Below are 57,671 nucleotides of genomic sequence, written 5' to 3' on the forward strand. Positions count from 1 at the left end.
GGTGGGCCAGGTGCAAGTTGCACAGGGGCACACTTTACTTTTGTTTGATAGCATGTATCACAAGCTTTTCCCATCTCTCCAAGAAGAAAAATATTTTCCCCAGAAAATACTCTAGAGCCCCATGAAGAAATTCCTGACATACAAGCCCCCTTTTGACTACAAGCGCATATTTTCGGGGCATTAGCAAATTTTACTTTTTCTTCATCAGTAACACCATCTGCCCATTCCCATCCAAGACCTTGGTCAATTTCTCCTCCAGCTTTTGTTTTATCTCCTTCCCAATCGATAAAAGCTGCTGCAGAAACTCCAGCTCCTGTACTCTGCGTTCCATATATGTGGCGGCAGAATGTTCCACCGGATAATATATCACAGTTGTCGTTCCCTTTGTAATCACAGACCTTAATCTTTGGATCGAAGTAACCTTCTGGTCCCTGATTATTTACTGCTGTAACTTTAATAAGTTGCAATAATTTTTCATCAAAATCTAAATCGCTCCATTTGCCTGTAAAAAAATTCGCAATACCTTTTCCTGCTTTACTTCCTATAGCTTCAATTTCAGTATTACTTTTTACAAATGCTGGACAATCAGCACATCCTTGATAAGAAAGACAAAATATCAAGGAGAATATCAATAAAAAATTAAGCTTTACATTTTTCATAGAACGACGGTAACCACTTACTCACTTTTTCGCCTTTTTCCTTTATTGCTTCATACATATACTTTATAGTCTCTTTATTAGCTGAAAGTACATGTATTTCTTTCATATTCTTCAAATCTAGATTTAAAGTTACTAAACCTTTGTACTGCTTTATCAAAAATAAACCTTCCTGTGTTGGTGTTTGCAAAATGACATTCAGTTCCTCTTTCGACAGAGAAAATGCTTTCATGTATAACCTGTTTGCATTTATGTTAGGCATCAGAATTCTCGTATCGACATGCTTATCTAAATATTGAGTAAACTTGCTAGCAAATGCTAGGTTTAAGTTTTCAGTACTTAGAATTACTACAACATTTAACTTTGTCATTCTTTGCATCCAGTTGTCAAACTCTTCCTCTGTAGGAAAAATATTACTTATCTCCCATGCTTCATCCAAAACAAGTATTGCAGGTGAGCCATCACATTTTGCTTCGAAAGAGTATAAGAAATAGTAAAGTATCACGGACATACATTCTTTTTGCTTAGTGAGATTTGCAATATTGAGGGATATAGTTTTTGTTCCCCAGTTAATGTCTGACTCATCACCACCTTGGAATAAGTAAGAAAATTCACCATCACCACACCATTTACTTATTTTACCCCCAAGAAGTAAAAGCACTTCAGAAATTTGAGAAATAGATCGCGATTCTCTTGGTATAGCAAATATGGAATCTACAATTTTTTTTGTCTTTTCTTCTATGTCTACCAAACTTGCATCTGCAACCATCCTTTTGATCAATTCAACAAGGATATTGCGATTAGAAGCACTATTTTCAATGTTCAGTGGGTTGAATTTTAGACTTTTATCTTTATATTTTGGATCAATTATGTAATACTGACCGCTTACTGCTTTAGTAAATATTATTGATTTTCCAGTATTATCCAATATAACGATCCTAGGGTTAAATTTTCTTGATTCCGAAAGTAAGAAGTTGATCAGTGAGGTTCTACCTGAATTTGGAGCTCCAAGTATTGTGGTATGACCATTGTTTTTCTTTCCATGAAAGTTAAAAAAGTAAGGACTGCCTTTTTTTGAAAAAAAAACTGTTACTGCTTCTTTCCATCTTCCTCCTTTTAACGTACCTGATGTAAAATCATGCAACATAGCAAAGCTGCAAGCATATTTTTCTAATATATTTTTTGGTTGTGTAACAAAAGCAAAGTTTCCAGGAAGCTGTGCCCAAAAATGATTTTCCATGTGCAGATCAGTTCTAAACATCATCAACCCGATTAACGACATTACAGAGGATAAATCTCTGATATTTTTATCTAACCTATTCTTATCATCTGCAAAGATTGTAACAACAATTTTCTGTTGACAAAAATCCATAGCAGAAATTTTTTCAAGCTCTATTATTTCATTTATTCCTGAGTTTTGAAGTAAGGTATTGTCCTCACTGATTTGCAGCATATTAATTTGTTTTTTAAATTCTTTTACTGCTTTATTATTACTAGTAAATATTATTATTTCTGTGATGATAAGCTCAGAGTCAAGTTGCAAACACCTATCTATATTTTCTAAGGGGATTTCTCGATATTCCTTTATGCAAAAAATAGAACCAAACTTCTGTTGACCTTCAAACGATGTCTGAAATTTATTGAAACCAAAAGCTACTTTTAAGTTTTTAACATGCTGCGATAGATCCCTTTCACATATCGGATAATCTTTGTGCGTTAATGTAATAATGTAATGGAGAAATTCCGTCATTTGAGAATATATTTTGCCTTCACTAGACCTAAGGCCCAGTTTTTTAGCTCCAAAAGGTTCTAAATCTTTTTGAATCAGGTCAGTTATTTTTTGTAATTCTTGATGATTTTTTTGTAAAAATAACTTGTGTCTATTCTTTATCCCGCCAAAAAAAAATGCATTATTAATATGTTTGCCAAAACCACCAAGCAACACCACAATGTACAATTCATTTATATACTGTAGTTTACTATCAACTAGTTTATTAAACCACGTTGAGTGTAGCTGATCGGAAAAGTCTGCAGTTTTATTCCACTGTAAGCTCAGTTTATTGCGCTTACGGACAGTGTGAATCCAAACGGTAAAATATAAACTCTTGATATTTTTTGATATACTTTTTCTAATTTCAGTTCTAAGATCACCATAGTTATCAACTGAAGAATAGTCTTCTAACTTGATTATTTTTAATAATTCCCCCTGTTTTGTTAGTATAGTTTCTTCATCGTAGTGGCAAGCATAAGGGATAAAATCTAAATTAATACTTTCTAGTAACGCTAAATTGTTCTTTTTTTCAGAATTAGAGCTAGTGGCCGGTACTTTTGGCTGCATATAATATCATGCGTATTCAATAAAAAGATAATAAAGAACCATCTATCCTACTTAATCCTTATCCTCTTTTTTGTTATTGGATTGTAACTGCATGTCCTTTGCAAAGTTGAACTTTTCTTTCAGGTAATCTTTTGCCTTTTCTGTGCTTCCAAACATCATGATCAGTACGCCAAATATTATCATGAAAAAAATTAGGCCTCTGAACACTACCGCAAGTATCACTGTAGCTATACATAAACCTATAATTGTTGAGGGACTCATATTTTCCACAGTATCTTTAAATGAAAATGAAGAAATAAGTTCTTTCAACGTTCCTGGTATATTTTTCAATTCATCACTTGCTTTGCTGGAACATGACATGAAGATAAAAGCTAATAGGGCTACAATAGAAAAAACCCTACCCAATTGAATGTGCATCAGCTAAATACTTTTAAGATACTCCTCAAATGTAACAAATTTTACATCAATAGGCAAGAACCTAATTCACTTGCTCACCATAAGTAACTCATATTTAACTTTTATCACCATGTTAGCTCTTTATTATCAAAAAGAGGACTCACACTAATGGATGTCAATTTACTTGACAGAATATTTGAACAAAATTCAGCAGCAGCTGCTGTAGCAAGTACTCCAGCCAGCACAAACAGCCCTACTCCTACTAATCCTGATGTCATTGCTCCTGCAACAATGCACTCTATTGCTAAGAGAGCAGAACTTATTACAAGTGCAACGTGAAGATTTTTGTTTTTACTACTATTTTCATAATTACTGGATTGCATTGTATCTTTTACCTTACTGCCTGTCACTGAGATCGCACAATGAGGCCCTTCTTCAGTCTTCTTATGATGTTTAGAAGGGGATATTCTTCCGCTTGGGCCTTTGGGCCTTGTTTTGTTCGGATATGCTAATTTTGCTTTTCCTTCATCTTCTAGTTGCAAACTATTATCTTCCTCAGCAGGGTTTAATTTAAAGTGTACACTTTCCTCAGATGAAATGCTTGTTACTGAATTTAAGATGTTCCTTCTGCTACTTGATGCCAAGCTAGATGAATTTATTACACTATCTAAATCACTACTACTAATGAGTTTAGAAGTATTTGCACCGCTTGGCATTTCTACAGCATTTATAGTTATATTAGGCTTTTCATTTTTTAAATCCTTACTATCAATCGAAAGATCAGATTGACTATTCAATTTTGATTGTGTGATCTTCTTTCCTTCTTGCGATTGTTTTGATGTAAGAATTGTTAAAGCATCATAACGACCTGAACTTCTCAAGGAATTATATATTACATGGGTTCCTTTTCCACTTACACCATTAGCTAAAGAATCCTTTTCCAGAGTATTAATACCTGAATTTTTGGGAATTTCAACTTCACCAGAAAGACTTTGTTTGTTAAATCGTTCCATAGCATTACCTTGTCTATCTTTTTGATTTTGAATAACGCTACTAGAATGATTTTTGTCACTACTTTCATTAGTAATATTTGAAATTATTTGTAATATTTTTCCTCTTTTTGTTGGTAATCCTTGTGATCGTTCTATTTCATTCTTAGATACTGGAAATTCGACTTCTAATTCCATTACTCTTTTTCCCAATGCTGGAAGAAATTTCTCGGTGTAATAATTATGACATTCTTTAAATTTTTCTGACTCTCTCGATAATCGTTTTAAATTTTTTGATAGCTCAGTTAACATCCCAGGACTAGCTCCTTTTTTGAGCAATTTTACGCATTCTTTGATAGTCCTCCCTCCATTTTTTGGAATTTCATTATTATGTTTTCTTATGATCTTTGCGACCATAGCACTGTACAATTGATGATCAAGATCTTTTTCACTCTTCTGATCTTTTGCAAAACTCATTGGCATAATATTTCTCCATACATAACAAAATGCATGAATACCTCTTTAGCGTTAATTTTACATTAAAACTGGGGAGTTACGCCTTATTACGGATAATTATAGCAATTTGCTGACTATTTTCTTTGCTGATTACTGATTTTACATTTTAACATAATTGCTTGCCTGTTGAACTAGTATATCTATTACTTCTTTTATAGGCTTTTCTCTATCAACCATGCCAACACTTTGACCAGCCATTAAAGATCCTGTTTCAACATCTCCATCAATTACTGCTCTTCTTAAAGCTCCAGCCCAGAACTTTTCTATTTCAAGTTGCCCCTCTTCTTTTGAGATTTCTCCATTTTGATATTTATCGATAATGTTTCTTTGATGCTTTATAAAATCATCACTTGCTTTGTTAACTATAGCTCTTACTGGAATTACAGGGAAATCAGCACTAATATGTACAGAAGATACAGCATTACGCGCAGCTGATTTGATGAATACTTCTTTAAAATTTTTGTGAGCGATTGACTCATTCGTGCAGACAAATAATGTACCTATTTGACAGCCACTTGCTCCCATTTCTAGGTAGTTCACTATCATTTCGCCTCTTCCTATTCCACCTGCAACAAACACCGGTGTTTTCTCATTTTTAAGATGAGGTAATATCTCTTGTGCGAGAACAGAAGTGCTAACAGGACCGATATGTCCTCCTGCTTCCATACCTTCTATTATTAACGCATCTACCCCCATGTTTACTAACCTTTTCGCAAGGCTTAATGCTGGTGCAAAGCACATAACTTTAATGCCTGCATTCTTGATTTTTGCTATATTAGGTTTTATTGGTAATCCTCCAGCAAGAACTACATGGCTTACTTTTGTTTCAATGCATATATCTATTAACTCACTCAAATTTGGGTGCATAGTAATCAGATTGACACCAAATGGCTTATGAGTTAACTTCTGTGTCTCTATGATTTCTTTTTTCAGTAATTCTGGAGACATTGCACCACATGCAATTACACCAAAACCACCGGCATTTGAGATTGCTGAAACTAAATTTCTCTCTGAAACCCAGCTCATAGCACCACCCATTACTGGAAACTCACTACCGAGAAAATTCGTTCCTTTCTTCCAAAGCCTGCTCAACATATAGCCTATATCATACGTTTGAAAATGTTTTGTTTATCTATAAATGTATGTTTTAAAGCACCAAGTATATGCAAGGTTATAAAGACTATCATAAGACATGCAAGCATCGAATGTAGCTGATTAGCTGTACTAGCTAGCTCTTTGTTTTCATTGATTAACAAAGGGATATGAACAAAATATTTTATCTCTTTACTAGAAGCAGAAGACATGACATAACCAGATAATGGCATTAGCACCATCAAAAAATACAAACCAAAGTGTATCATTTTGCTCGCATTGATTACGAACCGAGAAAAACTTGCCGGCAATTGAGGAACATAAGTAAAGACGCGAAAAAATATACGTACTATAATTAATCCAAGAACGTTGATACCACAAGCCTTATGAATAGCGTATATGCTGAATTTAACTTCACTGCTAATCAGCAAACTTTTCATGTACAGTCCAGAACAAAGCATACCAACAATAAGAGCAGACATCAACCAATGAATGATCCTTAAGCCTAAACTATATTTATTGTTTTTCATTAATTTTGGTTACTCTAAAGTAGAATTTATATAGTAAAAAAACTATTTCTCAATCAAAATTATCTATACATAATTTCGCTGCCTTGATCAACATAAGTGCAATAATTGCATATGACACATAAACATTGTCTATCAGATCATGAAAAAGTGGTGAAGTTTTTGAGAGTTTTTCTATTGTAACGATGAGTTATAGCTTGTACAAGAAGCCTATTGACTTTAAGCAAATTTTACCCTATACAATTTTAACATCTCAAACTTCCAAACATGCCAGATCTAAAGACAATGATGCTAAACTTTGGCCCTCAGCACCCAGCTGCACATGGGGTGCTACGTCTTGTTTTAGAAATGGATGGTGAAGTGATCGAGAGGGCAGATCCCCACATTGGACTTTTGCATCGCGGCACTGAGAAGTTAATAGAACATAAAACGTATCTTCAAGCTCTCCCTTATTTTGACCGCCTTGATTATGTGTCACCAATGTCACAAGAGCATGCATATTCGCTATGTGTAGAGGAATTATTGCAGTGCGAAGTTCCGATTAGAGCAAAATATTTGCGTGTTCTATTTTGTGAGCTGACAAGAATACTAAATCATTTACTAAATATCTCTTCCCAAGCACTTGATGTTGGGGCGATGACTCCTCTTTTATGGCTCTTTGAAGAGAGAGAAAAAATACTCGAGTTCTATGAAAGGGCCTCAGGTGCAAGATTTCACGCAGCTTATATAAGGCCCGGTGGACTTGCAGCAGATATCCCAGAAGGTTTGATTGAAGATATTGCAAAATTTATAGAGCAATTTCCAAAGTACATAGATGATGTTGATGAGCTTCTAACAGAAAACAGGATATGGAAGCAACGCACTGTAGGAATTAGTGAAATATCAATAAAACAGGCGCTTGATTGGGGCTTTAGTGGACCAATGCTCCGTGCTGCTGGACTTGCTTGGGACTTGCGAAAAAGCCAGCCATATGAGATATATGATCAGTTGGATTTTGATATACCAATCGGTCAAAATGGTGACTGTTATGACCGTTATTTAGTAAGAATGGCGGAGATTAGGCAATCTATCAGCTTGGTGAAGCAATGCATAGAGAAGATACCTGAAGGGCCAATAAAAACTGAAGATAGAAAAATTTCTCCACCGCCAAGAGCTGAAATGAAAGAATCCATGGAAGCTATGATTCATCATTTTAAGCTTTATTCAGAAGGATATCACGTGCCAGAGGGTGAGGCTTACATAGCCGTTGAAGCGCCAAAAGGTGAGTTTGGAGTATATATAGTTTCAGATGGTACCAATAGACCTTATAGATGTCGAATAAGAGCACCTGGCTTTGCGCATTTACAGGCCTTAGATTTCATGGCAAAAGGACACATGCTTGCTGACATTGCAGCAATTATCGGTTCACTCGACATAGTATTTGGTGAGATTGATAGGTAATTATTTTAAAATAGTAACTTAACTAGTGGTTAAGACATCTTCTATCATAAATTGTATAAATTCATTGCCATTCCAGTAATTCATAGAGATTTTACCCAAAATGGCTTTAACATTACCCTGCATAATAGCGGAGCCAAGCTCAGTATTTGCACAGCGAAACGCAATAGCTTTGACCATAACATTATCGTCAGCAATAAAACATTTTATATGGTCAACTCCTATAACTTCCGGCTTTCTTATCTTTGCTACTTGAATGATGAATCTCGGTTCAGGATTGCCAACACCAAATGGCTCTAAGCGTTGCAATTGATTCCACAGGGATAAGTTTATTGCTTTAGCTGTTACTATGCCATCGGCTTTTATGATTTTTTCATTTGTAGAGTTTGCAAATCTTTCAGTAAAAAAATCATGTAGATCACTTATTTTATCTTCTTCAATCGAAAATCCTGCTGCCATACTGTGACCACCACCTTCAATGATTAGATTGGTAAATTTTGCAGAAAGAACTGCAGCACCAATATCTATCCCAGAAATTGACCTGCAGCTTGCTTTTCCTATTCCGTTATTTAAAGATATCACTATCGTTGGTAAGTGAAACTGCTCTTTTAGTCTTGATGCAATGATACCAATTATTCCCTGGTGCCAATTACCACTTACCATTATAAAATTTACACCCAAGTGGGCAAAATTTTCCGCTTGTGTTGTAGCTTCCAAAACAGCCTCATTTTCTAGCATTTTTCTTGCATTATTCAAATCTATTAGTTTTAGCGCGATTGAATGCGCCTTTTCTTCATCATCAGTGGAAAGCAACCTTGCACCGAGTGATGCTTCTCCAATTCTTCCTCCGGCATTTATACATGGCCCAATACTAAACCCTAATCGTGAAACACTTGGTTTTTCAAGGATTCCTAAAGCGTCAAACAAAACACGTAAGCCAACATTTTTTCTTGCTGACATAACTTTTAATCCTTGTAAAACAAAAGCCCTATTTAGGCCTGTAATCTGCATAACATCGCAAACAGTTCCAAGAGCAACCAAATCCAGTAGATCAAATAAATCTGGTTCTTTTTTGTTGGTAAAAAATCCTTGCTCACGTAGGCTTCTGTTAAGAGCAACAATTAGCAGAAATGACACTCCAACTGCTGCTAAGTTATTATAAGGAGAGCTCTCGTCAAGGCGGTTGGGATTAACAACTGCTACAGCACTTGGTAATTTTTCTATACCAAGGTGATGATCGATAACTATAATATCAAGTCCAAAAACCCTTGCCTCTTCTATTGGTTGATATGCAAGCGTACCGCAATCAACAGAAATACATAAATCAATACCATTCTTTTTCAGTTGTAATAAAGCATCTGTGTTCAATCCATAGCCCTCATCAACACGATCTGGAATATAGATTATAGAGTGTGTCCCAATCGCTCTTAGGTATCTATTAATCAATGCTGATGACGTTGCACCATCAACATCGTAATCACCAAATATTGCAATATTCTCATTATTGTTTATTGCTTTTATTATGCGAGAAACAGCTTTATCCATATCAAGGAGGTGAAAGGGATCTGGTAATAGCGATCTGATTAGTGGGTGTAAGAAGTCATGTGCATTTTCTATGTTAACACCACGAGCAACTAGTATTCTTGCTAATATTTCTGGCAACTCAAATCTCTGTATAAGAGTAAAAATCTCCCTTTGATCTGCTTCTTGTAACTTCCACAGTGCATTTGTTATGCTGCGTTTTTCAATATCAAGTAGCATGCTCTTTATAAATAAAACTACTTTACCAGAACTTTTAAGCTTGTTCTATAATTGTGTTAGACTTCTGTATAACCTAAAGAAGGGTATAGGAGAGTGTCACTCGAAAGGAATCACATTTATTTTGACAAAGAGCATCTGTAAAATCTAATACTCCTTCTTGCATAACATGCTCTTTAATTAGTATTATATCTATATTAACATATAAGTGTTAACATTATATTAATGTAATTACTTTTCAAGTATGCATCGCAAATTTATGCCTAGAAACAGTTTTTGGTTACTCAAACCTTTTCTACCTTTGTTTCATATTCTTTAAAGTATTGTTTGCACTTTCTTTATAAAAACCATAACTACCAGTCGGTTTTTATCTTAAGAATAAAGGTCAAGTATCTGGAATTCTGGAGATAAAATCCCCCCGAAAGATTAGCAAAAAAATACAGTGCACATACTATAGTATACACTGAAGAAGATACGCTACACTTTTTATTGAGAAATTGACTGAAAAGCCTGCAGACGGAGATAGATTTTTGAGCTCTTAAAATACCTCCGCCGTTACGGTAGGGAAAGCGAGAAGCTTTGTCAAGAAATCTTTATTGGATGTTGTACTAGAATTCAGTTTTTCGTATAATTTGCTAGAATTTGTGTGAAGAATTTTAAATATGAAAGGCCTATATATTAAAACTTACGGCTGTCAGATGAACGTTTATGACTCCATTTTAATAGAGAATATAGTTAAGCCTCTAGGATTCAACGTTGTTAGTGATGTAGAACAAGCTGATTTGGTGATATTGAATACTTGTCATATTAGAGAAAAGGCAGCAGAAAAGCTTTATTCAGAGCTTGGAAGAATTCATTCGTCAAGAAAAGAAAGGACCATAGTAGTGGCTGGATGTGTAGCGCAAGCAGAAGGGGAAGAGGTATTCAAAAGAGCTCCTTTTGTTGACATTGTTGTTGGTTCCCAGAGTATCGCTGCTTTACCGGAATTGATAGTCAAAGCAAGTAGAAGTAAAGGTCATATAATAAATACTGACTTTCTTGAAGTTGCAAAGTTTGATAAATTGCCGGATGAATGTTATGGCAATAGCCAGGGGTCTTCTGCGTTTCTTGCCATACAAGAAGGTTGTGATAAATTTTGTACGTTTTGTGTGGTGCCTTACACTCGCGGGGCTGAGTATTCACGACCAGTAAGTGAAATATTCCGTGAAATATTAAAGTTAGTTGCAAATGGGGCAAGGGAAATCAATTTGCTCGGTCAAAATGTTAATGCTTATCATGGAGAGTGCGAAGAAGAGGTCTGGGATTTAGGAAAATTAATTAGTCACATTGCTAAAATTGAAAACCTAGAAAGAATCCGCTATACAACTTCTCATCCAAGAGATATGCACGAATCTCTCTACCTGGTGCATGCGGAAGAGCCAAAACTCATGCCGTTTGTTCACCTACCTGTGCAGTCAGGTTCGAATAAAATATTGCATGCAATGAACAGGAAACACACTGCAGAGGAGTATTTGGAAATAATAGACAGATTTCGCAAATTGAAACCTGAAATCGAATTTTCTTCTGATTTTATTGTTGGTTTTCCTGGAGAAACTGAAAAAGATTTTGAGGAAACTATGAAGTTAGTAGAAAAAGTAAAGTACGCTCAGGCTTATAGTTTTAAATATAGCCCAAGGCCAGGAACGCCAGGGGCGGAAAGAAAAGATCAAGTACCAGAAGAGGTTAAAACAGAGCGTCTTCTTCGGTTACAGGAATTAATTAGCAAGCAACAACTTGAATTTAATCAGAGTATGATAGGAAAAACTATTCCTGTTCTATTCAGTGATAAAAAAGGTAAACACCAAAATCAAATTATTGGTAAAAGCCCATACATGCAATCAGTATGCGTTGATGATCCCGACGAGAAATACAAGGATAAAATAGTAAATGTAAGGATATTGGAAGCTCGGCAAAATAGTTTGTTGGGATGCGCTGCCTAATTAGAGAAAAGTGCTCACATGCTCTCATGTAGAAGCACTTTGTGTGTTTTTATGAGTTTATAAGCTATCTAGATTTAATCCTTAAAGGACTACAACTCTCTGTTACGCAATTATATGAGACTTGATATAATAGATTTGCGGGATTTTTTTTCTTTTCCAACTGATAGTGTACTTTTTTAACCTTTCCATAATTCTTATATTCATAAGAAAGCGATCTCCAAATAAAGCTGCTTTTACTATTATTTTTGTTAGCATCATGAAATTTCTGATAAGGCCAACTTCTATTGTCTTTGTTCATCTTCAACCTCAATAAATAAGTCTAATGAATTAATATGTTGTATAATGGTGTCAATACCTATCTATGTTTATAGAAACAGAGTTTTTGAATTTGTAATTTTCCAGAAAGCTCTATATTCTTTGGTTTTATCCAGTTAAAATGAATATGAAGTATTATCCTGATACAAGTAGCAGTCCTGATTTTTCATTGCTAGAAAAGGAAATCATAAAATTTTGGCAGGAAAATAAAATTTTTGAGCAGTCAGTCGAGAAACGTTCCAAGGGTCATTGTTTTATATTTTATGATGGGCCTCCGTTTGCAAATGGACTTCCGCATTACGGACACTTGCTTACTGGTTGTATAAAAGATGCATTTGCAAGATATCAAACTATGCTGCAAAAAAGGGTTGAACGTAGATTCGGTTGGGATTGCCATGGCTTACCAGCTGAGATGGGTGCAGAAAAGGAACTTGGAATATCTGGTAGAACTGAGATAGAGAAGTTTGGCATTGAAAAATTCAATAATCATTGCCGTACTTCTGTGATGAAATTTTCATCAGAATGGGAGAAATATGTAAATAGACAAGCAAGATGGGTAGATTTTCACAATGACTATAAGACTATGGATAAGTCATTCATGGAGTCGGTCATGTGGGCATTTAAGCAGCTTTATGATAAAGGTCTGGTGTATGAATCAATACGCGTTGTTCCCTATAGCTGGGCGTGCGAAACTCCACTCTCTAATTTTGAAACAAGACTAGATAATGCTTATAGAGAAAAAATTAGCAAAGCTGTAACTGTTGCTTTTGAACTTTTAGAAAATCCAAAACAATTTAAACAAAAATGTAGATTACTTGCTTGGACTACAACGCCTTGGACGTTGCCTAGCAATCTTGCACTGGCAGTAGGGGAGGATATTGAGTATTGTATGGTGTTAGTAAATGGTGAAGTCTACATCTTTGCTGAAAGTTATTTAGAGAAATTTGTCAGCCACTGTGAACAAAGCAATATTCAATATGAAAACTGTAATATAAAACTTAAAGCAAGTGATCTTGCAGGTCTTCCTTATAGACCACTGTTTAATTACTTTAAAGATACAAAGAATGCGTTCCGTGTTTTCATTGCCGATTATGTTACAGCAGAAGATGGTACTGGTGTTGTGCACACTGCTCCTGGATTTGGTGAAGAAGATTTTTACCTTTGTCAAAGCCATGATATTCGAGCTGTTTGTCCAGTTGATAACTCTGGAAAATTTACTACTGAAGTTTCAGATTTGGCAGGAGTTCATGTTTTTGATGCCAATGATACAGTAATCAAGAAATTAAAAAGGCAGGGAAGCTGGTTTAAAACTGAGCAATATATTCACAATTATCCTCACTGCTGGAGAACGGATACTCCTTTGATCTATCGCACTATGCCTTCTTGGTACGTTGCTGTGACAAAGTTCAAGGGGAGAATGGTAGAACTAAATAAGAGAGTTAATTGGATGCCGAATCATATTAGAGATGGTCAATTTGGAAAATGGCTTGAAGGAGCACACGATTGGTCTATTTCACGCAATCGATTTTGGGGTACTCCAATTCCCGTGTGGAAATCAGACGATACAAAATATCCAAGAGTAGATGTGTATGGTTCGATAGCAGAACTAGAGCGAGATTTTAATGTTAAAATAGATGACTTGCACAGACCATTTATCGATACTTTGATAAGACCAAATCCTGATGATCCAACAGGAAAATCAGTTATGCGTCGTGTGCCTGATGTGTTTGACTGTTGGTTTGAATCTGGATCGATGCCGTTCGCGCAAGTTCACTATCCGTTTGAAAATAAGGAGTGGTGTGAGAGTAATTTCCCTGCGGATTTTATCACTGAATATATAGCACAAACAAGAGGATGGTTTTATACGCTTTTTGTGCTTTCCACTGCTTTATTTGATAGTGAGCCATTTAAGAATTGCATATGCCACGGTGTGGTTCTTGATGTGAAAGGTCAGAAGTTATCCAAACGTTTGAATAATTATGCAGATCCAATGGAGATTTTTGACAAATATGGTTCTGATGCGCTGCGTTTTCTTATGCTTTCTGGATCTATTGTCTGCGGTGGTAATTTACTACTCGACAAAGAAGGAAATTTAGTGCGTGATGTTCTAAAAAACGTAGTAAAACCTATTTGGAACAGTTATCACTTTTTTACTATGTATGCAAATGCAGATGGAATTAAAGCTGAGATTTGTAGGGATTATCAGAATACTATTGATTGCTACATGATTTCAAAATGTTTTGAAGCTGTGGAAGGTATGCGAGCTTCTATGAACAACTATAACTCTCAGGAAGCTTGTAAAATCTTGACAGATTTTTTTGAAGTGCTAAATAATTGGTATATTCGTCGCAGTCGCGAGCGTTTTTGGAAAAGTGACTTAGATCAAGATAAAACCGACGCTTATAATGTTCTGTACACAGTTTTTTATTACATGCTTCGAGCTGCAGCCCCTTTGTTACCACTTATAACAGAGACTATATGGCAGGGGCTTAGGTATGAAGAAATGTCTGTTCATTTGGCTGATTTTCCACAATCAGATAGATATAATAGTCAGCTCATTGCCAAGATGGATTTGGTAAGAGAGATATGTAACTCTGCATTATCCATCAGAAATACGTTTAACATGCGCATCAGACAGCCACTTGGCAGTATGACTATCTACCATCAGTCTTTCTGTAGTTTTCTTGAAGGTGAGCCGTTTTCTGTCATCCCAGTGCGTGACACTGGGATCCATTGTACTGCAGACTCAAATGAATACCAAGAGATGATAAAAGATGAGGTAAATGTAAAAAAATTAGAATTAGTAAATAGACTTGAAGATATTGCATCATTAGAGCTAAAACTAAATTTCCCGCTACTTGGTAAGAAGATTCCAGACAAAATCAAGAAACTAGTTCAATACGTTAAGGAAGGAAAGTGGAAGCAAGTTGAAAAAGAACAGATATTTCTGGGAGATGAAACAGAGAACTATATTATAGAAAAAGGTGAATATGAACTATTGTTAAAAGCAAACAGTGAATATTCTTCTGTATTTGATAACAATAAAGGTATTGTTATTCTGAGCACTGAGCTTGATAATGAACTAATTCTAGAAGGGCTTGCGAGAGATGTTGTGAGGCTTATTCAAGAAACTAGAAAACAAGCTGATTTTCATATATCAGATAGAATTAGAGTAATAATAAAAACAGAAGATGAAAAAATTAAGGAAGCAATAACTACATGGAATAAATATATAAAAGATCAGACCCTTGCCTTATCTTTGGACACTAATAAAGAGATCGGAGCCGACTTCTATTCTAAGGAATATCAAGATTTGATAGTTAGTATTAAGTTAATAAAGTTGCAAAGTTACTAATGTTTATGCTATGCTCAAGTTGCTTTAAGCAGGGTGGTGATATGAATCAAGTTGTTGCGGATGGTCATAGAGAAGTTGTTGATTTAAATAACAACAGTGATGGTTTAGGTAAAGTAGAATCTATTTCCAATGTTGCTTTGGAAGAGGAAGAAGAGTTTTTTGATGCTATGGAAGATGTTTCCAATGTAGAAGAAGGGAATGATTTAGGTTTTGCTAATTCAGAAGAGGAAGAAGGGTTTTTTGATGCTGTAAGTAGGCAGGATTGGTTAATTAAACAAATAGCTGCTTTTAATGTTCCACTCAGTATATTTCATTATAAAGATTATAATTCTGACTTTTTTACCTCCTGGTATAATATGTCAAGCGAAATATTGAAAGAGATAAACAGAGCTTGTCCAGAGAAGAAAATATTAAATTTAGCTCTGTCAGTTTTAATGCTCCCTTATATTGCTTTTACTGCACTGGGGTTAGTCATATACAGTAGATTTAAAGCAAATAGCAAGACGCAAGAAGGTGTAGTGGAAGATAAGACAAAAAAGAGTGAGACAGGTGTGCTAAAAAGATTGGCATATCGCGCTCTTGCTGCAATGGCAATCTTTGTTAATGTGACTGTACTTGTAGCTTTGGTTGTTCCTGCAACAATTGCTTTAGCTACTTTTTATCTTTTAAATAGAGATTTATCTCATTCTTTAGTGGCTGCTCTTAAAATGAGTATGGGGCATTATTCTAATAAGCACCAAAACACAGAGTTTTCTTTTTATGAAACAGTAGTTTCTGATTCAAGAATTAAATATGATATGGAAATAAAATTTCCGCCACAATTTAAACAATTACTTAGAGACTTATGTGAGAATGAAAATAGTCAGTGGTTTAGTGCAGAGCCGGATTCGGAGCATATTATCGTACTGAAATTGCCAATTAACATCAATTTAAAAAATGGTCTTAGATCCTTGCGTAATAAAATCAAGAGTGTGCTTGCAACTTCGATTCAAGAATGCGCAAGAACTATGGAAGAGCTGATTAAGCTAGAAAAGAAAGATATTACACATGATAAACTGAAGGAATTATTGAATGAACTCAGGCTGAAAGTGGTGAGTAGCATAGATCCTAAGTTGATAACTCACTTAATAGAAAATACTTGTCAAGTTGCTTTTATACAAGCAATTAAATTTCAGCAAAATAGACGGGGAGAAGATTTTTCAATGGAGGATAAGATAAAAAATACTTTAGTGAAACAGAAATTAAAAAGTCAAGGTAAGGAGTTACCAAATGAGAAAGAGATGATAATAAAAGATCTGAGAGAAGCAGGAGCAAAAGTACCAGATATCTTGGAAGATAGTGAATTTCCTGTATTTAAAGCAGAATGGGAGCGGCTTAAAGAAGAAGGGAAAATAGCTAAGAGGACAATCATTGATATTTATAAAGAGAAGTATCGTGAAGAAACAGGAACAGCTCTAAATAGTGCTAAAAAAGAGATTGAGAATTTAAGAAAGGCAGGGCATCAGAGGTATCGCATTATACGTCAAGAATTAGAAAAAATGTCTGATGATAAAGGGGGAAATAACTCAATAAATGATGATTTAAAAAGGAAATTAGAGGATCTTTTTAAGTTCGAGTATGACGATCAAGAAGTTGAGCAAAGGCTAGTAGAATCAGTAATAAAAAAAGCTAAGGGTAAGTTAGACATGTTAGGAATACTAAGCTTAAGAGACCAGTTTCGAAGTTTAGAAGAGGAGATAAACGGTCCTTTGAATGGGGAAAGTTTAGAAAAAGCTTCAGGTAAAGTGAATGACTTGATAGCAAAGATATACTTAGAAATCACGAAATGTAAAATACAAAATTTATTCAAAGGCCAAGCAAAGGGCATAGAGGACTCATGTAAGTTATTAGAAAGGGGGGCACCAGATCTAGTAGAAAAGATTAATTCACATCGAGTGAGAATTGAAAAATTCTTAAAAAGACCTGAACAACCTATACTATTAAGAAAAATAATAGAAGGGAATAAGGACTTAGATAAGTACTTAGAAGATGAGTGTAATAGAAAAGGGGAAGGGCATCCAAATACGAAATTAATACAGAAGCACTTGAAAAATAACAAAGAAATTCTAAAAGAATTAGAACAGTTAAAATTGGAAGAAAAAGGGTTGTTGATAAATGAAGAAACAAAAAATAGTTACAGGGAAGAACTAGAGTCTCGTGAAAAAATAAAATTTGCAATAATAGAAGATGACTTACTGAAAGCGTTCGAGCATGAAACTTTTAACGAAGAAGCAATTAAGAAGTTACTAGAGAGGGCAGAACTTGAGTACTATGTGCTAGAAAAGTGCATAAAAAGTCCTTTAATTAAAATAGGAGATAATATCAAACACTTTTGTCAAGATTTATTTTCTCCTTTAATAAATAGATTGGTGGAAAATATAGTAAATAATGTACCAAAAAGTGATAAGAGTTCATGGCTGCAGCCTATAAAAGCTATTAGGACAGGCTTGGGATATATTCAAACAGGTCTTGCCGTTGCAATTCGTGGGGATAAGAGCACAGAAGGAAAAGCGTTGAGTGTGGCACATGATGCTCATAAGGAAGTAGAAACATTTCTTCAACATTTTCATTCAAGTTATGAGGAAGTAGGAGTTTTTTTCGGTAATTTATTCTCCGATGATAGAACGACATTTAAAAATGATGTATGGCCTAAAGTAGAAGAGCATTTGCATGGAATGTGGGATAGGTTTTTCAAGGATATTGAATTCAAGATAGGGAATAAACTGGATGAAGTAAACGTGACACAGCAAAATCAGGAAAAGGCGATTACGCCTTAATAATGAGCTCTCAAAGTTGCTTCAGTATTTTCACACACTAAGTTGACTATCATATTTGATTCTTTTTGGATTTCCTCTTCGGTTAAAGTGTGAGTTGGAGAGCAGAAAGTAACTGAAAATGCTATAGACATCTTATTCGATTCTATATTGTTTCCATGATATACATCAAATATCAAAACTTCTGTGATGAGCTCTGAGCTTTTTTTTACCATATTGATTATACTACCTGCTTCTATATCTTTATTTATAATAAACGCAAAATCGCGTTTTACACTTTGATATTTATAATTGATCAATTTTTTTCTACTTATAGGTAAATTTTCGATATTTTCTAATATCAACTCAAAGCCTACAATTTTTTGTTTGATGTTAAAAAAATCCAATATACTCGGATGCAATTCTCCAAAATAACCAACTACTTTACCTCTAAAAGATAAGGAGCCTGATTTTCCTGGGTGATAATATTCTTTTTCTGCTCTCTCTATTGCTAAATTATCACAATTGATATTAAAAAGTTCCAAAGCTGTTATGAGGTCAGCCTTTGCGTCAAAAACATCTATTTTCCTGTCAGTGTTATAATGGTTTCGTGGTAGATTATTTCCTGACCTGATTCCGCTCAAAACATACTTAGACTGAGCTTCATCATTATAAATTGGCCCAATTTCAAAAATTGCACAATCAGGTGTACCATGGGCAGTATTATCTGCAGTAACTTTTAACAAATTTGGTATGATGCTTGGTCTCATTATGTTAAAGTCATTATTAAATGGGTTGTCGATAATAAATAATTTGTTCAAGTAACCAAACTTTTCAGCTATTGATTCACTCATAAAAGACCAAGTTATCACTTCATGAAACCCTCTGCTTGTCATTAAAATGCGTAAATCATCTTGTGTCTCTTCTTCTACTGTCACGTCTTCTGCTAGTTGCTCTTCCTTTATTTTATCATAGCCGTATATTCTTACTCCCTCTTCAACTAAGTCAGCAGGTATGGTTACGTCCGGTCTCCAGCTTGGTACTTGTATATTCCAATTACCTTCGGTTTTTTTATCGATACTAAACCCTAGCTTTGTTAAAATATCGAATACCTCATTAGGTGATGCAGATACACTTCCAAGTTTGTTTGCATTTTGACAATCAAAATTTATCTTGGTATCAGCCTTATTCAAATTGCCAGCAGACACTATGCTTGAAACTTCTCCGCCACATAAATCTAAAATCATCTGGGCTGCAAGATTGAGTCCATCAAGGGTAAAACTAGGGTCAACTGAACGTGCAAACCTGTAACTTGAGTCTGTGGAGATGCCTAGTTGCCTTGAAGATTTAGTGATAGAGATAGGATCAAACCAAGCAGACTCTAAAAAAATATCAGTAGTCTCAAGAGTGCATTCACTGTACTTACTACCTATAATTCCAGCAATTGCATGAACATTTTTATCATCAGAAATAACACTTATGTCTTTATTTAATGAGTATTCTTTATCATTTAAACCAATAAATTTTTCTCCATCGTTTGCTTTACGTACTGTGAGCTCTCCTTCTATTTTTTTTGCATTATATGCATGCATTGGGCGATTAAAGGATATCATGATGTAATTAGTAATATCAACTATTGCAGAAATGGAGCGCCTTCCTATAGATTCCAATTTATCTTTTAACCATTTTGGGCTCTCTCTATTTTTTACATTGGTGATGTATACTCCACTAATGAAGCTCTCCCCGTCGGTAACTTTGACGTTTACTGGTGAATTTATAGAGCAGGTAAGTTGTGGAATGATTAAAGTCTTTAACGTTCCAATTCCAGTTGCTGCTAGATCACGTGCTATTCCATAAACACCTAGGCAATCTCCACGATTTGGAGTGACATTTATATCAATTACAGGATCGCAATTAAAAAATTTATCCCCTACTTTATAATCGTCAGAAAGCTCAATTATTCCTTCACTTTCATTTTGAGTCAACGCAAGTTCGAAAGCAGAGCAGAGCATCCCTTCACTTAGCACTCCTCTTATTTTTGTAGGCTTAATTGTAAAGTTGCTTTCTGGCAATGTGCTCCCAAGAGATGCAAGCACAGTCTTCATACCTTCTTTAACATTTTTTGCTCCGCAGACTATCTGCAGAACTTTACTTCCATCATTTACTTTACATAATTTTAATTTATCAGCATTTGGATGAGGTGTGACTTCTAATACTTTTGCAATAACAAACTCGGCCAATTTGGTATTGTTGACCACATCTTCTACTTCCAACCCTACGCGAGTTAGCTTATCAGTAATTTCTTCTAAATTGGCATTGGTTTCTAAGTACTCTAATAACCAAGATAATGTGAATTTCATCTATCCAACAAGAAACAAAAATTTATTGTAATGTAAAACGTGATGCTTTTAAAGTTTATTGTAGCGTAATACCTCTACGTCACGAGCAGTAATGTAGAAGCTATTGCAATTATATATTTTTGTGAAGGAAGCTTATCTTCTCTATATCACCTTTTAAACCTACTTCCATAGAAAATCTGAGATTCATATTGTGATTATCTTCATAGAAATTACAAATGTAACCATCAATAGTTAAGTTTCCTATCATATTATGACTTTCATCTAGTATTTCGCTTCCTATTTGATAATGGCCGGTGTATTCGTTAAAGGAACCATCTGTCAATTTGATATATCCGTTACCAAACTCCTGTTCTAAATTTAAAGGCTGATTAATAAAATCTATTCCATCCATAATAATACCTCAACTAAAAGCTAAATTATAATTAAAATAAGATGTTAAGTCAAGGTGTTAAGTAACTTAATAAGATTAGTGAATTTTTTAATGGAACGCTGGCTATAATTAGCATTCTAATCACATACTTTGTTGATATATTTATGCCATAATGGCATGGGTCTTCTATCTTAATTCTTGACTTTACCCTATAAAGTCTATATTTTACTTACCATTATAGTTCAAGTATATAAATCAAGATGGCGTCAAATCCGCTAGAACAATTTAAAGTATATACAATAATAGAACTACCAAAATTATTTGGGTATGACATAAACTTTACCAACTCATCCCTTTTTATGATGATCTCGGTGATATTAATGGTAATGTTTTTGCTCCTTGGAATAAGAAAAGGTGCAGTAATACCAGGATATTTGCAAGCTGCAGTTGAATATGTATATGATTTTGTTGTTTCAATAATAGAAAGTAACACTGGAAGCAAAGGTTTGGAGCACATTCCTTTGGTATTTACAGTATTTATTTTCATTTTATCGTGTAATTTAGTTGGTGTTCTTCCTTATAGTTTCACGGTCACAAGTCATGTGATAGTTACCTTCGCTTTATCAATGGTGGTTTTTACTTATATAACGATTGTTGGTTTTAAAGAAAAAGGAGTAGAATTTTTACGCATATTGCTACCAAAAGGAACTCCTTCGTGGCTTGCACCTATAATCATCATTATTAAATTATTTGCTTATTTAGTAAGACCGATTAGTTTATCAATAAGGCTTGCAGCAAATATGATTGCAGGTCATACAATCATTAAAGTGATAGCAGGATTCGTCATAAATATGAACATATTTCTTACTCCTGCACCTTTTTTGTTTATAATTGCACTAATAGGATTTGAAGTTTTTGTTGCAGTTTTACAAGCTTATATATTTACTATATTAACGTGCGTATATTTGTCAGATACAGTAAAGTGAGTGCTTGACTTACCTGTAGAACATTTTATAATACTATTAAAGAACAGTTAAAGGTAGTATATGGATTTAGTAGCTTTAAAATTTGTAGCGGTTGGTTTGATGGCGTTTGCTATGTTGGGTGCTGGTTTGGGTGTAGCTAATATTTTCTCTACTATGCTAAGTGGGATTGCGAGAAACCCTGAATCGGAAGGTCGAATGAAAACTTACGTTTATGTTGGTGCTGCTATGGTTGAGATTATGGGGTTTCTTGCGTTTGTAATTGCGATGATATTGATATTGTAGTGTTTGACACATGCCGCAGCTTGATGTTTCCACTTTCTCTTCCCAAGTTTTTTGGTTTTTAATTTTTTTCTCTTCACTTTTTTTTGTAGTAAGTTGTTTGTTCTTACCAAGGTTGGATGAAGTAATAAACACTAGGAGTAAGGGGATATTAGATTCTTTCAGTAGTTCTGTTCACCTTTTAAGACTTACAGAAGAGCAAATTGCCAAGTATAATGCAGCTTTAAATCAGGCTAGAGTGCGGGCAAAAAAAATCATAGATGATGCATTTGCTCAAGTAGAAGAAATGAGAGCGAATGTTAAGGATACATTGGAAGAGGAAGACAAGAAGATGATTAAACTTGTTGAAGAAAAGATAGTACAATTTAAGTCTAAGTATACTAGTGAATTGAAACAAATGGCTACTAGTATTGCTTTGATTTACTATACTAAGTTAACTAATTCTGAGATTGAAGAGGAATTTGTTGCTGATTTGGTATCCAAAGAATTTTAGGGTTTTTATGTCTACATTACTAGTTATAAGCCTTGCTTTTTTAGTGGGTTTTATCCTCTCTTATAAATTGCTAAGGAAGGTAATAAAAAACGCCCTTAACAGTAAACGTAATAAAAGCAAGTTTTCAAGTGAAGAAACTGAAAAATTCAGAAAAGATATGTTGGAGTATTACAAAAAATCTTCTGAAAAATACAAAAAATTAGATGTAGAAGTTAACAAAATGATGAATGAAGCACTTGATAAGGCTAATAGTATTATTAAGCATAATAGACAGCAACTCGATCAAGCGTTAGATGAAAATGCCCATTCTAATTTGAAGAAAGTTACTGACCAAGTTGAAAAAGCTCTTGGGGATTTACAAGCTAACACAGCGAGTATAGCTGCTGATGCTGTAAAGAAAATAATGCATGAACGTAAAGATGATAAGCGTAGTAGTGAGGTTATATCTTCGTTTTCACGTGACTTGAGCAAAAAGTTGCATTAAGTTTAATGCCTGTGCTTCAAACTGATAATGTAGAAAAAATTAAATTTGATTCTAGTTTATGCAAAGAACAAGATAAACTCTTCTACTATAGGTTTAATATAATTCCTTGGCAAAAATTAAATGATACTACTTTTTTTATGATTGAAGACATAAGCCAAGATATCAATCTTTGGGTCGAATCTCATTACGTTATTGAATATGTATTGATAAAAGTAGATAGCAAACAGATTGTAAATCTTCTTAACTCACACTTTGGCATTTCAGAATTCGCAAGTAACTACTTATATTATAAGAATCCTAATTTTCGGCTAAAAGCATTAGGCTCAGTTCAATCTTTTTTTTTCCTCTTTCTTTGTTATGATTTTGACTTTAACACTGACAAAAAAATATGCATATTTTGCTTTGATGTTGATACTTATAATCGGATGTTCTAGTTCTTTATTCAAATTTGTAACTAAAATTTTTGGCTTGCGTAAAGTTTCTAACCAAAAAGCAGATTATGATAAGATGAATGAACCTATATACTATTTTATTGCCTGCTTTTAAAGAGAATGCGGTTATAAAGCAATTGATTAAGAGCATTGAAAGTTTGGATTATCCAAAATAAAAATTAGATGTAAAGCTTGTGATAGAGAGAGATGACCAAGAAATGTTGGCAGCTATAGAAAAATGCACTTTACTACAGTATTTTGAAGTAATAAAAGTGCCTCATTCTCTGCCTAGAACAAAAGCTAAGTCATGCAATTATGCTATGAGCTTTGCTAGAGGAAAGTATGTAGTAATATATGATGCAGATGATAAGCCAAATCCGTTGCAGTTAAAAAAAAGCACTAATTGAATTTAATAAGGGAGACGAAAAGTTGTCTTGTGTACAGGCAAAATTAAATTACTATAACTTTGGTTGCAATTTTCTTACAAAATTCTTTTTTCTCGAGTATATGAGCTGGTTTCAATATTTTTGCCTGGATTTCAAAAAATGAACATGCCAATACCTTTGGGTGGTAGCAGTAACCATTTTCAGTGGAAATTTTAAAGAAAGTGCTTTTTTGGGATGCTTACAATGTCACTGAAGACGCTGACCTTGGTTTGAGACTTGCGCAAATGGGATATAAAACCAGGATTATTGATTCAGAAACATTGGAAGAATCACCAACTACTTTGTTTGCTTGGATCAAACAAAGAGCACGCTGGATTAAAGGTTATATGCAAACTTATATTGTTCATTTAAAAAATATAAAATTACTTTTTAAGCACACTGGGCTTAAGGGAGTTTTGCTATTAAACCTTTTTGTTGGTTCCTTAGCTTTTATATTTTTCACGACTCCTTTTTTGTTACTTTCATTGGTGCTGACTCAAATTTTGAATGAATTATTCTTATATTATTTTATAATAGTATACGGTATTAACTTGATTTTTTTTTGATAATAGCTATCGGACAACAAAAAATGCCTTTTTATTTTTATATAGTATCAATGTTTTTTCCCGTCTATAGTCTACTACAGAGCGTTGCAGCTTTTCTTGCTTTGTGGGAATTTGTTATTCACCCTCAGCAATGGAATAAAACTCATCATGGATTATGGAAGCAAAACCTGTAGCTATTTGGCTTTTTCTCTGCTCTCTCATGGTGATTTGCATGGTGGGAATTGGTGGATTTACCAGACTTTCAAAAGCAGGATTGTCAATCACGGAATGGAAACCAATTACCGGAACATTGCCACCGCTGAGTGAACAAGACTGGCTAAAAGAAAAATCAAAATATGAAGCTACACCTGAATATAAAGCATTTAATTATGGTATGAGTATGGAAGAGTTTCGCACCATATACTTAATAGAATATATTCACAGGTTAATTGCAAGGCTGACAGGTTTAGTTTTTATTTTACCATTTATATACTTTACACTAAAAAAAAGAATACCTAAAAATGCAGTAATAAGGTTATCTATAGCACTATTATTTGGAGTTTTACAAGCTTTTGCCGGTTGGTATATGGTTAAAAGCGGTTTGGTATCTAATCCTCATGTTAGTCACTATAAGCTCGCACTTCACTTGCTGCTTGCATTAGTTATCTTTGCATTATTGTCATATCAATTTTTTGATTACCAAATCAAACCAAAACAGATAATTAAAATTAATAGCAATATTACATGTTGCATATGGATAATTTTAATCCTAGTTACAATACAAATAATCTTCGGTGCATTTGTTGCAGGGTTAAATGCTGGTTTAATTTATAATACCTTTCCACTAATGGATGGGCAAATTGTTCCAGAAGATTTATTTTACTTACATCCTACTTGGCTAAATATCTTTGAAAATAGAGTAACAGTGCAATTCATACACCGGGCATTGGCATTGCTGATATTAGTTCTGACAGCGATACTCACAATAAAAAATGCCAGTATAAAACCATTATATGTTATGCTATTCTCCGTCATCATTCAGGTAATTCTGGGAGTAGTTACTTTGTTGCTGCATATACCAATGGCCATTGCTGTAGCCCATCAAATGTTTTCATTTATCTTATTTGGATCAGGTTTATACTGCTTGCGTTATTTAAGAAATCAGATCTAATACCAAATCACCAGCATGTATATTTTTTCCTTCTTTAACAGGGATATTTTTTATCACCATTTCTGATTCAGCACATATTATATTTTCCATTTTCATTGCCTCTACAACAAATAGAGGTTGTCCTACCTCTACCTGATCTCCAGCATTGACGTGTAATTTAACCAATAAACCTGATATTGGAGATTTTACAGCATCTACTGAAATCCCTTCTGTTTTGTTGTTTAGCATTAATTTGCTTAGTTCAGCTACATGAGGTTTCAATACACAACATTTAGCTTTCATACCTGCGTGTCTTATAAAGTATTTGCTGCCTTGCCTTTCTATTTTAAGTGCTATATCGGTATCATCATTAATTGTTATATATAACAACCTGTAACTTAGTTTCCACTTACCTACCACGGAGTATTTATTGTGGTTATATACTGTTGTTAATGTGTTATCTTGATATTTTGCATTTACGGAGTACTCATTATCGTCTATTTTCACTATGAATGCTTCATCTATTGACTTACTGTAATACTTTCCCTCATTTTCTAAATGAACATACAGTGCAATAAAAACAAATATTTTAATATATTCCTCTGTAATAAAATCACCTTGAAACCCGCTAGGGTAATGATCTGGAATGAATCTCGTGTGGAGCTTTGCTGCAATAAAATTTGTATTATGGAAGATGGATTCTAGAAATTCTATGTTGTTTATTACTTCCCCTATATAGCACTCAGACAAAGCTTTTTGCATTCTGCTGATCGCCTCTATTCTATCTTTTCCATAGGTTATAATTTTTGCAATCATTGAGTCGTAGAAAATGCTGATTTCTGAACCGCTAGCTACTCCATCATCTATTCTTACATGACCATTTTCATCTGGTTTTTCGTAATATTTGATTCTTCCGCTGGAAGGAAAAAATCTCTTTGATGGATCTTCAGCGCAAATTCTGCTTTCTATTGCATAGCCAATAAGTTTAATATCATTCTGACCAAATCCTAATTTTTCTCCGCAAGAAATTCTGATCATCTCTTCCACTATATCTATTCCAGTAACAAATTCTGTTACTGGATGCTCAACTTGTAATCTCGTATTTACCTCAAGAAAATAGAAGTTCTGGTTCTTATCTACAACAAACTCGACAGTACCTGCTGAAAAATAATCAACTTGCTTTGCCAAAGAAACACATTGAGCATACATTTTTTGTCTTACTTCTTCACTAATAAATGGGCTTGGTGTTTCTTCTATTATTTTCTGGTTATTCCTCTGTACCGAGCACTCTCTCTCCCCAAGACACACTATATTGCCGTATTTATCCGCAATAATTTGTATTTCGATGTGTCTTGGTAGTTCTATATATTTTTCTATAAAAATACTACCATCTTTAAAACTTTTCTCTGCTTCATTTGTTGCTGATGTAAATGCTAGTTCAATTTCTTTTTTGGAATATACAATTCGCATTCCTTTGCCACCACCACCTGATGCAGCTTTGAGCATAACGGGAAAACCAATCTCTTCAGCAACGATGGCTGCGTGGGCAGCATCTTCGATCTTACCCATATATCCTGGCACTACATTTACTCCAGCTTTTCTTGCCTCTTCTTTTGCTGTTATTTTATTGGCTGTAACTTCTATTGTTTCTGCACTTGGACCAATGAAATCTACGTTATGTTTTTCCAGAGCACGGGGAAAATCTGGATTTTCTGCTAAAAACCCATAGCCAGGATGAACCGCCTCGGCACCTGTTTCAACTGCTACTTCGCATATTTTTTCGATATTTAAGTAACTAAGATAAGCAGGCGAAGGGCCAATGTACCTTGACTCATCTGCTTGCCTTACATGCACAGAATTTGCATCTGCATCTGAGTATACAGACGCACAAGATATGCCCATCTTGTGCGCAGTTTTGATTATCCTGCAGGTAATCTCCCCTCTGTTCGCTACTAAAATCTTACTATACTTCTTTCTTATCATCTTGTCAGTATACTTTCTTAAGTTAAGAAAGTAAATTTCTATATTACTAACTGCAAATACTTCACACTGGGGCTAAACCACTATCTAAAAGTTGCATAACATCAGGATCTGTCACTATAGTGCTTTCGTTATAGAGGCCATATACTTCATTACATGCCTTAAATAACAGATATGAAGATCCCCCAGAAGCTATTGTTGCTATTGAAGCCAATGCAAGAGATTGAGAAGCCGAAAATAGAAGATACAAAGATACACACATAGTGACAGCACACACTATAGCTCCTACTATATATAAGCATATATGAAACTTCTTATTACATATAAAGCCACATTTTATATCTGCAATTTGCTTAACTTCCTTCCGCTCTGCAGGGTCCAAGAAATAAAGGGGTGATACTGCCTTCTTTCCGTCATCCTTAATATAGCTTTTATCGAGGAGTGCTTCCTTAATATATTTCTTATTATTCTTAAGTTCCTTTTCTAATCTTTTTACTTCTTCCCAATCTTTAGCTTCTTTTGCTTTCTTGACTTTGTTATCAGTATCTTCTTCTAGATACTTTATGATCTCCTGTAACGCAGATAACAGAAACCCTTTACTCGCTGCTATATGAAATGGGTTTCCATTTTCATCAATTCTATGCTTGGCTACACAAGCAACTCTTTTCTTGCAAGCTTCAATAAATTCATTTCCATCCTCTTTTTCTACAACTTGTCTTGCAATTTTAAATAAATTATCCATATATATACCTCACTGCATTCACTAATATTAAATTATAAAATGCAGTTTGTTAAAAATAAATGTAAATTGATCTTTCAAATTTACTATAGCTCCACGTTGTTGCAAGTGCAAATTTTAGTTATCATCGGTTACGTTATCACAATAAACAAATATGCCAGGTATAGTCACTAGATTCGCTCCATCACCAACAGGATTTTTACATATTGGAGGAGCTCGCACAGCTTTATTTAATTGGCTCTATGCGCAGCGTCATGGTGGCCAGTTTTTACTAAGGATTGAGGATACCGACAGAAAACGTTCAACACAGGAAGCAATTGATGCAATAATAGATGGGTTAAAATGGCTCGGAATAAACTATGATGGAGAAATAATATATCAATCAAAAAAAATAGAGCAGCACATTGAGGTTGCAAATCTTTTAGTTGAAAAGGGTAGGGCGTATCATTGTTATTGCTCCGAGAATGAAGTTGCGGAGAAGAAAATAAGGGCAAGAGAAGAAGGAAAAATATATAAGCATAAGTGTACTTATTCGACATCAAATGCAGAGCCTGTTATTCGCTTTAAAGTGCCAGACTCAGAAAATATTGTTGTTGACGATAAAATATACGGCCAAGTTAAAATAAATAGCGATCAGCTTGATGACATAGTAATCTTGCGCTCTGACAATACTCCAACATATATTTTTGCTGTAGTGGTTGATGACCATGATGCCGGAATAACCGATATTATACGTGGCTCTGATCATCTCACTAATACCTTCAAACAATTACTAATATATCAGGCTCTTGATTTTGATGTTCCACGCTTTGCACATGTACCGCTAATTCATGGAGAAGACGGGAATAAGCTATCTAAAAGGCATGGGGCTAAAAGTGTTTGCGATTATGAAAAGATGGGAATATTGCCACAGGCAATGCGTAATTACTTGCTAAGACTTGGCTGGAGTCATGGCAACGATGAGATTATTAGCGATGAGCAAGCAATAGAGTGGTTTAATTTAGAAAGCATCGGTCGTTCACCTGCACGGCTCGATTTCAAAAAACTGGAGCATCTGAATAAACACTATATTAGTAATATGAGCAATGAAGATATTCTGACTCTAATGCTTAGAGAAAATACTCTAACTGACAAAAAAAAGGGCTATTTACTGCAGGGACTGACAGAGCTAAAAAAAAGAGCAAACTATCTGGCCGAATTATTGGATTTAGCAAAATTTTATATTCAAGTTGATTTTAGTGAAGAAGCTGAGAAAATTGTCAAGTCTAACCTCAATATAATTAAGTTACTTGCAGCATTTTTCTCGAGTATAGGAGATGGAGATTGGAATAAGAATTTTTTATCTTCTCAGATTAAGGAATTTTCAAAATTACATAATATAAAAATGAGCGATATATACCACTCATTACGCGCCCCAATAACTGGAATAATGGATGCCCCTGGAATCATCGATATCATGGTAATTCTTGGTAAAGACGAGTGCATAAAAAGATTGCGATCAGTTTAAATAAAAAATTACTTGACAGACTCTGATGGCTTCATTACAGTGAAAATGGGGTTGTTTTAGGATCCAAAATCTGTCTTCGCCTGCGGGTTTTTTCGCTAAATAATCAAATTTCAGCAAAAAAAATATATAAGTTTATTTTTTCTAGCTCTTTATTCATATGGGAGGGTTTATGTCTAGAATTCCTGATACTTGACTGTTATTTTTAAGTTAAAAAAACAATTGGCGCCTATGGTTTTCACATTAAATCATTTTAAATTGTTAAAGTTGATATGGGCTTTTTTGCCTTTTTTTATTGGTATTCTTTCATATTTGATTATATCATTATACCGTGGTACCATATAGACTTCAGTTTCATGATAAGGGAAGTAGCTTCCGTCTCAGCTATGGAATTAAAAAAAATCAGTGTCTGGGTGCTAAGATGACACCTTCACAAGGGAGCAAGCATCAGCTACTCTCATGACATTCATCCAGTTGTCTTTTCGTTTACCTTATTTTGCACTTTGCTAAACAGATATTAAAATAGCAAGCTTCAAGGTCACAAGCCTGCTATTATTTACTGGTTACTTTACATCAATTTTCTTGATGTGTTTCTCTGACTTAGGTATGGTTACATGCAATACCCCATCTAAAAAGTTGGCAGATACCTTATCTCGCTCTACATTTGTTGGAAGTTGAATCGATCTATAGAAAGAACCATAGTACCTTTCTTTATGGTAAAACTGCTTATCTTTTGATTCATTATCACATGTTTTTTCACCCCTCACTATTAAGCTATCACCAGATATACTAATATCTATGCTTTCTTTAGGAACACCTGGTAATTCTAATGATAGGCAATAGCTTTCCTTTGTTTCATAAAAATCACAAACTGGTAGTAGACTACTGCCTCTTTTGGAAAGCTCTGGGTTCCACCCTGTAAAAAAGCTATCAAATATGTCATCAACGGCTCTTTGTAACCCTCTTACACTAAAATTATCACGATTATTGTTTTTATTTAAATGAACTATATTACTCATGTTGTACCTCCTTTTACTAATACATGAACTACGTAATCATTCCACTTATTAATTTCAATCCTAAATCTAAAATTTTTTAGATGCAAAAAATTTCCCCCTTTTACTATAACTTGATTATGAGAAAAATCCTATTTGGATTACCACGAGTAGTTCTATAAACTAGATTAACTGTAAAAAAAGGGCAAGTGTATGCAAATTTATTACTTCTCTTTCCACTTCCACAATCAAACAATTTTGAATGTTTCTTATTTGACTTGTCAACAATGAGAATTGGTATAACTGCTAGCTCCGTCTTTCAGCTATGGCATTAAACAATGACATGCATAAGATCTAATAATATGTATAATTTATAAATAATTTTGAGGTAATTTGTGAAATTGGGCGTTAATATTGATCACGTTGCAACCCTTCGCAACGCACGTGGAGCTTCTTATCCAGATCCATTAAAAGCAGCAAAAATAGCTATTGATGCTGGAGCAGATTTTATCACCGTACACTTACGAGAAGACAGAAGGCATATCAGAGATGAGGATGTATTCAATCTAAAACAAAACATTAGCACTGAGTTAAATCTTGAAATCGCAGCTACGGAAGAAATGCTCAACATAGCAAAAGAAGTAAAACCCTATTCCATTTGTATGGTACCAGAAAAAAGAGAAGAATTAACAACCGAAGGTGGCCTGGATATCGTGAATATGCACAGTAAACTTTCTGGTATAATAGAGGAAATGAACAGCTTTGACATAAAAGTCTCACTGTTTATTGATCCAAATATTAATCAACTAAAATATCTCGAGAAGCTAGAAAGAAAGCCTGACATAATAGAAATTCACACAGGGGATTACTGTGATAATCCATCAGAAGAAAAATTGAAACTTATTACTAACTCGGCAGAATACATTAATAAGCTAGGAATAGAATGCCACGTAGGGCATGGGATAAATTATAAACACGCTAAAAGAATAAAAAAGATACCTCACATCTCAGCCCTTAATATAGGCCACTCCTTAATCAGCGAGGCTATACTCCATGGCTTACACAGTGTAACTAAAAAGATGAAAATGACTATATCTAAATAGCTGATGCCTTCCCTTTGTTATTCAAAGTACTTGAAAGAGCTTGACTTGCTTTAAACTTTACCCTTTTCTTTTCAGGAATGGTCATAATCTCACCATTTTGAGGATTACGGCATTGTCTCTCCTTACTTATAGCAGTAGAGAATATCCCTATTCCATGTAAACGTATTTCACCTTTACGATCTAGATCGTTCTTGATTGTCTCCATAAAAATATCATGAAGCTTACCCAAACTAGCTTTTGTTATATCTATACCTTGACTAGAGCACTCTTTACTCAGTTGGTTTACTATATCTTCTTTACTCATAAATTACCTTAATATTGAAAAACTACATAAACAGCATATTATGCTAATGCCAATAGTCAACTAAATTCGCCATAAAAAGAGAAAATGTCATAAAACCTTGTAAGAACTTATATAATATTTACAAAAAAATACCATTATGAAACAATTATCTCTTAGAAAACTGACATTTTTTCCGAGCTTTATGTTGACCATATTTCTTACGCTCAACAACACGTGAATCTCTAGTTAGGAATCCACCTTTACGTAATATAGAGTGTAGATCTTGACTTATACTACTTAAAGCTCTGCTTATTCCATGAGCTAAGGCACCTGCTTGGCCAGATAGTCCTCCACCTTTTACAGTTGCAAACACATCATACCTATCTAACATAGAAGTTAATATGAATGGCGCTTTAATCATTTGACACACTGATTCTCTTTTAAAATAAGAAATTAAATCATCTTTTTTATTAACACTAAATTTTCCACTGCCTGGCTTCATCCATACTCTTGCTACAGATTCTTTCCTTCGACCTGTGGCATACGAACGGCCAAGTGAGTCAATCATTGCCTTTTTTGGCTGATCATTATTGTTTGTTTTCACTTTTTACTCCATTATTTCTTATTTTTACGATTTAAAGAGGCAAAATCTATTTTTTCAGGTTGCTGTCCTTGATGCTTATGTTCTGAACCAGAATAAACGTACAAATTTTCAAACCTTCTACGTGCCATAGGACCATCATCAAGCATTCTTTTTACTGCCATTTTTATCACACGCTCAGGGAATTTGCCATTTAAAATATTATCTGGAGTAGTTTTCTTTAAACCACCAGAATAACCTGTATGCCTATAGTAGATTTTATCTTTAAGTTTCTTTCCGGTAAAATGTACCTTTTCTGCATTAACAATGACTACATTATCACCACAGTCCATATGAGGTGTATATTCAGGTTTATGTTTTCCACGCAATAACATTGCTACAAATGCCGCAAGCCTTCCTACTACTAGCCCTTCTGCATCTATAACAAGCCATTTTTTATTAATTTGTTTCTCTTTTAAGAAAAAAGTTTTCATATATCAATACGTAACAGTAGGTTATGATATACTAAGTTGCTTGATAGTGTCAATAACATTAGTTATTGATTATTAAAGTAATTTATGCTAATAACTTGGACAACATGCTAGAAAGCAAAATGTTTCGATTGATTATTGCGTTTGTAATTGCTTTTTTTACCATGGGTTCCTATGCAATTAATTTGGAGGAAGCTATAAGCAAAGCTATCAAAAACAGCTCAAAAATAAAGTCCCAATTTTGCCAGTATAAGAGTGCTGAAAAACAACTAAAATCTTCTGGATTGGCTGGGTTTTTACCTGACATCAATTTACAATATGATTTCGATAGTAATTTTAATGTTATTAACGGTCTACAAAACTCTGGAAAACGTCTAACATTAAGTCAAAGAATAATAGATGGTGGTGGCACTTTTGCTACATTTGGCAGATCAAATCATCTTCTCAAAGCAGCAAAAATTAGATTTCAGCAATCTAAGCAAGAAGTTGCACTCAGCGCTGTGAAAGCATATGTTAGCGTTTTACAAAAGGCAGAAATATTAAAATTGGGGGAACATAAAGAACGTGTTTCTTTAGAACACTTGTCAGCTATGAAAAAACGCTTTTCTCTTGGAGAAGTTACTAATTCTGAAGTTTTGTTTGCAAAAGCAAAATTTTCATCTTCTATATCCAAAAGAGTTGATGCTGAAGGTGAATTAAAGCTCGCTAATATTGCTTACTATCATTTAATTGGTGAAGATGCTGATAATCTTCACGAGACTAATGGTAAACTACCTTCTATACCAGAATTAAATGAATGTTTGCAGTTAGCAAAAACCAACAACTTGTCCCTAAAAGCAGCTATTTATAAAAAAAGAGCTGCTGGAATGGAAGTGATTGCTGAAAGTTCCAAATGGCTTCCTTCTTTGAATCTAAGCGCAAGTAAAAATTTTGGAAAGGACAATATAAAATTAGACACATTACTAGAAAATGTGAATGTTGTCTTTACTCTCGATATTCCTATCTTTAAAAGAGGAGTTAATATTTTTGGTGCTAGTAGAGCTAAAATGGATGCAAAACAATCCACTTACGATTATTACGAAGCAGTAAAAAATATAGAACAATCAGTTATAAATGCTTGGAATAACGTGCTGACAGCAAAAGCTATTATTAAAGCAAGTCAAGAAGCAGAAAAAGCGGCAGCTTTAGCATTAGAAGGAGTTGAGCAAGAAGTAAAATTGCATTTAAAGAGTACAATTGATCTTTTGGATACTGAAGATGAATTATTTAAAGCACGTTCCGATCTAATTCAGGCAAAAAGCAATTATGTAATTAGTGTTTACAACTTGCTTTTTATGATAAATAGTATAAAGTTTTAAATTTAATGGTATGAGCGATAATCAATCTGTAAAAGATGTACTAGAAGATATAAAAAAAGCTATATCGGGTAAAAATCTAAGCGGCGATAGAGCAGAAATAATGGATGATGACGTACTATGCCTTGAAGAGGAGTACCCAGAAGACATTGAAGAAAAAGAAAATAGTGAAGAAGAGAATAATTGCCAAAGTGAGAAAATGAATAACCAATTTAATAGTTACAACTCAGAAGAGAAAAATTTGTATGATAATATCCAAATGAGTAGTAACAAAGTGAGCTATCAAGAACAAAGTAACGAGCATTTAGTTTTAAAAGAAAACGTAGAGGAAATTAAAACATTGCTTAAAAAGATGCAAAGCGAACTACGGCATAAACAACAAAAAAGAGCGGATCTTACTGTTGAAGAATTAGTTGTATCTCTTTTAAAACCTCAGCTTTCAGAGTGGCTGAATAAGTATCTACATGAATTGGTAAAAGAAGTAGTTGAAAAAGAGCTCAAAGATATAATCAATAATAAGTAGGTTATTAGTATAAAGACCAGAGTAAAAACAGCTAGAGGTAGAAAATTATCTTCAACAAGATGGCTACATCGCCATTTCAATGATCAGTATGTGCAAAAAACCAATAAGGACGGTTATAGATCGCGCTCGGCATATAAGTTAATAGAAATAGACGATAAATTTAAACTACTCCAACAAGGGCAAAAAATTATTGATCTTGGCGCTTTTCCTGGTGGATGGTCGCAAGTTGCATCTAAGAAAGGAGCGAGTGTGATTGCTGTTGACATAAAACCAATAAACGCAATTAGTGGAGTAGAGTGTATACAGTGTGATATTATCAGCGAACTTGAAATTTTAAGAGAAAAATTCAAGGATCACAAATTTGATGTAATTTTATCTGATATGGCACCAGAATCTTGCGGTTTAAAATCGTTAGATCATATCAGAATTATGCTTTTATGCGAAGCAGCGCTGAATTTTGCAAAGCATTTTTTGAATCATGATGGCAAATTTGTAGTAAAGATTTTTCAGGGAGAGTCTGATAAAGATTTCTGCAATGAGCTAAAAAAAATGTTCAAAACAGTAAGATACTTCAAACCAAAGTCAAGTAGATCTGAATCTACAGAAATTTATTTAGTAAGTTTAGGCTTTATTGGTGGCAACTATTCTGTATAGCAGGTACTTACAGAAATGTTGATGAATCTTATCCTATTAAACTGAAGATTAATAACGCTCGCACAAAAGCCCCTTTTCTTATTTAAATATTTATGATAATTAATTAAACTCTTGACTTTATTGCTTAAGTATATGATAATTAAAGTATATTATTATTATTATTTTTATATGAGAATTTTATATATATTTAGCATTGTTCGAACAGATATTAAGTATAGTAAATTGTGCAAATGATTTGGATGGTAATAACATAGTTGAAAAAATAAAAGAGCAACTAAACAAAAAAAAGAAGCATCTACTTATGAAGAATGGAAGAACGAAAGTTTTGATATAAATTATAAATTTAGTGTTTATGATTATTATGACAAAAAAGGATTGACATTATTAAATGTAGCATGTCTATATAATCAAGGAAATGTAGTAAAAGCTATTAGCAGCACAAGGTATAGATGTTAATTTGCGAGATGGATCTGGAAACACTCCTTTGTGTATAGCTCTTGATAAAGGTCATCACAAGATAGTAATAGCCCTATTAAAAGCCAATGCTGATATTGTACTAAAAGATTGTAATGACAAAAATCTGGCAGAAATATTTACTAAAAAAGCAATTGGGAAAGCAGTAGACTTGGGTGCTAATATATTTATTATTGCATCTTGTGTAGCTGCTATAGTAGTTACTTATGCATATTTTTTGGTGTATCATTATCAGTAGGTGCTATGGCTGTGGCTGCTGCTGTACTCACAGGACTTGTTGCTGGTGGTATTACGTATGAAGTGTATAAGCCTTGTGATGAGTTAAAGGAGGCTATTGCTGAAAAAAAACGTCAAGTCTTAGTCAGCCAGCTAAATGTAGTTAATGTACAATCAGAAGTGTCTTCAGAGTTAGGCGCAACAGTGTAGTTAAGTAGGAGGAAGAAGTCCCTTCTTCCTTTTCAGGTAGCTGACAATGGTTTCTTACCAAGAAAAACTTAGCATAACTTTTGTGCTCAAAAAAAAACTTCTGGATTACAGCATCAAGTGCTGGAATGGCATGGTGAAATATTATTAAAGTAGCCTCTGTCTCAGTGTCCATTTGGTGTCATTCAAGTCAGCTCTCTTCTTGTCATCCCAGTACTGTGATTCAGAAAACTGACCAGGTTGGTCACGCACTGGCTCTCCAAAATTACTTTAGCTATGAATATTAAGAAATTTACTAAATAAAAAAAAAGAGACAAAAAAATCCCCGCGTAACGAGTTTTAATAATGTAAATTGATAATGTGCTAACAAGCGCGATTTGGCTGAATGTAGAAAAAATAAAAAAAGCCGCCATAATCGTATGTAATTTGCCAATAAATATCTGAGCCTTTTTACTGAATTTTGTCATTGAGAGCGCGCGTATCAAAAAACAAGGAGAAATACTCTCATTGGTAAGATAAGAAAAGTGGGAAAGTTTGTCAAGTAATAAAACTAGAGAGCTCAAATGGAAGAAGGTAAACTCTTGGAAGAAGGTAAACTCTAAAGTGTACGTTCAGTAGCACTTTCTATAAGAGAGATTGTATTATCTATTCCATAGAGCTTGATAAAAGATCCCATTCTAGGACCGGTTTTTTGTCCAAGTAATGTTTCATACAAAAACTGAAACCAATCGCGTAAGTTATTGTAATTATGTTTTTTTCCGATGGAGAAAACCTGAGATTGAATCTCTTCAGCAGTGGCTGTAATAGGCAGGGAATGTAGGTTGTTCTTCAAATCTAGTAACGCTTCTTTCTCTTTTTCGTTTGAAGCTTTATACGCTTTTGTTGGCTTGATAAAGTCGTGATAATACCTAACTGCAAAATCCGAAAGCCTATCTAGCATTTTGTTGCTTTCTGGTGTAACGTTTGGTGCATAAGTTGATATAAAACCCCAAAGAATCTCTTTATTTTCAGCATTACAAGCTGCTGCCAGGTTTAAAAGTAACGAAAAATTTATGCCTGAAGTTTCTACGTTTGGAACTTTACCCTGGTGGATGTGCCATACAGGGCTATTTACATCCTTTTCTTCACTCTCATTGTAACGCTTAGCAAACTCTAAATATTCATCAGTTGATTTTGGTATCACATCAAAATATAAACGTTTAGCTTTTTTAGGACTCTGAAAGATGTATAATGCTAAACTCTCTGTGGGTGCATAAGTTAGCCACTCCTCAATTGAAATACCATTTCCTTTTGATTTTGATATCTTCTTTCCTTCTTTATCAAGAAATAACTCATAGCAAAACAAAAGCGGTGGTTTTTCTCCAAGTATTTTACATATTTGACTTGAAAGCATAGAAGATGGAGTCAAATCCTTTCCATGAGCTTCGTAATTAACTCCGAATGCAGCCCACCTCATCCCCCAATCAGGTTTCCATTGCAGTTTACATTTTCCTTTTGTCACTGGAACTTCTATTTTTTCCCCGTTTCGGTCTTCATACGTGATTGTTCCTTTATCTGTATTTGTTTCAATTACTGGAACTTGTAAAACTTGGGAAGTTTTTGGGCATATCGGCAAGAATGGACTGTAATTCTGCTGCCTTTCTTCCCGAAATGATGGAAGCATTACGTCCATCACTTTATCATAACTTTTCAGCAGGAGTAAAAGTTTTTCATCGTAAACTCCAGATTTATAACACTCTGTTGCACTCCTAAATTCGTATTCAAATCCAAACAAATCAAGAAATTTACACAACAACGAATTCATGTGATGACCATAACTCTCATGAGTGCCAAATGGGTCAGGTATCATGGTTAATGGCTTGTTCAGATTCTCTCTTAGCATTTCCTGATTTGGTACATTATCTGGTATTTTTCGCAAACCATCCATATCGTCGGAAACTGCAATGATTTTGATTTTTATACTAGGAGCTATTTTTTTTAGAGCGTTTGCAATAACTGTGGTACGAAAAACTTCCCCAAAAGTACCAATATGCGGTAAACCCGAGGGACCATAACCAGTCTCAAATATTATCTCTTTTTTATTAGGGAATCCTTGTAGTATTTTTTCTGCTTCTTGAAATGGCCAGCTTATAATCATTGAGTTTAAACTAATTATCTTACCTAAAGTGCTATTCATTTCAATAGATTTTTAATTAATGATGTAGTATTAGTGTTAGAGCTCTTGTTGGGAGGTTAAAGATATGTCTACTGGCAGCATACAAACGAATCAATTATTTAAAGGTCTTACAAGACCTGCGATGCTCTTTGGTGTGAGTTATATGTTTGCAATATTAAACGTTCTAATTTGCATGCTAATTTTCATTAATACAAGTGATCTTAGAGTAATTCTCCTGATGTTACCAGGTATACATGGACTTGGCTATATAGCTTCTGCAAAGGAACCGTTGTTTATTGAGTTATTTGTGGTAAAGTTGGGAAAATGCTCCAAATGTTTAAATAGGTTTTATCATGGAGCCAATTCTTATGACATTACTTGATGTTATGCAATGTTGAGATTTAGAGCTATTCAATCAAAGAATAAATCTATTCTAAGTAGAGAGGTTCACGCTGCTGAATTTATACCTTATTCTTTCTATTGGAATAGCACAACCTTGATAACAAAGCAGAATTGGTTAGTTAAATTTATAAAATTAAATGGCTTTGCGTTTGAAACGGCCGATGATGAAGACTTGGTGATACAAAATAATATCAGAAATCAGATGCTAAGAAGCATTTCATCTCCAGCATTTAGTTTGTACTTTCATACCATCAGACGTAAGAAAAATATTTTTTCTGATGAATTTGCAAGTCAGAGTTTACCAAATTTTTTTGCTAACCATGTAAATCTAAAATGGAGAGAAAAACACGCAACTAGGCAATCTTTTATTAATGATTTATACATTACAATTATTCGTAGGGCAGATACAAAGGGAGTAGAATTTTTATCACATCTACTGAAAAAATTTGGGCATGTAACTTCAAAACATGCTTGGGAAAGTGATATGCGTGATACCTATGAAGATTTAGAGGAAACGACAAATCGTATAGTAACAAGCCTTAGGAATTATTCACCTAAAGTTCTTGGAGTAAAAGAAACTCCAAACGGACTGTTTTGTGAAATAATGGAGTTTCTGTCTAGAATTGTAAATTGTGGCTTTGTTACAAATACGCTTTTTCCACTAAAAACTGAGATATCAAGATACTTACCAGTTCATAGGTTATTTTTTGGCCATAAGATGATACAGGTTGTGACTCATAATGAAAGTAAATATGCTGGAATAGTTAGTATCAAAGAATATGGAAATAATACTTCTGCAGGAATGCTTGATTCTTTTTTACAACTTCCTTATGAATTTATTATCACGCAGTCTTTTCAATTTACAAATAGGCAAATGGCAATTGCGAAAATGCAGATACAGCAAAATCGTATGATACAATCTGCAGATAAAGCTATTTCTCAAATAGCAGAAATTTCTCGTGCGCTTGATGATGCAATGAGTGGTAAAATTGCTTTTGGTGAACACCATTTAACCATTTTATGTATAGAAAAAAGTCCTAAATCATTGGACAATGCTTTATCATTGGTTGAATCGGAGCTTTCTAATTGTGGTGTTTATCCTGTTCGTGAGAAGGTTAATCTAGAACCAGCATTTTGGGCGCAAATTCCTGGTAATTTTGATTATATAGTAAGAAAAGGTACAATAAGTAGTCTTAATTTGGCCGGTTTTGCATCTCAACATAATTATCCTACTGGTAAAAAATTCAATAACCACTGGGGAGATGCTGTTACAGTTTTTGATACAACGTCTGGCACTCCATTTTTCTTCAACTTTCATATAAGGGATGTTGGACATACTATGATAATTGGGCCAACAGGTGCTGGCAAAACTGTTTTAATGAATTTTTTATGTGCTCAAGCAATGAAATTTTCTCCAAGAATATTCTTTTTTGATAAAGATCGCGGTGCAGAAATTTTTTTAAGAGCACTTGGTGGTATCTATACTATAATAGAACCAAGAACTAAGACAAATTTTAATCCTCTGCAACTTGACGATACTCCTGATAATAAAACATTTTTGATGGAATGGATAAAATCTTTAATTTTAGTGTACAACGATAAATTCACTTCAGAAGATATTGCTAGAATTAATGATGCAATTGAGGGAAATTTTAAATTAAAAAAAGAAGACAGATTTTTGAGAAATCTTGTACCATTTTTAGGACTTGCGGGCCCTGCTACTCTAGCTGGAGCAATATCTATGTGGCATAATGATGGCTCTCACGCTGCAATATTTGATAATAGAGAAGATTTGCTAGATTTTTCAAAAGCAAGAGTGTTTGGCTTTGAAATGGCTAGTTTGCTAAAAGATCCTGTTGCTCTTGGGCCGGTCTTGATTTATTTGTTTCATAGGATTAGTATATCGCTTGATGGCACTCCATCTATTATTGTTCTTGATGAAGCATGGGCGTTAATAGATAATCCAGTTTTTGCACCTAAGATAAAAGACTGGTTGAAAGTGCTGAGAAAGTTAAATGCTTTTGTGATTTTTGCTACTCAGAGTGTTGAAGATGCAAGTAAAAGTGCTATTAGTGATACGCTTGTACAGCAGACAGCAACACAAATTTTTTTGCCAAATCTGAAAGCTACTAGTGTCTATCGAGATGTTTTTATGTTAACTGAACGTGAGTATATACTGATCAAACACACAGATCCAAGTACTAGATTCTTTTTAGTAAAGCAGGGAGTTAATGCTGTAGTAGCTAGAATAGATCTGAAAGATTTGGATGATGTGGTCAACGTGTTATCTGGACGTGCAGAAAGTGTCCTATTATTACATGATATATTAAAAGAACTAGGAGATGATCCAAAGATGTGGTTGCCTGTGTTTTATCAAAAGGTGAAAAATGTTTAAAACTAAACTGTCATTACTGTTAGTTGCGATATTTTTATTAAATATAGATTTTTTACTCTCATATCCAGTATTTGCAGATGTAGTAAGTGGTACTGAAGAGACAGAATTTGTCAGCAGGTTTAATTCTAATGGTAGTTTTAGCCGTGCCTCCGATCCTGACTGTAAGGCGTTTGAGACAGGTGCAGCATTTGCTGGGATGGTAATTGCTATCGGTGCAATATTTACTGGTGTTGTTTTGATTGTCTCTTCTGTTGGTTTATTTACTTCTCTTGTTATCATTGGAATGATAGCTGCAATTATTGGAGTTTGGAAGGCAATTGGGGGGCTTATTGTTTGTCAGCATAGTTTTGTTAGGCATCCAGTTGCATACGATAATGATGGGAGATATAAAAATTTTAAACTAAAAGATACAGGTTATAGTGGTGATACAGATAAAAATTATCGAACAGAAGATGAATATTTTTCTGCATTACAGCAGAGATCAGGAAAAGGTGGAAAACAAACAGAGAAAGATATTTTAAACTTTACTGATTGGGAAGTTGTGAATGTTGATAAGGAACACTACTACTGGCCAAAAAATGGGGTTCAATATAGTGAATACATAGAAGTATGTCATCGCAATCCTTTAACATTTGGCAACCTTTTTAAGACGAATGACTTTAATTTCAGAGGGGAAGATGGATACATAGACTTTGATGTCAGAGAGAAAGATACTGGATATGAAAGTGGGTCATGGTCTCCGAAGGTTGATGGCGATCTAGAATGTAAAGTGCTTAAATCTGGACAGAGCGAAGACATATACGGATCAACGTTCAGGGCAGTGAGAAAAATGGGTAGGTTATGTGTGGAATTGGCTGAAGTTGGCGGAGCTGGAACTGCTTGGCCGCAAGGAATTGATATAGGATGCACGCAATTACCACCTGATCCGATTGCTCCTATGTGTGAACAATCTGTGATGTTATTCAAAAATAAAGATGGTACAGGTGGTGAAGAAAGGAATTTTATCAACGGGGATGAAGATTATAGAACTCTTATCAGGAAAAAAGAAAAAGAAGGAAAGATTTTTGTAGGTCATGACAACAAAAGATGTTTTAGCTCGTATGTCTCTGAAGCTTGCTACAATCAAGCGGGAAGTAAGTCATTATCTCCTATTCCTATAACTTCTATGATAGTGCAGTGCATTAAGGAATCGTTAGATAATTTAGTTGCAGGTATTGACTCAAATGGTGATAAGCTAAAATATGAAGATGGAGAAAAAAAAGGACAGGAGAAGGGTAGTTTTTTATCTGTAGCACAAGGAAAGTTGAAAAATACTGTAACTGCTGTTCTAGTTTTAGCTTTAATGCTGTTCTCTATAAAAGTTGTGTCTGGTGGAGTGCGTAGTCCGCAAGAAATGTACATGTTGATCATTAAATTCGCTTTAGTGATTTACTTTACGACAGGTAGCACTATGTCTCATTATTACGGGGAATTAACAAAGCTTTCAAATGGTTTGTCAGAGATAGTGCTTAAAGCATCATCTGAAAGTAAAAATATATGTAATTATGAGTCAGGTGCAGATTATGAATACGATCGTGCAGGAAAGAGGGTATCTTACAGTTATCTTGCACCTTGGGATAGGCTTGATTGCAGAATTTTATTTTATTTAGGTGCCCCTTTAGATGGAATTGGTGGCAAAATTGGTACTGGAGGTGTTGTAACGTTAGCGGTTTTGCTTGGCGCTGCTCCTGTCTTGTTAGTTGCAGGTTCGGTGATTGGTATTATTTTCGGTGGTGGACAGATCTTAGTAGCTCTTGTCTGTATATTTATGGCGATTTTGATGATGATGGTTATTTTGTGGATGTGCTATGTATTTATCTTATCTTTAGTTGCTCTTAGTGTAATTATCATCTTATCGCCTTTATTCATTCCTATGGTTTTGTTTCAACATACTAAGGGATATTTTGATGGTTGGCTAAAAGAGTTAATTACCTACAGTTTATACCCAGTTATCCTTTTTGCATTTCTATCTTTTATGTTCATAGCATGTGATAAAATCTATTTTAAAAATTTAAATTTTGAACTGGACGAGTCATATAAAACGAAACAAGCAAAAATCTCATATAGTGAGAAAAAACAGTGGTTTAAATTGAAAGATGGGGAATGTGATAAAAATGAAACTACTCTCGCATGTGTGATGCAAAATTATAGCTTTAAAAAGAGCAGCATACTTGGTCTATTCGACTTTACATACATGGAGTTTGGCAGCTCTCTAATCGGAGAATTGTTAAAATTGTGTTTAGTATTATTCCTCTTTTACCACTTTTTAAACGTTCTTCCCGGCATGGCTGCTGAGCTTGCTGGTAATCATAGAGCAGCACTTGGTTCAGGTGGAACCCCTGCACAAATGGTGAATAAAGCTTTATCTGCTGCCAAAGCTGTTGCTGGAGGTGCTGGTCAAGCTGCTGCTGCGGCTGTAAATAAGGCAAGAGGGGCTATTGGAGGAGGTGGAGATGATAATAAGGGATCGGGATCTTCCTCTGGAGGAGGTGGAGATGATAATAAGGGATCGGGATCTTCCTCTAGTGAATCTATAAAATCAGGTGGAGAGTGAGCTCAGGTGAGTAACAGATGTTTGAACATTTGAGCAACCAAAACTTGGTTAAGCTATGCATAAGTTTTGTGCTACTCTTTTTATTATCTGGGTGCGGGTGTATTAAGCCAGAAGATCCATCAGGCTTGCGTGAGAAATTGGATATAGTGTCAACAGAGCAGAAATGGGTTGATTCTGGAGTCTATATTTCGGATAAAATAAAAGTAACAGAGATTAATATAGTACCTAATAAGGTTAATTTTTGTTCGCAATATAAAGATTTTGCAATTGGACCTGGAGTAACAAACGTTACATTACCGTTTGCGCTTAAAGCTGGCGATGCGATAAGCTTGAGTGTTGTTGTAAGTAAAATGTGTAAAAACAATAATGGCATGGTCACCTACAAAAAAATTGAAGAAAATTGCGCTGAAGGGGAAAAGGAGTATTTTTCAAATATTTTAAATCAAGAGAAGTGTCAAGGTGGAATATGTCCTAATAAATATGAAATCGGCAATCGACAATGGTTAAATGGAAAAGAGTACTGGTCTTCAGAATTAGATCAAAGTGAAATAGAGGAAACTAGAAATGTCGTCGACTATATAAGACAGGACGGGGTCAATGGAAACTGTAAAAATATTTCAGAGAGCAGTGCAAGTAAGATAGATACGCGCATGTTAAATTTACTTTGTGGAAGGGTGTGTAAATATAGCTTTGCCGCTGGCACTAAAAATTGCGTATATACTGAATACAATAATACACAAGGTAACCCTGATGTTGCTGACGTTATTGATAGCATATCAAAGGTAAAAGGGTTAAAAACTGACATTACAACGTTAAAGGTTTACGTGGATAATCAGGAACTTGAACGCGTTCCAGGAGGTGGTATATGTCTTAGCTGTGATCATAAGATGGATCGTAACCATCCAAAACCAGAGTTAACTTTTAGTTTGGGTGATGGTAAGGGCAGGGGTGGTTTTAACATAAGAGTAACAAAAATCCCTGATTTAGAAAAAAGCTTATATATAAGCGTTTCTGACGAATTTCTTGAGCGTGAGCCCGATGAAATTCAGGGAGATATACCTGTAGACATTAGCAAAGTTTATAATACTCAATATATGGAAGGCTTAAAAGAAAAGCTAAAGGACAAGAGTGGCACTATATATTACGGAATAAGAGATTATGGCTGTGATTATAAGAAAAATGAGGGTCATTTTAGCATTAACCTTACAACTAAAGAGCCACCTGTAAGAACTTTTAGTGCGATATATAATTTTTTTGATGAAAAAGTAAAAACTGCATTTTTCGGTTCTAGCTACAAAGACACTAACGCGATTCACTCTGATATTAGCCCTGTGAAGTCTCTTTATCAAAGTTTTGTAGCATCAAATAGAACAAATACCATCAGATCTACAATAGTGTCGTTATTAGTATTATATATAGTTTTATACACCCTTTATTACTTTTTTGGATTGTCTCATACTTCTATATATGAATTTTTAATTATATGTGTAAAGATAGGAGTTATTACCCAATTGCTGAACGATAACAGTTGGAGTTTTTTTTATAACAATGCATTTTCTATTTTTGTTAATGCTCCAAAACAGTTAATAGAAATAGCAAATTTCAGAGGTACAACATCAAATGTTTTTGAATTTCTTGATTTACCGCTCAATAGGTTTTTATCAGCAAACTCAGCGTTACTAATAGTATCTCTTATATTCTCCGGTCCTTTGGGTATTGTATCGTTTTGCTTGGTGATTTGGGGTTTGATAACAGTGAGCTTATCGATGTTTAACGCCTTATTTTCTTTTATCACATCTATAGCAATAGTTGCATTATTGCTTTCCTTGGCGCCTCTTTTTATTATTTGCCTTCTATTTGGATATACTAGACAGATGTTTCACAATTGGGTCAAAAATTTAGCAAGATTTGCAATTCATCCGGTAGTGCTTTTAATTTTTATATCATTAATAAGCCAGGCTATGGATTATATTGTGTATTCGATCTTTAATTTTGAGGTCTGCCCTACATGTATACTTAATCTTAACTTAAAGATTTTTAATCCTTGTATTATTTATGGTTATGCTTCCAAACATGCACCTAACATCACAGCTATGATGGCTTTTGTGATTTTGGGACATGCTATGAAAGCTTTAGTTGAGGCATCTTCAACAATATCTGATTCGTTGTTTGGTGTTTATGTGGCAAGCGAACCAGGAAGGCAATATCAGCAAAGCTTAATGGGAACAGTAGGTTTAGATGAACAAAGTATCCAAAGAAGAGCAGGTCAGCAATCTGGTACGCCAAGTCGAAGACCTCAAATACCACAATCAGCTCAAAGATCAGCACCTAAGATACCGACAAACACAGGCAATCAATGATGAGCAGAAAATCATTATTATTAATACTATGTCTTGTAATTAATGGCTGCACAATGGATTGTGTTGAACCTGGGCTGCATAGCATAAATACTAGTGTCAGTATAGATGTTCCAGTTCGTGAAGCTGGCGAAGGAGTTAAAATTCATTGGGTTGATTCTGATCAAGTAATTAGCAAGGATGAAAAAATCAAATTTACTCTTGGTGGGTTAGTGAATTTTTGTCCTCTTAAAGAAGGGAAAAATCCAAAGAGAGTACTCGTGCCCGCTGTATTTTGTGCTAATGATTTAATACCAAATTACAGTAATAACTTAATTGATAATGCTAGTCTTGATGAACGAGAAATATGTGGTGATATAGGCTTTGGAAATAATGAATTCTATAGCAATAGACGTTATGTAGATACTGGAATTAAAGCAAATCCTGGTGATAAGTTAAGCTTTAGCTTAGTTCCCAGAGAGATAACGATTGATTATGACAATCCGGAAGGGAAAGGTATCAGCTTTGATGACAATTGCTATAGAGCTGAAGAAAATGATAGAAAAGACAAAGCTACAATAAAAGACATGCTCAATGGAGGAACGTTCTTTTGTGGAGAAAGTAGTAAGAGGACTAAAGTAGAATTTCCTAAGATTAATAAAGAGAACATAGAAGAAAGAAAAGTGCTAGTTGGTAATGGCTACACTCCATATGATAATAAGGTACATTTTAATAAGGATTATATTCAAAATTCATGGATAAATGGTGCATTGTTAGATTTACGACGAACTAAAATAGGACTGGATAAATTATGTAATGGGAAAAAATGTGATTTTAATGAGATAAGCAAGTGCGGCTCTTATGAGCTTAATTGTTACTATCAGAAGATATGTTATACTAAAGAAGGTATAGATTTTAATGGAAATTGTGTTTCTTCTGTAAGGTACAAAAATTATGATAATAACAACAAATGTGATATGTATTCTCATCTTGAAGGAGTTGAAGATAAACTTAAAAAGATTGAAGAAAATAAAGATAACACTGATTTTATATCAAACATTGAAGAAGAAACTGGAGATATCTCCTGGGCCGAAGCTCTTGTTGCAAAAATTGGCGATCTTGATGATCAGAATACTGTTCAATGTTTTCCAAAAAGAAAAGAAACAAGTGATGGCCTAGTATGCTCAAAAATAAGTAATGATTTTAGGGATTTTTCCTTAAAGTTAAATCATGACTATGAGATAAATAAAAAGGTGAAACCTGGTAGTAGTGTAATGCTTGCTATAGCAAGCAATGGCAATTACTTTCTTCATAGAGGTGGATATCATGTTGAAGTAACTAGATCATGTAACTTCGATAGTGGCAAAAAATTGTATATGTACTTGGGTGATAGCCCGCCAGAAGATCCATCTGCTCGAGAGACTAATAATTTCAAAAAAGTAAAGGAATTAGATAAAATAACAGAGGATAATGTAGACTATTACATAATAGATGGAAGTCATTTAAAGGATAAAGATTCTAAAAAGATATACTTTGGTATTAATGTAGAAAACGTCAAGAAAGATGATATTACGGACAAAGAAGGCAAATATTATGAAGATAACAAATACACAGTAAATTTCTTTTTAAAAAGAAAAATAAACGATTTTATTTCATCAACTGTAAACAAGATTTTTGATTTCATAACAGACGGGGGTGAAGACGGAATTAAAATTCCATATGAAGGATATAGAAAGGGGCTTCTACAAGGAATAAGAGCTTTGCTTATTCTATACGTTACATTTACTGTTATTGGCTATATGCTTGGAACAATACAATTAAGTAAATTCGATTTTATTATAAGAATATTCAAAATAGCATTTATAGCTTTTGCTTTTAGTGATAGAAGTTGGGAATTCTTTGGTACGACTTTGTCTGGGCTTTTTGTTGATGGTAGCATTTATTTAGTTGATAGTTTTTCTGGCTATATAGGAGAAGGAGGTAAAAAATTTGCATTCTTAGATTTAACAGCGGGAGTATTATTTACAGGAGGAACATGGCTGAAATTTTTGTCTTTAATGCTATCAGGACCTTTTGGCTTTATTGCATTTTTGGCAATACTTTATGCTACTTTTGTGTTTTTAAGATGCATTATTAGTGCTACGTTTAAGTATGTAATATCTACTGTTTTAGTGGCATTTTTATTGTCATTAGCACCTTTATTTATCGTATTTATTCTATTTCAACAAACTAAAACATTATTTGATAATTGGATAAAAACGCTGGCTCATGTTTCATTTCAACCAGTCATTTTATTTTCATCCTTGTCTCTTTTAAACCAGTTAATGTATTCAGTTCTATACAACCTCACAAATTTTTCTGCATGCTATCAATGCTTAATTAGTGTAAATTTTTTATCGTATGATCTGTGTCTTATAAAATCAATATTACCTCTTGGGTATAATCCTGGTACTACTGTTGATGTTGCGCTCAGTACTGGAGAAAGGGCTGATGGGCACTTTGCAGCATTACCTATAGATCTAATTCAGGCATTTATATATCTCATCGTTGCTAGTGCAATGGAAGCTTTTGTTTCTATATCAGAAACTATGGCGCAGTCGTTGTTCAGCTCTGGTTATGGAGTTGCTCAAAGTGTTAGTCATATTTCTAGGAGCGCATCACAAGCTATGCTGTCAACTGTTGGCCTTGATGATAGAACCCAAAATATGATACATAACATCAAGCAGGGAATGAGTAAAGATCGTAGCAAAATTGAAGCTAAATTGCCTGATACACCAAAGCAAGCAGATGGGAAAGCGAGTACTGGCAGAGAAATGAGCAAATATGAAACACTAAGCCAGCCAGATAAGCAAAAGGATTCTGATAAAACAAAAGGACAAGTCAAGGAAGATTGATGAGATATATTTAGTAACTAATTAAAAAGATATTTGAAGTAAGGTTTTAGAAATTTATTCTGTATTGGGAAAAGTTTAGGTATGCAATCACGCTTAGGCAAATGTTGGTTTAGGTTATTAATTTTGGTAATCTGTGTACTGTTTACAGGTTGTAGTAAGAATGATATGCCTTTTCCAAGATGTATATCTGCTGATTATTTTGGTCCCGAACCGGTTGCAGTTGGTGCTCATTTTTCGAGAGATCACGATGCCTTTGTTCCCGAAGATCAGGAAATTATTGACTATGATACTGGTAAAGTCAATTATGGTTTTCACCCTAATCAAGTGGTGAAGTGGAAAGATACTGGATTTGAAACCAATGGAGATAGTTTAGTAGTACGAGTAAATGGTGCATGGACATCTTGGAGTAATAATAATCAGAAAGAATCTAAAGGTAGTTATGGTTTGCAAAGCTTGGAACAGCTAAAATATGCGACTAAGTTTGAAGGTAAACAAGGCGATAATAGTTTGCCTGACTTTCGATTAATTTGTAATGATTACAAATCTAGTACACAAAAAATTTCAAGTAATCCTCATGCAAGTTGTACTGTAAATTGCAAGTGTATTAGTGAAGATGATAACAGAGAAAAACGCGGTGTTCCATGTTGGTTTACTAACGGACATGGTGCTTATCTTTTATTTAAAAGGACTAGCGATTCTAGTCCTAACGAAAATTTAAAATCCATGCGTAACCCTGAGTCTCCTACTGTACATCTAGGTTACAATTCCGTAGCGGAAGATGGAAGTGGGCTTTTTACTTTAGACAGAGATAACACCACATTACAGGACAGGAATTGTAATACGGTGAGGTTAGAAAAAGGATGGAAAATATATGTAAAGATATTAGATAGATATTATCTAGATAATGCAGGTGGCTACTCTTTTGAATTTTTGAGCGGAGTGCAGAAACCAAGTAACTTTGGATTTTTTGATTACATTTATAACTATCTAAAATGTGTATTGTTGATTAACGAAAATTGTAAAAAGCATTTTGATAGCAATGATCCTGCAGCTGCACAAGCGATGTTTCAAAATATAGCTGAAAAAAGTACGAGCTTTCACAATTTTGTTCTTTCCTTGCTTGTTCTATTTATAGTGATTTCATCGCTTCTTTATCTTTTTGGAATGATAAGAGAAACTAAGCATGATATGCTCATCAGAATGATGAAAATCACCCTAGTAATAGTGCTTATATCTCCTGGAAGTTTTAGATTTTTCTATGATCATTTTCTTGTTTTATTTGTTAAAGGTCTTGAACAATTGATAAGCATAATTACTAATTTTGCTCCCAACATGAACACCGGAGGTAGTTCAAACGTTGCTCAAGGAAATGAAGCTAAATTGTTTAGCTTCATCGAGGATATGTTTAATAAGTTTTTTGCTTACTCTGTTTGGAAAAAGTTTGCAGCATTTTTACATTATCAAATGTGGGCAAGTCTCCTTATGATACCGGCTATTTTTATAGGGATTGTCTTATATTTCCTGCTGTGTATGTATGCTTACATAATATTCCTTTCTGGTTTTATGGGTATAGCTTTTCTTGTAGCTATAATGCCGCTATTCCTAATCTCTATTTTATTTTCACCACTGAAAAGTTTATTTGAGGGTTGGATAAAATTCTGTATTAGTTTCTGTTTGCAATCAATTATGATATTTACCCTGCTGTCATTACTTGGTGCGATGATAATGAATACCTTTTATAAACAGTTAGGCTTTACTGTGTGCTATAATAAATGGCTCGAAATAAAGTTATGTGCTCCAAAATGGGTATTTGGTGGTTTTTGTATAATTGATAAAGAATACTTTAGCTGGACTCCAGGGCAAATTTTTGTACCTTATGCTATTGGAGAGGCTTCTCCATTGAACGTAGATAAGAATATAGAAGGTATAGAAAAACTAAGCAGAGTAGGTGGTACAGTAAAGTTTACTGGTGGCGCTGGATATATCCCTCTTCCACCAGATTACATTAATAAAGGTTTTCGTTATATAGATTATCCTTTCTTTAATCCAATTCCTGGAACTAAAGATAATCCAGCAGAGCACTATATTGCGGAAAGTGATATTATAGTTAGTAATGGCTGTAGTGCAAAAGATATAGTACGCTTAACAAATAGTTTATCTCATGCATCAGAGAGGGCAGACATTATATTACTGATCAACAATATAGAGAAAAGGATAGGTGGTGTTAGTGAAATAATAAAACGCTACTGTCAAGATATAAATAAATGCTATAGTTATAGGGAGATAATTAATGAAATAAGATCTTTAGTGCGGAGTGAGATAAAAAAACAAGGTTGTAGAATACTGAAACTTCATGATTTATATAAGGATCCCAACAGTGAATACTGTCAGAAATCTAAAGGTTGTGAGGATTGCAAAAATTATAAAGAAAATAGTGATTACCAAAGGGTGCAAGACATACAGAGAGGTTATTTAATCAACGCAGGAGAGATCTTTGTATTGTTCTTGCTTTCGTTTTTGATGTTTTCTTTGAAGGAGTTTGTACAACAGATGGGCTCAAGCATTGCCGGTGGTGGGTTTGGTGTTTACAATATATCTAGTATGTATCAAGCATCACCTGTGACTGGTTTAATGCAGGGATTAAAACAACAGATGCAAGATAAAATTGGTGGAGGGTTAGAGTCTTTAGGTGATTGGGCTACTCATGTACCGGACAGATTAGCTGGAGGTACAGCTAATTTGCTAGATAGAATACCAGGAGTTGGGGGTGTGCTGAAATATGCTATTAATGTGCCACGTAAGCTTGTAGGTGCTACTATTGAAGCAACAAAATTTGCAACATCACCTAAAAATGATGTTGATAAGCTTGAGGAAAAAATCTACAGGGCGTTTGGAATTGATAAAGAAGATATTGCACGTAGAAGAATTGATAAATATTTAGAATATTATAAAGGATATGTAGGATCACATTTGGGCTATACAATAGAAGATGCTATGAAGTTTACTTGGAAACATGGTCTCGACTCTATAGGAATTAACCCTGCTACAGGAGAAAAGGATGGTTACCAGCATAATCTACTCTATAGAGCAAAAACATATAGACGGGAATTTCTTGAGAAGCTTCATGACTACACTATTGGCCGCAAGAGAGAACCAGAAGAAGATGAATCATCAAAAGAAAATAAGCCTAATCAATCAAATCGAAAATTAGGTACGGAACCAGAAACCCTAAAAAACACTACAGAAGCTATACGTGCCGGAGAAGATAGAGAGCGTCAAGATAATGAAAGGAATGAGAACATAGAGAATGATGAAGAATCGTAATTTCAAAGGGCTAGGTTATTATGGTCTTCAGCAAGACGAAGATGGTAATATCAATTTAAACGATTACAATGATGTTTTAAATGCGCGCAGAGCGAGGGTGGATTTGTTACTAGATAGCACTAAGCAAGGTGATGTTAGTTTTTCAAAGCTAAATAAAGCTCTGAATGAGAGACTTATAAATGATAAAGGGCTATCGTCAGAATTTGACAAAGAAGACAAAGAAATTGCACAGAAGGAGCTTAAGATGTTCTCTATTTTAGACGATCTTGATAATCTTGCAAACATTGAAAGTGAAGATCTATTAGAGGTTAGTTTGTTACTATCAGATCTTAGTTTTATAGAGAGAAGTATTGTGTTGAATGCCGATCAGAGTTCTGATCTAATAGGGTTAAAAAGTCTATTTATAGAAAAAAAAGCATCCGGTGAGGAATATAGTGATGAAGAGTGTCACAATTTCCTCGATAGTATAGAGAAAATCAATACTTTAATTAAGTTGGAGTTAGAAAGTAGAATTGAAGGGATGGGTCATGATGAAAAAAACAACCATGATGATTTACAAGACGAGATTGGTCGTGCAATCAGTATAGAAAATAAATCAAAGAAAAGCGGTTGATCTTGCGTTCCTTCACAAGCAACCTTCTTTCTATTAGACTGCTGAAGCTATGTTGACATTAAATGTCTATTATAAATAATTAGTTAACTTCGAACTTGTTTTATATGTTACGTGTTATTGCGGGTAAATATCGTGGAAGAAAAATAACTACAGGCAAGAATTTATCTGCACGTCCCACTATGAGTAGTGTCCGAGAAGCAATATTTAGTATACTTTCTTCAAGAAAACCTATTTATAACCTAAATGTACTTGATTTATTCTGCGGAAGTGGCTCTTTTTCATTTGAAGCACTTTCTCGAGGTGCTAAACATGCATTCATGGTAGATTCAGATTATTACAATTTGCAACTGCCTAAAAAAACAGCAGAAGATCTTGGAATTACGAACGATATCACGTTAATTTGTTGCAATGCTAACGGATTACCAAGACCTATTTCAAAGTGCGATATAGTTTTTATGGACCCACCTTATAATATCAATCTGGTTAACTCAACTTTAGACGAGTTAGCTCACTCAGGCTGGTTAAATGATAATGCGTTAATAATTCTAGAAATGAGGAAAAATGAAGGTTTTGAGTGCAATAAAAACTTCAATATAGTTGTGGAGCGTACCTACGGTATTGCAAAAATAATTTTTCTTTCTTCACTTACTTGAATTTCTTTTGTAAACATCTATAGCTAAGCTAAATAAGATTTTTCCGAGGACTGAAAGAAAAAAAACAATTCGTTTTTGTGGGAATAGGGTGTGTAACAGCAAATCAATACGAGTTGATATACTAGAAGAAGCAGTATGGAAAGAAATGAAGATGGTACTCAAAGAACCAGAGGCGATGACAAAGGTTAGACTTTTAAAATATGAAAATAAGCAGGCAAAGGATGAGATTGAAAAACGTGCAGATAAAATAGAACAAGGTATAGAAAGATTAGCTTATGTATATGCAAGGGGTCATATAACGAAGGAAAAGTATGACTTAGAAGTTGAGAGTATGGAAAAGGAGTTAAAGGAATCAGAGATCAAAGGGAAGAAGCTATCGATGAAAAGAGGCTACAGAGAGAATTAGATTTTATCACAAACAGTGTAGAAAGTTTTTCCTTTGAGAGAGCTTAATCAGGCAGATTGGGAAACTAAACTTGAGATAATAAGAAAATTAGTTCAACGCATTGAAATTGATGATGATAACGTGCATGTAGTGTTTCGGTTGCAAGAACTCGCTCTCGAAAGGCAAAAAAAATGTTCAACATTCTATCGGGATGCCAGTGTCACGCACTGGCATGACATCCTCTTGCTTCTATAGGTGTCTTTATCTCGTCTACTTTATTTTGCCACACGGATACAATGGTTTCACATGTACTTGGTAGGATATCTATTTTGAAAAACTTGCTACTTTATCAATAGTCCAAACTAGTGGTGTAATAACAAGCGCAGCAGCCCAAATGACAGCACTAACAGCATAACTCAAAACTGCGTTAACAAATATAGCTAGTGTATCACTGTGATTCCGTGCCTTGTTTGATAACATAGATGAATAATCTATCAATGATCTTGTATTGCACTTAAGATCATAACTATATGTTACTTTCGCTAACCTTTGCTGGCCAGTATGACAAATACGCTAACGCTAGATATAAAGGTTGCAGAATGACACTAGCTAACGCAAAAGTAATAATCAAATCGTGGGAATTTTTTTTTTGTAACTACCAAGAGCTACATTCTTCACTTGCCCAATAATACTATTAATATAATGAACGGATTTATAGAAATTATTTTGTGGAACTTCTTTACCTCGAACGCTTTTGGTAGGAACATCTCCGAATTTAACATATTTCTTAAAATTACTATATGAACTCAAATATTACCCCTACAAAATAGAAACATAATTATCTTGCTAGTATCGCTTGTTTTAGAATAAATGCAATCACTACCTAACTAAATTATCTGTTGCGCAAAAGCACATATTACCATACCATGAAAAATAAAGAGGTCAGCATGAGTTTTACTTTACCTGGGTTGCCGTACGATAAAACAGCTTTAGAGCCTTATATATCTGTAAAGACATTAGATTTTCATTATGATAAGCACCATAAGGGATACTTAAATAAACTCAACGAACTGGTTGAAAACACAGATTATCAACATATGCAAATTGAGGAATTAGTAACGAAGGTTCATGGAAACAATAATACAGTTCCTATTTTTAACAATGCAGCACAAGTTTGGAATCACACTTTTTATTGGAATTCAATGAAAAAAAATGGTGGTGGTAAACCTAAAGATGATAGTCTGCTAGCAAAAAAAATTCAAGATGACGTTGGTGGCTTTGACAAATTTTGTGAAGAATTTTCACATTATGGAGTAAGCCAGTTTGGTAGTGGATGGGTGTGGTTAGTGCTTGAAAAAGGAAAACTCAAAATCACTAAAACTCCAAATGCGGATCTACCGCTAATTTATGGCCAGGTGCCACTACTTACTATGGATGTATGGGAACATGCATACTATTTGGATTGCCAAAATCGCAGAATTGACTACATAAAAGTTTTTCTTGATCATTTGATCAATTGGGATTTTGTAGAAGAGAATTTAAAGAAGAATATATAAGATGAATATACCACAAGTAACAAAACTAGATAATGGTCTACGCATAATAACTGAGCGAGTGCATGAAGTTGATTCCGTAGCTTTAAATATACGAGTTGGTGTTGGCAGTAGAGCTGAAAGTGCAAGTCAAAATGGAATATCTCATTTCCTAGAGCACATGGCTTTCAAAGGAACAAAGACAAGAACTGCTTTTGAAATTGCAAAAGCTTTTGACGACATAGGTGGAGCTTTCAATGCTTGCACCGGTAGAGAAAGTACAAGTTACTACGCAAAGGTTCTTAAAAAAGATATAAATACTGGCATTGATATATTAATAGATATATTAATGAATTCTACATTTCCAGAGGATGAATTGGAACGCGAAAAGAGTGTTGTAATACAAGAGATTTTTCAAACTAATGATTCACCGAGCGATATCATTTTTGATAAGTATTTTGAAGCAGCTTATAAAGATCAACCATTTGGTAGATCAATCTTGGGCACGCAAGATACTGTCAAATCTTTTACTCGAGCTAATCTAGATAACTATATAAATGAGCATTACTTCGGCGAGAACATTATATTTGCTGTTGCAGGAAATGTTGAACATGAGGAAGTTGTTCAATTAATCAAAGACTTTCTCTCAAAGGTTCATTCAAAAGAGCTGAAAAAAAGCGAGAATGCAAGTTATACCGGTGGTGAGTATTTAGAACATCGTAAATTAGATCAAGTACATTTATTAATTGGTCTACCTAGTGTTTCTCGTGATGATAACAGATATCACACATTCAAAGTTCTTGATGCCATACTGGGAAGTGGTATGTCATCACGCCTGCTTCAGGAAGTAAGAGAAAAGCGGGGGCTTGCTTATTCCATTTACTCATTCAACTCTAGCTGTGCTGATACAGGAATGCTTTCGATTTTTGCTGGTACAGATAGCAGTAATCTAGATAAGCTTTTGAAAGCTATAACGACAGAGTTGAAGAAATTGTCTACAGATGATTTAAAAGAAGAAGAAGTAAATAGAGTAAAAGAACGAGTAAAATCTCAAATTTTAATGTCACGCGAAAGTGTTAGCTCGCGTGCTGAAAAGTTAGGACACTACTACGGTAACTATAATAAATACATCAGTAAAAACGAATTAATAGAAAAAATTAGTGCTGTTACTATTTACGATATAAAAAAAGCAGCAGAAGAATTGCTATCTCAGCATGAAAGAATTACTTTAGCTGCAATTGGAGAAATTAATCCGCTGCCAAGTTACGATAAAGTGGTTTCTATGCTTAGTGTACTTTAGTTATGTTGCTTATACTCACTAAAAAGTCCAATGAATGGTTGCAAAATCCTTTCTATAAAAATTTTCCTTTCTGGTTCATCGCGTATACCACCAATCATTTTATTGAAAATTTTTTCGCTGTTTTGTAAAAATAAATAGCTTTCTACTGATTGCATAATAGACAAGGCAGTTAAAATTCCTCCTGTCACTAAACAAGAAGCTATAGCAGGTACAGTAGCTGCTGCAATTCCAGTTGCGATCAATGATAAACCAGCTAAGAGTGTAAAGGCCGAAACGCAAAACGCCATTTGATGTTTTTCTTTATTCTTAATC

Annotated in this window: 49 protein-coding genes and 1 pseudogene (2 of these 50 cut by a window edge); 31 read left to right on the forward strand and 19 right to left on the reverse strand. The window is 34.3% G+C overall.

The genetic code is table 11. From position 1 onward, the window contains the following. From wTKK_RS04325 to wTKK_RS04350, 6 genes are all read right to left on the reverse strand, one after another. Positions 1-659, reverse strand: partial view of a hypothetical protein gene (locus tag wTKK_RS04325; RefSeq protein WP_407512325.1) — the 5' end (the start) only. The gene continues 2,161 nt to the left of window position 1, outside the view; only the first 659 of its 2,820 coding nucleotides appear in the window; the start codon lies at positions 657-659; its stop codon lies beyond the left edge, outside the window. Next, positions 640-2,994, reverse strand: a complete 2,355-nt coding sequence (locus tag wTKK_RS04330) for a VirB4 family type IV secretion/conjugal transfer ATPase (RefSeq protein ID WP_407512326.1) — start codon at positions 2,992-2,994, stop codon at positions 640-642. The genes wTKK_RS04325 and wTKK_RS04330 overlap by 20 nt, the downstream gene beginning before the upstream one ends. A gap of 51 nt (positions 2,995-3,045) precedes the next feature. Beyond that, on the reverse strand, positions 3,046-3,411 hold the full coding sequence (locus wTKK_RS04335; protein WP_407512328.1) for a hypothetical protein: 366 nt from the start codon (positions 3,409-3,411) through the stop codon (positions 3,046-3,048). Positions 3,412-3,515: 104 nt separating this feature from the next. Continuing rightward, positions 3,516-4,856, reverse strand: a complete 1,341-nt coding sequence (locus tag wTKK_RS04340; RefSeq protein ID WP_407512329.1) for a DUF350 domain-containing protein — start codon at positions 4,854-4,856, stop codon at positions 3,516-3,518. Positions 4,857-4,994: 138 nt separating this feature from the next. Further along, positions 4,995-5,990 carry an NAD(P)H-dependent flavin oxidoreductase gene (locus wTKK_RS04345; RefSeq protein ID WP_407512331.1) on the reverse strand — a complete coding sequence of 332 codons (996 nt, stop codon included), beginning with the start codon at positions 5,988-5,990 and terminating at the stop codon, positions 4,995-4,997. A gap of 5 nt (positions 5,991-5,995) precedes the next feature. After that, positions 5,996-6,517, reverse strand: coding sequence for a cytochrome b (locus wTKK_RS04350; RefSeq protein WP_407512333.1), 522 nt, complete (start codon positions 6,515-6,517; stop codon positions 5,996-5,998). A gap of 264 nt (positions 6,518-6,781) precedes the next feature. On the opposite strand from wTKK_RS04350, the gene wTKK_RS04355 reads away from it, so the two are divergent. After that, the gene (locus wTKK_RS04355) at positions 6,782-7,954 is read left to right on the forward strand and encodes an NADH-quinone oxidoreductase subunit D (protein WP_407512335.1); all 1,173 of its coding nucleotides are present in this window, start codon (positions 6,782-6,784) and stop codon (positions 7,952-7,954) included. An 18-nt stretch (positions 7,955-7,972) separates the two neighbouring features. Here the strand turns inward: wTKK_RS04355 and recJ are convergent, their stop codons facing one another. Further along, positions 7,973-9,712, reverse strand: a complete 1,740-nt coding sequence (recJ, locus tag wTKK_RS04360; RefSeq protein ID WP_407512337.1) for a single-stranded-DNA-specific exonuclease RecJ — start codon at positions 9,710-9,712, stop codon at positions 7,973-7,975. A gap of 659 nt (positions 9,713-10,371) precedes the next feature. On the opposite strand from recJ, the gene miaB reads away from it, so the two are divergent. After that, a complete protein-coding gene (miaB, locus tag wTKK_RS04365; RefSeq protein WP_407512339.1) occupies positions 10,372-11,688 on the forward strand; it encodes a tRNA (N6-isopentenyl adenosine(37)-C2)-methylthiotransferase MiaB in 1,317 nt (438 codons plus the stop codon). Between the two features lie 64 nt (positions 11,689-11,752). Here miaB and wTKK_RS04370 read toward each other — a convergent pair whose 3' ends face one another. Continuing rightward, on the reverse strand, positions 11,753-11,986 hold the full coding sequence (locus wTKK_RS04370; protein ID WP_407512341.1) for a hypothetical protein: 234 nt from the start codon (positions 11,984-11,986) through the stop codon (positions 11,753-11,755). A gap of 138 nt (positions 11,987-12,124) precedes the next feature. On the opposite strand from wTKK_RS04370, the gene ileS reads away from it, so the two are divergent. Next, the gene (ileS, locus tag wTKK_RS04375; RefSeq protein WP_407512342.1) at positions 12,125-15,358 is read left to right on the forward strand and encodes an isoleucine--tRNA ligase; all 3,234 of its coding nucleotides are present in this window, start codon (positions 12,125-12,127) and stop codon (positions 15,356-15,358) included. A 41-nt stretch (positions 15,359-15,399) separates the two neighbouring features. Beyond that, a complete protein-coding gene (locus wTKK_RS04380) occupies positions 15,400-18,174 on the forward strand; it encodes a hypothetical protein (protein ID WP_407512783.1) in 2,775 nt (924 codons plus the stop codon). Here wTKK_RS04380 and pheT read toward each other — a convergent pair. Together pheT and wTKK_RS04390 are read right to left on the reverse strand one after the other, a co-directional pair. Then, positions 18,171-20,510, reverse strand: a complete 2,340-nt coding sequence (pheT, locus tag wTKK_RS04385) for a phenylalanine--tRNA ligase subunit beta (RefSeq protein WP_407512344.1) — start codon at positions 20,508-20,510, stop codon at positions 18,171-18,173. The genes wTKK_RS04380 and pheT overlap by 4 nt on opposite strands. Positions 20,511-20,619: 109 nt before the next feature. Next, the gene (locus tag wTKK_RS04390; RefSeq protein ID WP_407512346.1) at positions 20,620-20,901 is read right to left on the reverse strand and encodes a hypothetical protein; all 282 of its coding nucleotides are present in this window, start codon (positions 20,899-20,901) and stop codon (positions 20,620-20,622) included. A gap of 239 nt (positions 20,902-21,140) precedes the next feature. Between wTKK_RS04390 and wTKK_RS04395 the strand changes: the two genes are divergently transcribed. From wTKK_RS04395 to wTKK_RS04430, 8 genes are all read left to right on the forward strand, one after another. After that, complete coding sequence (locus tag wTKK_RS04395; protein WP_407512349.1) at positions 21,141-21,866, forward strand: F0F1 ATP synthase subunit A; 726 nt, start codon at positions 21,141-21,143, stop codon at positions 21,864-21,866. Positions 21,867-21,926: 60 nt separating this feature from the next. Next, entirely contained in the window at positions 21,927-22,148 is a 222-nt protein-coding gene (locus wTKK_RS04400) for a F0F1 ATP synthase subunit C (protein ID WP_068652396.1), read from the forward strand. 10 nt (positions 22,149-22,158) lie between these two features. Continuing rightward, complete coding sequence (locus wTKK_RS04405) at positions 22,159-22,638, forward strand: F0F1 ATP synthase subunit B family protein (RefSeq protein ID WP_407512352.1); 480 nt, start codon at positions 22,159-22,161, stop codon at positions 22,636-22,638. Between the two features lie 7 nt (positions 22,639-22,645). After that, positions 22,646-23,122 (forward strand): F0F1 ATP synthase subunit B family protein, encoded by a 477-nt coding sequence (locus tag wTKK_RS04410; protein ID WP_407512353.1) that lies wholly within the window; start codon positions 22,646-22,648, stop codon positions 23,120-23,122. Positions 23,123-23,127: 5 nt separating this feature from the next. Further along, a complete protein-coding gene (locus wTKK_RS04415) occupies positions 23,128-23,556 on the forward strand; it encodes a hypothetical protein (protein WP_407512355.1) in 429 nt (142 codons plus the stop codon). Positions 23,557-23,747: 191 nt separating this feature from the next. Then, positions 23,748-23,960, forward strand: a complete 213-nt coding sequence (locus wTKK_RS04420; protein ID WP_407512357.1) for a glycosyltransferase — start codon at positions 23,748-23,750, stop codon at positions 23,958-23,960. 182 nt (positions 23,961-24,142) lie between these two features. Continuing rightward, positions 24,143-24,544, forward strand: coding sequence for a glycosyltransferase family 2 protein (locus tag wTKK_RS04425; protein ID WP_407512359.1), 402 nt, complete (start codon positions 24,143-24,145; stop codon positions 24,542-24,544). A gap of 154 nt (positions 24,545-24,698) precedes the next feature. Continuing rightward, positions 24,699-25,694 carry a COX15/CtaA family protein gene (locus wTKK_RS04430; RefSeq protein ID WP_407512361.1) on the forward strand — a complete coding sequence of 332 codons (996 nt, stop codon included), beginning with the start codon at positions 24,699-24,701 and terminating at the stop codon, positions 25,692-25,694. Here the strand turns inward: wTKK_RS04430 and wTKK_RS04435 are convergent. Continuing rightward, the gene (locus tag wTKK_RS04435; protein WP_407512363.1) at positions 25,677-27,656 is read right to left on the reverse strand and encodes an ATP-binding protein; all 1,980 of its coding nucleotides are present in this window, start codon (positions 27,654-27,656) and stop codon (positions 25,677-25,679) included. The two genes, wTKK_RS04430 and wTKK_RS04435, sit on opposite strands and share 18 nt — an antisense overlap. Before the next feature lie 61 nt (positions 27,657-27,717). Next, the gene (locus wTKK_RS04440; RefSeq protein ID WP_407512365.1) at positions 27,718-28,395 is read right to left on the reverse strand and encodes an ankyrin repeat domain-containing protein; all 678 of its coding nucleotides are present in this window, start codon (positions 28,393-28,395) and stop codon (positions 27,718-27,720) included. A 151-nt stretch (positions 28,396-28,546) separates the two neighbouring features. Between wTKK_RS04440 and gltX the strand changes: the two genes are divergently transcribed. Beyond that, the gene (gene gltX, locus wTKK_RS04445; RefSeq protein WP_407512367.1) at positions 28,547-29,899 is read left to right on the forward strand and encodes a glutamate--tRNA ligase; all 1,353 of its coding nucleotides are present in this window, start codon (positions 28,547-28,549) and stop codon (positions 29,897-29,899) included. A 560-nt stretch (positions 29,900-30,459) separates the two neighbouring features. On the opposite strand, the gene wTKK_RS04450 is transcribed toward gltX, so the two are convergent. After that, on the reverse strand, positions 30,460-30,915 hold the full coding sequence (locus tag wTKK_RS04450; RefSeq protein WP_407512368.1) for an Hsp20/alpha crystallin family protein: 456 nt from the start codon (positions 30,913-30,915) through the stop codon (positions 30,460-30,462). A 371-nt stretch (positions 30,916-31,286) separates the two neighbouring features. On the opposite strand from wTKK_RS04450, the gene wTKK_RS04455 reads away from it, so the two are divergent. Then, positions 31,287-31,994 carry a pyridoxine 5'-phosphate synthase gene (locus tag wTKK_RS04455; RefSeq protein WP_407512370.1) on the forward strand — a complete coding sequence of 236 codons (708 nt, stop codon included), beginning with the start codon at positions 31,287-31,289 and terminating at the stop codon, positions 31,992-31,994. Here the strand turns inward: wTKK_RS04455 and wTKK_RS04460 are convergent. From wTKK_RS04460 to rplM, 3 genes are all read right to left on the reverse strand, one after another. Beyond that, a complete protein-coding gene (locus wTKK_RS04460) occupies positions 31,987-32,298 on the reverse strand; it encodes an HU family DNA-binding protein (RefSeq protein ID WP_407512372.1) in 312 nt (103 codons plus the stop codon). The two genes, wTKK_RS04455 and wTKK_RS04460, sit on opposite strands and share 8 nt — an antisense overlap. 145 nt (positions 32,299-32,443) lie before the next feature. Continuing rightward, entirely contained in the window at positions 32,444-32,845 is a 402-nt protein-coding gene (rpsI, locus tag wTKK_RS04465) for a 30S ribosomal protein S9 (protein WP_407512784.1), read from the reverse strand. 47 nt (positions 32,846-32,892) lie between these two features. Next, a complete protein-coding gene (gene rplM, locus wTKK_RS04470; RefSeq protein ID WP_407512374.1) occupies positions 32,893-33,351 on the reverse strand; it encodes a 50S ribosomal protein L13 in 459 nt (152 codons plus the stop codon). Between the two features lie 119 nt (positions 33,352-33,470). On the opposite strand from rplM, the gene wTKK_RS04475 reads away from it, so the two are divergent. The 6 genes from wTKK_RS04475 to wTKK_RS04500 all read left to right on the forward strand — a co-directional run bounded on the left by wTKK_RS04475 (position 33,471) and on the right by wTKK_RS04500 (position 36,780). Then, the gene (locus wTKK_RS04475; protein ID WP_407512786.1) at positions 33,471-34,706 is read left to right on the forward strand and encodes a TolC family protein; all 1,236 of its coding nucleotides are present in this window, start codon (positions 33,471-33,473) and stop codon (positions 34,704-34,706) included. A 10-nt stretch (positions 34,707-34,716) separates the two neighbouring features. Beyond that, positions 34,717-35,226, forward strand: a complete 510-nt coding sequence (locus wTKK_RS04480) for a PopZ family protein (RefSeq protein ID WP_407512375.1) — start codon at positions 34,717-34,719, stop codon at positions 35,224-35,226. 3 nt (positions 35,227-35,229) lie between these two features. Further along, positions 35,230-35,880 carry an RlmE family RNA methyltransferase gene (locus wTKK_RS04485; RefSeq protein ID WP_407512787.1) on the forward strand — a complete coding sequence of 217 codons (651 nt, stop codon included), beginning with the start codon at positions 35,230-35,232 and terminating at the stop codon, positions 35,878-35,880. Positions 35,881-36,073: 193 nt separating this feature from the next. Then, positions 36,074-36,214, forward strand: a complete 141-nt coding sequence (locus wTKK_RS04490; RefSeq protein ID WP_407512377.1) for a hypothetical protein — start codon at positions 36,074-36,076, stop codon at positions 36,212-36,214. A gap of 123 nt (positions 36,215-36,337) precedes the next feature. Next, a complete protein-coding gene (locus tag wTKK_RS04495) occupies positions 36,338-36,592 on the forward strand; it encodes a hypothetical protein (protein WP_407512378.1) in 255 nt (84 codons plus the stop codon). A gap of 5 nt (positions 36,593-36,597) precedes the next feature. Further along, entirely contained in the window at positions 36,598-36,780 is a 183-nt protein-coding gene (locus wTKK_RS04500; RefSeq protein ID WP_407512379.1) for a hypothetical protein, read from the forward strand. 595 nt (positions 36,781-37,375) lie between these two features. Here the strand turns inward: wTKK_RS04500 and wTKK_RS04505 are convergent. Continuing rightward, complete coding sequence (locus wTKK_RS04505) at positions 37,376-38,953, reverse strand: lysine--tRNA ligase (protein ID WP_407512380.1); 1,578 nt, start codon at positions 38,951-38,953, stop codon at positions 37,376-37,378. Positions 38,954-39,017: 64 nt separating this feature from the next. Here wTKK_RS04505 and wTKK_RS04510 point away from each other — a divergent pair, with 64 nt between their 5' ends. From wTKK_RS04510 to wTKK_RS04550, 9 genes are all read left to right on the forward strand, one after another. After that, positions 39,018-39,314: a type IV secretion system protein VirB3 gene (locus wTKK_RS04510; protein WP_407512382.1), complete on the forward strand. Its 297-nt coding sequence runs from the start codon at positions 39,018-39,020 to the stop codon at positions 39,312-39,314. A gap of 9 nt (positions 39,315-39,323) precedes the next feature. Next, positions 39,324-41,729: a VirB4 family type IV secretion/conjugal transfer ATPase gene (locus tag wTKK_RS04515; protein WP_407512384.1), complete on the forward strand. Its 2,406-nt coding sequence runs from the start codon at positions 39,324-39,326 to the stop codon at positions 41,727-41,729. Then, entirely contained in the window at positions 41,722-44,322 is a 2,601-nt protein-coding gene (locus tag wTKK_RS04520; RefSeq protein ID WP_407512385.1) for a TrbL/VirB6 family protein, read from the forward strand. The genes wTKK_RS04515 and wTKK_RS04520 overlap by 8 nt, the downstream gene beginning before the upstream one ends. A 17-nt stretch (positions 44,323-44,339) precedes the next feature. Then, the gene (locus tag wTKK_RS04525; RefSeq protein WP_407512386.1) at positions 44,340-46,682 is read left to right on the forward strand and encodes a TrbL/VirB6 family protein; all 2,343 of its coding nucleotides are present in this window, start codon (positions 44,340-44,342) and stop codon (positions 46,680-46,682) included. Further along, a complete protein-coding gene (locus wTKK_RS04530) occupies positions 46,679-49,552 on the forward strand; it encodes a TrbL/VirB6 family protein (RefSeq protein ID WP_407512387.1) in 2,874 nt (957 codons plus the stop codon). Before wTKK_RS04525 ends, wTKK_RS04530 begins: the two co-directional genes overlap by 4 nt. A gap of 81 nt (positions 49,553-49,633) precedes the next feature. Next, on the forward strand, positions 49,634-52,876 hold the full coding sequence (locus tag wTKK_RS04535) for a TrbL/VirB6 family protein (RefSeq protein WP_407512388.1): 3,243 nt from the start codon (positions 49,634-49,636) through the stop codon (positions 52,874-52,876). Continuing rightward, positions 52,860-53,489: a WD_0853 family protein gene (locus wTKK_RS04540; RefSeq protein WP_407512389.1), complete on the forward strand. Its 630-nt coding sequence runs from the start codon at positions 52,860-52,862 to the stop codon at positions 53,487-53,489. Before wTKK_RS04535 ends, wTKK_RS04540 begins: the two co-directional genes overlap by 17 nt. A gap of 104 nt (positions 53,490-53,593) precedes the next feature. After that, positions 53,594-54,142, forward strand: a complete 549-nt coding sequence (rsmD, locus tag wTKK_RS04545; protein WP_068652427.1) for a 16S rRNA (guanine(966)-N(2))-methyltransferase RsmD — start codon at positions 53,594-53,596, stop codon at positions 54,140-54,142. 88 nt (positions 54,143-54,230) lie between these two features. Further along, positions 54,231-54,548 carry a hypothetical protein gene (locus wTKK_RS04550; protein WP_407512391.1) on the forward strand — a complete coding sequence of 106 codons (318 nt, stop codon included), beginning with the start codon at positions 54,231-54,233 and terminating at the stop codon, positions 54,546-54,548. A gap of 303 nt (positions 54,549-54,851) precedes the next feature. Here wTKK_RS04550 and wTKK_RS06280 read toward each other — a convergent pair. After that, positions 54,852-55,337, reverse strand: a pseudogene (locus wTKK_RS06280) (hypothetical protein). 137 nt (positions 55,338-55,474) lie between these two features. On the opposite strand from wTKK_RS06280, the gene wTKK_RS04560 reads away from it, so the two are divergent. Next, positions 55,475-56,083: a superoxide dismutase gene (locus wTKK_RS04560; protein WP_407512394.1), complete on the forward strand. Its 609-nt coding sequence runs from the start codon at positions 55,475-55,477 to the stop codon at positions 56,081-56,083. Between the two features lies 1 nt (position 56,084). Continuing rightward, positions 56,085-57,359, forward strand: coding sequence for a M16 family metallopeptidase (locus wTKK_RS04565; RefSeq protein WP_407512395.1), 1,275 nt, complete (start codon positions 56,085-56,087; stop codon positions 57,357-57,359). Here wTKK_RS04565 and wTKK_RS04570 read toward each other — a convergent pair. After that, positions 57,356-57,671, reverse strand: the 3' portion of a protein-coding gene (locus wTKK_RS04570; RefSeq protein WP_407512397.1) for a WD_0736 family protein. Its footprint extends 2 nt past the window's final position; only the last 316 of its 318 coding nucleotides appear in the window; only part of the start codon is in view: it crosses the right edge, with 1 base visible at position 57,671; the stop codon is at positions 57,356-57,358. The two genes, wTKK_RS04565 and wTKK_RS04570, sit on opposite strands and share 4 nt — an antisense overlap.

This window comes from Wolbachia endosymbiont of Trichogramma kaykai, from assembly GCF_045765165.1.
Lineage (GTDB): Bacteria > Pseudomonadota > Alphaproteobacteria > Rickettsiales > Anaplasmataceae > Wolbachia.

Excerpts from the sequence above, each read along its gene's own strand:
- wTKK_RS04335 (WP_407512328.1), bottom strand. The coding sequence starts at position 3,411 with ATGCACATTCAATTGGGTAGGGTTTTTTCTATTGTAGCCCTATTAGCT.
- wTKK_RS04450 (WP_407512368.1), bottom strand. The coding sequence starts at position 30,915 with ATGAGTAATATAGTTCATTTAAATAAAAACAATAATCGTGATAATTTT.
- wTKK_RS04330 (WP_407512326.1), bottom strand. The coding sequence starts at position 2,994 with ATGCAGCCAAAAGTACCGGCCACTAGCTCTAATTCTGAAAAAAAGAAC.
- wTKK_RS04440 (WP_407512365.1), bottom strand. The coding sequence starts at position 28,395 with ATGGATAATTTATTTAAAATTGCAAGACAAGTTGTAGAAAAAGAGGAT.
- wTKK_RS04510 (WP_407512382.1), top strand. The coding sequence starts at position 39,018 with ATGTCTACTGGCAGCATACAAACGAATCAATTATTTAAAGGTCTTACA.
- gltX (WP_407512367.1), top strand. The coding sequence starts at position 28,547 with ATGCCAGGTATAGTCACTAGATTCGCTCCATCACCAACAGGATTTTTA.
- wTKK_RS04565 (WP_407512395.1), top strand. The coding sequence starts at position 56,085 with ATGAATATACCACAAGTAACAAAACTAGATAATGGTCTACGCATAATA.
- wTKK_RS04370 (WP_407512341.1), bottom strand. The coding sequence starts at position 11,986 with ATGAACAAAGACAATAGAAGTTGGCCTTATCAGAAATTTCATGATGCT.
- wTKK_RS04415 (WP_407512355.1), top strand. The coding sequence starts at position 23,128 with ATGCCTGTGCTTCAAACTGATAATGTAGAAAAAATTAAATTTGATTCT.
- wTKK_RS04390 (WP_407512346.1), bottom strand. The coding sequence starts at position 20,901 with ATGGATGGAATAGATTTTATTAATCAGCCTTTAAATTTAGAACAGGAG.
- wTKK_RS04395 (WP_407512349.1), top strand. The coding sequence starts at position 21,141 with ATGGCGTCAAATCCGCTAGAACAATTTAAAGTATATACAATAATAGAA.
- wTKK_RS04560 (WP_407512394.1), top strand. The coding sequence starts at position 55,475 with ATGAGTTTTACTTTACCTGGGTTGCCGTACGATAAAACAGCTTTAGAG.
- ileS (WP_407512342.1), top strand. The coding sequence starts at position 12,125 with ATGAATATGAAGTATTATCCTGATACAAGTAGCAGTCCTGATTTTTCA.
- wTKK_RS04530 (WP_407512387.1), top strand. The coding sequence starts at position 46,679 with ATGATGAGCAGAAAATCATTATTATTAATACTATGTCTTGTAATTAAT.
- wTKK_RS04515 (WP_407512384.1), top strand. The coding sequence starts at position 39,324 with ATGTTGAGATTTAGAGCTATTCAATCAAAGAATAAATCTATTCTAAGT.
- wTKK_RS04410 (WP_407512353.1), top strand. The coding sequence starts at position 22,646 with ATGTCTACATTACTAGTTATAAGCCTTGCTTTTTTAGTGGGTTTTATC.
- wTKK_RS04355 (WP_407512335.1), top strand. The coding sequence starts at position 6,782 with ATGCCAGATCTAAAGACAATGATGCTAAACTTTGGCCCTCAGCACCCA.
- wTKK_RS04480 (WP_407512375.1), top strand. The coding sequence starts at position 34,717 with ATGAGCGATAATCAATCTGTAAAAGATGTACTAGAAGATATAAAAAAA.
- wTKK_RS04380 (WP_407512783.1), top strand. The coding sequence starts at position 15,400 with ATGAATCAAGTTGTTGCGGATGGTCATAGAGAAGTTGTTGATTTAAAT.
- wTKK_RS04400 (WP_068652396.1), top strand. The coding sequence starts at position 21,927 with ATGGATTTAGTAGCTTTAAAATTTGTAGCGGTTGGTTTGATGGCGTTT.
- wTKK_RS04340 (WP_407512329.1), bottom strand. The coding sequence starts at position 4,856 with ATGAGTTTTGCAAAAGATCAGAAGAGTGAAAAAGATCTTGATCATCAA.
- rplM (WP_407512374.1), bottom strand. The coding sequence starts at position 33,351 with ATGAAAACTTTTTTCTTAAAAGAGAAACAAATTAATAAAAAATGGCTT.
- wTKK_RS04505 (WP_407512380.1), bottom strand. The coding sequence starts at position 38,953 with ATGAATAGCACTTTAGGTAAGATAATTAGTTTAAACTCAATGATTATA.
- wTKK_RS04475 (WP_407512786.1), top strand. The coding sequence starts at position 33,471 with ATGTTTCGATTGATTATTGCGTTTGTAATTGCTTTTTTTACCATGGGT.
- recJ (WP_407512337.1), bottom strand. The coding sequence starts at position 9,712 with ATGCTACTTGATATTGAAAAACGCAGCATAACAAATGCACTGTGGAAG.
- wTKK_RS04525 (WP_407512386.1), top strand. The coding sequence starts at position 44,340 with ATGTTTGAACATTTGAGCAACCAAAACTTGGTTAAGCTATGCATAAGT.
- rpsI (WP_407512784.1), bottom strand. The coding sequence starts at position 32,845 with ATGATTGACTCACTTGGCCGTTCGTATGCCACAGGTCGAAGGAAAGAA.
- wTKK_RS04535 (WP_407512388.1), top strand. The coding sequence starts at position 49,634 with ATGCAATCACGCTTAGGCAAATGTTGGTTTAGGTTATTAATTTTGGTA.
- pheT (WP_407512344.1), bottom strand. The coding sequence starts at position 20,510 with ATGAAATTCACATTATCTTGGTTATTAGAGTACTTAGAAACCAATGCC.
- miaB (WP_407512339.1), top strand. The coding sequence starts at position 10,372 with ATGAAAGGCCTATATATTAAAACTTACGGCTGTCAGATGAACGTTTAT.
- wTKK_RS04520 (WP_407512385.1), top strand. The coding sequence starts at position 41,722 with ATGTTTAAAACTAAACTGTCATTACTGTTAGTTGCGATATTTTTATTA.
- wTKK_RS04430 (WP_407512361.1), top strand. The coding sequence starts at position 24,699 with ATGGAAGCAAAACCTGTAGCTATTTGGCTTTTTCTCTGCTCTCTCATG.
- wTKK_RS04405 (WP_407512352.1), top strand. The coding sequence starts at position 22,159 with ATGCCGCAGCTTGATGTTTCCACTTTCTCTTCCCAAGTTTTTTGGTTT.
- wTKK_RS04540 (WP_407512389.1), top strand. The coding sequence starts at position 52,860 with ATGATGAAGAATCGTAATTTCAAAGGGCTAGGTTATTATGGTCTTCAG.
- wTKK_RS04350 (WP_407512333.1), bottom strand. The coding sequence starts at position 6,517 with ATGAAAAACAATAAATATAGTTTAGGCTTAAGGATCATTCATTGGTTG.
- wTKK_RS04345 (WP_407512331.1), bottom strand. The coding sequence starts at position 5,990 with ATGTTGAGCAGGCTTTGGAAGAAAGGAACGAATTTTCTCGGTAGTGAG.
- wTKK_RS04460 (WP_407512372.1), bottom strand. The coding sequence starts at position 32,298 with ATGAGTAAAGAAGATATAGTAAACCAACTGAGTAAAGAGTGCTCTAGT.
- wTKK_RS04435 (WP_407512363.1), bottom strand. The coding sequence starts at position 27,656 with ATGATAAGAAAGAAGTATAGTAAGATTTTAGTAGCGAACAGAGGGGAG.
- wTKK_RS04500 (WP_407512379.1), top strand. The coding sequence starts at position 36,598 with ATGGCTGTGGCTGCTGCTGTACTCACAGGACTTGTTGCTGGTGGTATT.
- rsmD (WP_068652427.1), top strand. The coding sequence starts at position 53,594 with ATGTTACGTGTTATTGCGGGTAAATATCGTGGAAGAAAAATAACTACA.